At 74.4% G+C, this 57,178-nt stretch carries 51 protein-coding genes, 1 tRNA gene and 2 pseudogenes (1 of these 54 cut by a window edge); 18 read left to right on the top strand and 36 right to left on the bottom strand.

Annotated elements, in window-relative coordinates; translation table 11 throughout:
• Positions 1 to 135: the 3' end of an SCO7613 C-terminal domain-containing membrane protein gene (locus AC1WTP_RS25985; RefSeq protein ID WP_481651888.1), read on the top strand. It extends 4,800 nt beyond the left edge of the window; 135 of the gene's 4,935 nt are visible here — the last part of the coding sequence; the start codon falls outside the window, past its left edge; the stop codon is at positions 133 to 135.
• 558 nt (positions 136 to 693) lie between these two features.
• On the opposite strand, the gene purE is transcribed toward AC1WTP_RS25985, so the two are convergent.
• The 7 genes and pseudogenes from purE to mca form a co-directional block, all read right to left on the bottom strand.
• On the bottom strand, positions 694 to 1,185 hold the full coding sequence (gene purE, locus AC1WTP_RS25980) for a 5-(carboxyamino)imidazole ribonucleotide mutase (RefSeq protein ID WP_447135278.1): 492 nt from the start codon (positions 1,183 to 1,185) through the stop codon (positions 694 to 696).
• A 34-nt stretch (positions 1,186 to 1,219) separates the two neighbouring features.
• The gene (locus AC1WTP_RS25975; protein WP_481651887.1) at positions 1,220 to 2,413 is read right to left on the bottom strand and encodes a 5-(carboxyamino)imidazole ribonucleotide synthase; all 1,194 of its coding nucleotides are present in this window, start codon (positions 2,411 to 2,413) and stop codon (positions 1,220 to 1,222) included.
• Between the two features lie 37 nt (positions 2,414 to 2,450).
• Positions 2,451 to 3,161: pseudogene (locus tag AC1WTP_RS25970) on the bottom strand (hypothetical protein); the annotation flags it as partial.
• Between the two features lie 53 nt (positions 3,162 to 3,214).
• A pseudogene (locus tag AC1WTP_RS25965) lies at positions 3,215 to 4,445 on the bottom strand (thioredoxin domain-containing protein); the annotation flags it as partial.
• Positions 4,446 to 4,485: 40 nt separating this feature from the next.
• Entirely contained in the window at positions 4,486 to 6,975 is a 2,490-nt protein-coding gene (locus tag AC1WTP_RS25960) for a putative bifunctional diguanylate cyclase/phosphodiesterase (protein WP_481651909.1), read from the bottom strand.
• Between the two features lie 218 nt (positions 6,976 to 7,193).
• Positions 7,194 to 7,487 carry a hypothetical protein gene (locus AC1WTP_RS25955; RefSeq protein WP_447135276.1) on the bottom strand — a complete coding sequence of 98 codons (294 nt, stop codon included), beginning with the start codon at positions 7,485 to 7,487 and terminating at the stop codon, positions 7,194 to 7,196.
• 48 nt (positions 7,488 to 7,535) lie between these two features.
• On the bottom strand, positions 7,536 to 8,417 hold the full coding sequence (gene mca / locus AC1WTP_RS25950; protein WP_481651886.1) for a mycothiol conjugate amidase Mca: 882 nt from the start codon (positions 8,415 to 8,417) through the stop codon (positions 7,536 to 7,538).
• Between the two features lie 185 nt (positions 8,418 to 8,602).
• Between mca and AC1WTP_RS25945 the strand changes: the two genes are divergently transcribed.
• Positions 8,603 to 9,037, top strand: a complete 435-nt coding sequence (locus AC1WTP_RS25945; protein ID WP_481651885.1) for a DUF4307 domain-containing protein — start codon at positions 8,603 to 8,605, stop codon at positions 9,035 to 9,037.
• 126 nt (positions 9,038 to 9,163) lie between these two features.
• Complete coding sequence (greA, locus tag AC1WTP_RS25940; protein WP_447135273.1) at positions 9,164 to 9,661, top strand: transcription elongation factor GreA; 498 nt, start codon at positions 9,164 to 9,166, stop codon at positions 9,659 to 9,661.
• Positions 9,662 to 9,725: 64 nt separating this feature from the next.
• On the opposite strand, the gene ilvA is transcribed toward greA, so the two are convergent.
• From ilvA to AC1WTP_RS25925, 3 genes are all read right to left on the bottom strand, one after another.
• Entirely contained in the window at positions 9,726 to 10,946 is a 1,221-nt protein-coding gene (gene ilvA / locus AC1WTP_RS25935; RefSeq protein ID WP_481651884.1) for a threonine ammonia-lyase, read from the bottom strand.
• 140 nt (positions 10,947 to 11,086) lie between these two features.
• A complete protein-coding gene (locus AC1WTP_RS25930; protein ID WP_481651883.1) occupies positions 11,087 to 12,487 on the bottom strand; it encodes an amidase in 1,401 nt (466 codons plus the stop codon).
• 16 nt (positions 12,488 to 12,503) lie between these two features.
• Complete coding sequence (locus AC1WTP_RS25925) at positions 12,504 to 13,646, bottom strand: cystathionine gamma-synthase (RefSeq protein ID WP_447135270.1); 1,143 nt, start codon at positions 13,644 to 13,646, stop codon at positions 12,504 to 12,506.
• Positions 13,647 to 13,731: 85 nt separating this feature from the next.
• Here AC1WTP_RS25925 and AC1WTP_RS25920 point away from each other — a divergent pair, with 85 nt between their 5' ends.
• The 8 genes from AC1WTP_RS25920 (at position 13,732) to AC1WTP_RS25885 (ending at position 22,775) form a co-directional block, all read left to right on the top strand.
• The gene (locus AC1WTP_RS25920) at positions 13,732 to 14,151 is read left to right on the top strand and encodes an HIT family protein (RefSeq protein WP_481651882.1); all 420 of its coding nucleotides are present in this window, start codon (positions 13,732 to 13,734) and stop codon (positions 14,149 to 14,151) included.
• Between the two features lie 166 nt (positions 14,152 to 14,317).
• Entirely contained in the window at positions 14,318 to 14,980 is a 663-nt protein-coding gene (gene msrA, locus AC1WTP_RS25915; protein ID WP_481651881.1) for a peptide-methionine (S)-S-oxide reductase MsrA, read from the top strand.
• A gap of 203 nt (positions 14,981 to 15,183) precedes the next feature.
• Complete coding sequence (locus AC1WTP_RS25910) at positions 15,184 to 16,968, top strand: N-acetylglutaminylglutamine amidotransferase (RefSeq protein ID WP_481651880.1); 1,785 nt, start codon at positions 15,184 to 15,186, stop codon at positions 16,966 to 16,968.
• Between the two features lie 2 nt (positions 16,969 to 16,970).
• Positions 16,971 to 18,791, top strand: coding sequence for an N-acetylglutaminylglutamine synthetase (gene ngg / locus AC1WTP_RS25905; protein WP_481651879.1), 1,821 nt, complete (start codon positions 16,971 to 16,973; stop codon positions 18,789 to 18,791).
• Entirely contained in the window at positions 18,788 to 19,972 is a 1,185-nt protein-coding gene (locus AC1WTP_RS25900; RefSeq protein ID WP_481651878.1) for an osmoprotectant NAGGN system M42 family peptidase, read from the top strand. Before ngg ends, AC1WTP_RS25900 begins: the two co-directional genes overlap by 4 nt.
• 349 nt (positions 19,973 to 20,321) lie before the next feature.
• Entirely contained in the window at positions 20,322 to 21,251 is a 930-nt protein-coding gene (locus tag AC1WTP_RS25895; protein ID WP_481651877.1) for a ribonuclease Z, read from the top strand.
• A complete protein-coding gene (locus AC1WTP_RS25890) occupies positions 21,248 to 21,757 on the top strand; it encodes an N-acetyltransferase family protein (protein ID WP_481651876.1) in 510 nt (169 codons plus the stop codon). The genes AC1WTP_RS25895 and AC1WTP_RS25890 overlap by 4 nt, the downstream gene beginning before the upstream one ends.
• 61 nt (positions 21,758 to 21,818) lie before the next feature.
• Positions 21,819 to 22,775, top strand: a complete 957-nt coding sequence (locus AC1WTP_RS25885; RefSeq protein WP_481651875.1) for a S1C family serine protease — start codon at positions 21,819 to 21,821, stop codon at positions 22,773 to 22,775.
• A 118-nt stretch (positions 22,776 to 22,893) separates the two neighbouring features.
• Here AC1WTP_RS25885 and AC1WTP_RS25880 read toward each other — a convergent pair whose 3' ends face one another.
• Both AC1WTP_RS25880 and AC1WTP_RS25875 read right to left on the bottom strand, forming a co-directional pair.
• Positions 22,894 to 24,264, bottom strand: coding sequence for a cystathionine beta-synthase (locus tag AC1WTP_RS25880; RefSeq protein WP_481651874.1), 1,371 nt, complete (start codon positions 24,262 to 24,264; stop codon positions 22,894 to 22,896).
• A gap of 83 nt (positions 24,265 to 24,347) precedes the next feature.
• Positions 24,348 to 24,704, bottom strand: a complete 357-nt coding sequence (locus tag AC1WTP_RS25875) for a YkvA family protein (protein ID WP_481651873.1) — start codon at positions 24,702 to 24,704, stop codon at positions 24,348 to 24,350.
• Between the two features lie 168 nt (positions 24,705 to 24,872).
• Here AC1WTP_RS25875 and AC1WTP_RS25870 point away from each other — a divergent pair, with 168 nt between their 5' ends.
• The 3 genes from AC1WTP_RS25870 to AC1WTP_RS25860 all read left to right on the top strand — a co-directional run bounded on the left by AC1WTP_RS25870 (position 24,873) and on the right by AC1WTP_RS25860 (position 28,279).
• On the top strand, positions 24,873 to 25,925 hold the full coding sequence (locus tag AC1WTP_RS25870) for an SGNH/GDSL hydrolase family protein (RefSeq protein WP_481651872.1): 1,053 nt from the start codon (positions 24,873 to 24,875) through the stop codon (positions 25,923 to 25,925).
• Positions 25,922 to 26,725: an SGNH/GDSL hydrolase family protein gene (locus tag AC1WTP_RS25865; RefSeq protein WP_481651871.1), complete on the top strand. Its 804-nt coding sequence runs from the start codon at positions 25,922 to 25,924 to the stop codon at positions 26,723 to 26,725. Before AC1WTP_RS25870 ends, AC1WTP_RS25865 begins: the two co-directional genes overlap by 4 nt.
• Before the next feature lie 291 nt (positions 26,726 to 27,016).
• The gene (locus AC1WTP_RS25860) at positions 27,017 to 28,279 is read left to right on the top strand and encodes an acetyl-CoA C-acetyltransferase (protein ID WP_481651870.1); all 1,263 of its coding nucleotides are present in this window, start codon (positions 27,017 to 27,019) and stop codon (positions 28,277 to 28,279) included.
• A 73-nt stretch (positions 28,280 to 28,352) separates the two neighbouring features.
• On the opposite strand, the gene AC1WTP_RS25855 is transcribed toward AC1WTP_RS25860, so the two are convergent.
• The 4 genes from AC1WTP_RS25855 to AC1WTP_RS25840 form a co-directional block, all read right to left on the bottom strand.
• Positions 28,353 to 28,673: a hypothetical protein gene (locus tag AC1WTP_RS25855; RefSeq protein ID WP_481651869.1), complete on the bottom strand. Its 321-nt coding sequence runs from the start codon at positions 28,671 to 28,673 to the stop codon at positions 28,353 to 28,355.
• Positions 28,674 to 28,779: 106 nt separating this feature from the next.
• Complete coding sequence (locus AC1WTP_RS25850) at positions 28,780 to 29,538, bottom strand: Bax inhibitor-1/YccA family protein (protein WP_481651868.1); 759 nt, start codon at positions 29,536 to 29,538, stop codon at positions 28,780 to 28,782.
• A 147-nt stretch (positions 29,539 to 29,685) separates the two neighbouring features.
• On the bottom strand, positions 29,686 to 30,501 hold the full coding sequence (locus tag AC1WTP_RS25845) for a Bax inhibitor-1/YccA family protein (protein ID WP_481651867.1): 816 nt from the start codon (positions 30,499 to 30,501) through the stop codon (positions 29,686 to 29,688).
• A 110-nt stretch (positions 30,502 to 30,611) separates the two neighbouring features.
• Positions 30,612 to 30,692, bottom strand: a tRNA-Leu gene (locus tag AC1WTP_RS25840).
• Between the two features lie 102 nt (positions 30,693 to 30,794).
• Here AC1WTP_RS25840 and AC1WTP_RS25835 point away from each other — a divergent pair.
• Positions 30,795 to 32,654: a DUF6311 domain-containing protein gene (locus AC1WTP_RS25835; RefSeq protein ID WP_481651866.1), complete on the top strand. Its 1,860-nt coding sequence runs from the start codon at positions 30,795 to 30,797 to the stop codon at positions 32,652 to 32,654.
• A 62-nt stretch (positions 32,655 to 32,716) separates the two neighbouring features.
• Here the strand turns inward: AC1WTP_RS25835 and AC1WTP_RS25830 are convergent, their stop codons facing one another.
• The 11 genes from AC1WTP_RS25830 to AC1WTP_RS25780 form a co-directional block, all read right to left on the bottom strand.
• A complete protein-coding gene (locus AC1WTP_RS25830) occupies positions 32,717 to 34,048 on the bottom strand; it encodes an NAD(P)/FAD-dependent oxidoreductase (RefSeq protein WP_481651865.1) in 1,332 nt (443 codons plus the stop codon).
• Between the two features lie 140 nt (positions 34,049 to 34,188).
• Entirely contained in the window at positions 34,189 to 34,752 is a 564-nt protein-coding gene (locus AC1WTP_RS25825) for a hypothetical protein (protein ID WP_481651864.1), read from the bottom strand.
• A 100-nt stretch (positions 34,753 to 34,852) separates the two neighbouring features.
• Positions 34,853 to 36,256: a DUF58 domain-containing protein gene (locus AC1WTP_RS25820; protein WP_481651863.1), complete on the bottom strand. Its 1,404-nt coding sequence runs from the start codon at positions 36,254 to 36,256 to the stop codon at positions 34,853 to 34,855.
• The gene (locus tag AC1WTP_RS25815) at positions 36,256 to 37,263 is read right to left on the bottom strand and encodes an AAA family ATPase (protein ID WP_481651862.1); all 1,008 of its coding nucleotides are present in this window, start codon (positions 37,261 to 37,263) and stop codon (positions 36,256 to 36,258) included. Before AC1WTP_RS25815 ends, AC1WTP_RS25820 begins: the two co-directional genes overlap by 1 nt.
• Positions 37,263 to 37,847, bottom strand: a complete 585-nt coding sequence (locus tag AC1WTP_RS25810; protein ID WP_481651861.1) for a hypothetical protein — start codon at positions 37,845 to 37,847, stop codon at positions 37,263 to 37,265. The genes AC1WTP_RS25815 and AC1WTP_RS25810 overlap by 1 nt, the downstream gene beginning before the upstream one ends.
• Positions 37,848 to 38,079: 232 nt before the next feature.
• Complete coding sequence (locus AC1WTP_RS25805; RefSeq protein WP_481651860.1) at positions 38,080 to 38,823, bottom strand: DUF4129 domain-containing protein; 744 nt, start codon at positions 38,821 to 38,823, stop codon at positions 38,080 to 38,082.
• Positions 38,824 to 38,900: 77 nt separating this feature from the next.
• Positions 38,901 to 39,614, bottom strand: a complete 714-nt coding sequence (locus tag AC1WTP_RS25800; protein ID WP_481651908.1) for a uracil-DNA glycosylase — start codon at positions 39,612 to 39,614, stop codon at positions 38,901 to 38,903.
• Positions 39,615 to 39,633: 19 nt separating this feature from the next.
• Entirely contained in the window at positions 39,634 to 40,320 is a 687-nt protein-coding gene (locus tag AC1WTP_RS25795; RefSeq protein WP_481651859.1) for a dienelactone hydrolase family protein, read from the bottom strand.
• 201 nt (positions 40,321 to 40,521) lie between these two features.
• Positions 40,522 to 40,980: an LppU/SCO3897 family protein gene (locus AC1WTP_RS25790; protein WP_481651858.1), complete on the bottom strand. Its 459-nt coding sequence runs from the start codon at positions 40,978 to 40,980 to the stop codon at positions 40,522 to 40,524.
• Between the two features lie 162 nt (positions 40,981 to 41,142).
• A complete protein-coding gene (locus AC1WTP_RS25785) occupies positions 41,143 to 42,159 on the bottom strand; it encodes an HAAS signaling domain-containing protein (protein ID WP_481651857.1) in 1,017 nt (338 codons plus the stop codon).
• Positions 42,156 to 42,488, bottom strand: a complete 333-nt coding sequence (locus tag AC1WTP_RS25780) for a PadR family transcriptional regulator (protein ID WP_481651856.1) — start codon at positions 42,486 to 42,488, stop codon at positions 42,156 to 42,158. Before AC1WTP_RS25780 ends, AC1WTP_RS25785 begins: the two co-directional genes overlap by 4 nt.
• A gap of 96 nt (positions 42,489 to 42,584) precedes the next feature.
• On the opposite strand from AC1WTP_RS25780, the gene AC1WTP_RS25775 reads away from it, so the two are divergent.
• A complete protein-coding gene (locus AC1WTP_RS25775) occupies positions 42,585 to 43,211 on the top strand; it encodes a LysE family translocator (protein WP_481651855.1) in 627 nt (208 codons plus the stop codon).
• Positions 43,212 to 43,235: 24 nt separating this feature from the next.
• Here the strand turns inward: AC1WTP_RS25775 and AC1WTP_RS25770 are convergent, their stop codons facing one another.
• The 5 genes from AC1WTP_RS25770 to eno form a co-directional block, all read right to left on the bottom strand.
• Complete coding sequence (locus AC1WTP_RS25770; protein WP_481651907.1) at positions 43,236 to 44,168, bottom strand: Ppx/GppA phosphatase family protein; 933 nt, start codon at positions 44,166 to 44,168, stop codon at positions 43,236 to 43,238.
• Positions 44,169 to 44,407: 239 nt separating this feature from the next.
• Positions 44,408 to 44,947 (bottom strand): amino-acid N-acetyltransferase, encoded by a 540-nt coding sequence (locus AC1WTP_RS25765; protein ID WP_447135343.1) that lies wholly within the window; start codon positions 44,945 to 44,947, stop codon positions 44,408 to 44,410.
• Positions 44,944 to 45,501: a DUF501 domain-containing protein gene (locus AC1WTP_RS25760; RefSeq protein WP_481651854.1), complete on the bottom strand. Its 558-nt coding sequence runs from the start codon at positions 45,499 to 45,501 to the stop codon at positions 44,944 to 44,946. Before AC1WTP_RS25760 ends, AC1WTP_RS25765 begins: the two co-directional genes overlap by 4 nt.
• Before the next feature lie 34 nt (positions 45,502 to 45,535).
• Positions 45,536 to 46,174: an FtsB family cell division protein gene (locus tag AC1WTP_RS25755; protein ID WP_481651853.1), complete on the bottom strand. Its 639-nt coding sequence runs from the start codon at positions 46,172 to 46,174 to the stop codon at positions 45,536 to 45,538.
• 32 nt (positions 46,175 to 46,206) lie between these two features.
• Complete coding sequence (eno, locus tag AC1WTP_RS25750) at positions 46,207 to 47,490, bottom strand: phosphopyruvate hydratase (protein WP_481651852.1); 1,284 nt, start codon at positions 47,488 to 47,490, stop codon at positions 46,207 to 46,209.
• A gap of 253 nt (positions 47,491 to 47,743) precedes the next feature.
• On the opposite strand from eno, the gene AC1WTP_RS25745 reads away from it, so the two are divergent.
• Positions 47,744 to 48,436 (top strand): hypothetical protein, encoded by a 693-nt coding sequence (locus tag AC1WTP_RS25745; protein WP_481651851.1) that lies wholly within the window; start codon positions 47,744 to 47,746, stop codon positions 48,434 to 48,436.
• Positions 48,433 to 49,278 (top strand): NAD(+) diphosphatase, encoded by an 846-nt coding sequence (gene nudC / locus AC1WTP_RS25740; RefSeq protein WP_481651850.1) that lies wholly within the window; start codon positions 48,433 to 48,435, stop codon positions 49,276 to 49,278. The genes AC1WTP_RS25745 and nudC overlap by 4 nt, the downstream gene beginning before the upstream one ends.
• 93 nt (positions 49,279 to 49,371) lie before the next feature.
• On the opposite strand, the gene AC1WTP_RS25735 is transcribed toward nudC, so the two are convergent.
• From AC1WTP_RS25735 to mfd, 4 genes are all read right to left on the bottom strand, one after another.
• A complete protein-coding gene (locus AC1WTP_RS25735) occupies positions 49,372 to 50,991 on the bottom strand; it encodes a DUF885 domain-containing protein (protein ID WP_481651849.1) in 1,620 nt (539 codons plus the stop codon).
• 89 nt (positions 50,992 to 51,080) lie between these two features.
• Positions 51,081 to 52,070, bottom strand: a complete 990-nt coding sequence (locus tag AC1WTP_RS25730) for a nucleoside triphosphate pyrophosphohydrolase (protein ID WP_481651848.1) — start codon at positions 52,068 to 52,070, stop codon at positions 51,081 to 51,083.
• 2 nt (positions 52,071 to 52,072) lie between these two features.
• The gene (locus AC1WTP_RS25725; protein ID WP_481651847.1) at positions 52,073 to 52,798 is read right to left on the bottom strand and encodes a hypothetical protein; all 726 of its coding nucleotides are present in this window, start codon (positions 52,796 to 52,798) and stop codon (positions 52,073 to 52,075) included.
• 294 nt (positions 52,799 to 53,092) lie between these two features.
• On the bottom strand, positions 53,093 to 56,740 hold the full coding sequence (gene mfd, locus AC1WTP_RS25720; protein WP_481651846.1) for a transcription-repair coupling factor: 3,648 nt from the start codon (positions 56,738 to 56,740) through the stop codon (positions 53,093 to 53,095).
• Between the last annotated feature and the right edge of the window lie 438 nt (positions 56,741 to 57,178).

Raw genomic sequence — 57,178 nt, 5'->3', positions numbered from 1 at the left:
CACGCGCTGTTCGCCTTCGGCCCGTGGCTCGCCCTGATCCCGGTCGGCATCCTGCTGCTGGTGCTCGGCGCGAGCAACGAGCGGCGCCGCCGCGCGCAGGAGCGGTTGCAGACCGCCCTGCGCGGCATGCGCTGAAAGTGGAGGGGCCCTGCGGCCGTCGAGCCCGGCGGCCAGAGCGCGCCGGCTCCGGACGGGTTCCACCGGCGCACCGGCTCCGGACGGGTTCCACCCGCCCGCCGGCTCCGCAGCCGGGGCCCGGAGCACCGGGCGCGGCGGTCAGCGCCGCGTGTCGGCCGGCCTGGACGGTGTTGCCGGCGAGCCTGATGCCTGTGAGTCATCAATGTGACTCAGAGGTATCGCGTCGAAGTGGGAACCCGCCCGTCGCCCGGCCGCGTCCCCCAGAGGTGACGGACGCCGGGCACGGCTCGGGCACGGCGTGAGGGCCGGGCAGGGCGCGCACCCAGCCTGAGGGCCGGGCACGGCGCGCACCACAGCCCGAGGGCCGGGCGCGGACGCGTGCCCCGCCGGCCGGGTCCGGGTTGGCTAGGCTCCGGCCGTGCGGATCATCGAAGGTGCCGGGGTGTGGACGCCGCCCGCCGGGGCGGCCAACGACTGCGACCGGCGCCGCTCCAGGCGGCGACCGACCCGCCGGCGGCCGGTCCCGGCCCGGCAGTGCCGCGGCGCTCCGGCGGGTCAGGCCAGGGAGGCCCGCAGGGCGGCGTCCTTCTCGGCCACCAACTGCTCCAGATCCGCCTGGTAGGCCGCCATCCGGTCGAGCAGGGTCCGGTCGGCGGCGCCGAGGATCCGCACGGCGAGCAGGCCGGCGTTGCGGGCGTTGCCGATCGATACCGTGGCGACCGGGATGCCGGCCGGCATCTGCACGATGGAGAGCAGTGAGTCCATCCCGTCCAGGTGCTTCAGCGGCACCGGGACGCCGATCACCGGCAGCGGCGTGACCGAGGCGACCATGCCGGGCAGCGCAGCCGCGCCACCGGCGCCCGCGATGATCACCTTGAGGCCGCGGTCAGCGGCGGCCCGGCCGTAGTCGATCATCTTCACCGGGGTGCGGTGCGCCGAGACCACCTCGACCTCGTAGGGCACCTCGAACTCGTCCAGCACCTCGGCGGCGGCCTTCATGGTGGGCCAGTCCGAGTCGCTGCCCATGATCAACCCGACGGTGGTCACTCGTGCCAGCCTTTCGTTCGCGGGGCCCGCCAGCTCACTCCTCGCGCTCACCGCGACCCTCCCGTAGCCAGCGGGCGGCCCGCGCGGCCCGCGTCCGTACCTCGTCCAGGTCGTCGCCGAGCAGCGTGACGTGCCCGATCTTGCGCCCGGGGCGCACCTGCTTGCCGTAGAGGTGCACCTTCGCTCCGGGCTCGGCGGCGAAGAGGTGGTGCAGCCGCTCGTCGATCGACATCCCGCCGGGCTCGCCGCCGAGCACGTTCGCCATCACCACCACCGGCGCGGTCAGCGCGGTGTCCCCCATCGGGTAGTCGAGGACCGCCCGCAGGTGCTGCTCGAACTGCGAGGTGCGGGCGCCCTCGATGGTCCAGTGCCCGGAGTTGTGCGGCCGCATCGCCAGCTCGTTCACCACGATCCGGCTGCCGCCCGGCCCGGCCGGGTCGGCGACCTCGAACAGCTCGACCGCGAGCAGGCCCACCACGCCGAGCGAGGTGGCCAGGTCGATGGCGAGCTGCTGGGCGGCGACCGCCAGCTCCTCCGGCAGGTCGGGCGCCGGGGCCAGCACCTCGACGCAGATCCCGTCCCGCTGCACCGTCTCGACCACCGGGTACGCGGCGACCTGCCCGAACGGCGAGCGGGCCACCTGCACGGCCAGCTCGCGGCGCAGCGGCACCCGCTCCTCGACGATCAGCCGGGTCCCGCCGGCCAGCAGGGTGCCCGCCAGCTCGCCGGCCTGCGCCGGGCCGTCCACCAGCCAGACGCCCCGGCCGTCGTACCCGCCGCTGGCCGCCTTGAGCACCACCGGCCAGCCGACCTCGTCGCCGAAGCCGACCAGGTGGGCGGGCTCGCCGACCGGCCGCCACGCGGGGTTGGGCGCGCCCAGCTCGGCCAGCCGTTCGCGCATCGCCCGCTTGTCCTGCGCGTAGCGCAGCGCGTCGGCGGGCGGGTAGAGCGTCACGCCCTCGGCGGCCAGCGTGCGGATGTGCTCGTTCGGCACGTGCTCGTGGTCGAAGGTGACCACGTCACAGCCCTTGGCGAAGGTACGCAGCGCGGCGAGGTCGGTGTGGTCGCCGTACTGGACGTCGGCGGCGACCAGCGCGGCACCGTCGTCGGGGGCCAGCGCCAGGACGCGCAGCGACTGGCCGAGGGCGATCGCGGACTGGTGGGTCATCCGGGCCAGCTGGCCACCACCCACCATGCCGACTACAGGCAGACCGGTACGGAAATCCATAGCGGCGCCAGCCTATCCGGCCGGCCCGCCGCCGCCCCTACCGGCCGGTGAGCTGCCCGATCAGGTCGTCCACGGCCGTGACCGGGCGCTCGCAGACGAAGCCCCGGCAGGCGTACGCGGTGGGCTGCCCGTCGAGCATCGGCCGGTCGGCGAGCAGCGGCACCCCCGGCTGGTCGGCCCGGCCCGCCACGATCACCGCCCCGGGTGGCGCGTGCCGGTGCGCCGCCGCGACCAGCGGATCGCCGGCCGGCTCCTCGGTGACCACGGCGATCTCGTACGGCCCGGAGAGCAGCGCCTCGCCGACGGTGGCCGCGTACCCGGTGAAGCGGGCGTGCCGGCCGACGATCGGCGCGACGGTGCCCAGTGCCGCCTCGGCCGCCTCCCGGTAGCGGGTCTCCCCGGTCAGCGCCGCGTACGCCACCAGCGCGGCGACGATCGCCGAGCGGCCCGAGGGAGTGGCGTTGTCGGTGGGGTCGGCCGGCCGGGTGACCAGCCGTTCGGCGTCATCGGCGGTGTCGTAGAAGCCGCCGCCGGGCGCGGCGAACCGCTCCAGCGCGACGTCCAGCAGCCGCCCGGCCAGTTCCAGCCAGCGCCCCTCGCCGGTGAGCTGGTGCACGGCGCAGAAGGCCTCGGCGACGCAGCCGTAGTCCTCCAGCACGCCGGCCGGCTCGCCGACCACCCCGCCCCGGGAGACCCGGCGCAGCCGGCCGGCCACCAGGTGCCGGTCGGCGAGCACCTCGGCGATCCGGGTCGCCGCGGCGGCGGTCACCGGGTCACCGGTGAGCGCGGTGTGCTCGACCAGCGCGGTGACCGCCAGCCCGTTCCAGGCGGCGACCACCTTGTCGTCGCGGGCCGGCTGGGGCCGGGTGTCGCGCACCTCGCGCAGCCGGGCCCGGACCCGCTCCCAGCGGCCGGCCACCGCCGGGTCCACGTCGTCCACGTCCCGGGCCAGCCGCAGCACGCTGGTGCCGTGCTCGAACGAACCCGACTCGGTGACCGCGAACAGGTCGGCGGCGAAGCGGCCGTCCTCCTCCCCCAGCGCCTCGACCAGTTGCGCCGGCGTCCAGGCGTAGGTGAGCCCCTCGACCCCCTCGGTGTCCGCGTCCAGCGCGGAGGCCAGCCCACCCTCGGGGGTGCCCAGGTCGTCGATCATGAAGGCGGCCGTCTCGGCGGCGACCCGGGCCGCGAGGGGGTCACCGGTGAGCCGCCAGAGCTGGGTGTACGCCCGCAGCAGCAGGGCGTTGTCGTAGAGCATCTTCTCGAAGTGCGGCACGGTCCAGTGCGCGTCCACCGAGTAGCGGGCGAAACCCCCGGCGAGCTGGTCGTAGATGCCGCCCCGGGCCATCGCCTCGCAGGTGTGCCGGACGATCTCCAGGCTGCGCGCCGAGCCGGTGCGCTGGTGGTGCCGGAGCAGGAAGAGCAGGTTCATGTGCGGCGGGAACTTCGGCGCCCCGCCGAAGCCGGCGTTCGTCTCGTCGTACTCCTGGCCGAGCTGCTCGGCCGCGGCGTCGAGCAGTCCGGCGTCCAGCGGCGCGGTGGGCCCGCCCACGGCCTGGGCGCCGCCGATCGCCTCGACCACCGCGGCGCCCTGCCGCACGACCGCCTCCCGCTGGTCCCGCCACGCGGTGGCGACCGACTGGAGCAGCCGGACGAAGTTGGCCCGCGGGTAGTAGGTGCCGCAGAAGAACGGGGTGCCGTCCGGGGTGGCGAAGACGGTCATCGGCCAGCCGCCCTGGCCGGTCATCGCCTGGGTGGCGGTCATGTAGACCGCGTCGACGTCCGGCCGCTCCTCCCGGTCCACCTTGACGCACACGAAGTCGTCGTTCATCAGGGCGCCGACCTGCTCGTTCTCGAACGACTCGTGGGCCATCACGTGGCACCAGTGGCAGGCGGCGTAGCCGACCGAGATGAGCACCGGGACGTCCCGCCGCTTCGCCTCGGCGAACGCCTCGTCGCACCACGGCCACCAGTCGACCGGGTTGTCGGCGTGCTGGAGCAGGTACGGGCTCGTGGCGTCGGCGAGTCGGTTCACCCGACGACCATAACCAGCCTCCGGCGGGACCGCCCGCCGGTCAGGAGGCGTCGTCGGCGCGGAGCGGGAAGACGTTCGGGCGGGCCTCGTCGAGGAGGGTGCCGAGAACGGCGCCGATCTTGTCAGCCGGCATCGGTTTGAAGAAGTGGTAGCCCTGGGCGGCGGTGCAGCCCAGCTCGGCCAGGGCGATCCGCTGCTCGGCGGTCTCCACCCCCTCGGCGACCACCCGCAGCCCCAGCTCGTGGGCGAGTCCGACGGTGGTCCGGACGATCGCCGCCGCCTCCGGCGATTCCACCATCCGGATCACGAAGGAACGGTCCACCTTCAACTCGTCCACCGCGATCCGGGTGAGGAAGGTGAGCGAGGAGAAGCCGGTGCCGAAGTCGTCCACCGCGAGCTGCACGCCCATCGACCGGAGGGTGGCGAGCACCTCGTCGATCACCTCGAGCTCGCTCATCACCACGGTCTCGGTGATCTCCAGGACCAGCCGCTGCGGCGGGACCTGGTGCCGGCGCAGCGCCTCGGCGATCTCGGTGGGCAGCCGCGGGTCGAGCAGGCTGCGCGCCGAGAGGTTCACCGAGATCGGCACGTCCAGCCCTTCGCGGGCCCACCCGGCGGCCACCGAGAGCGCCTTGTCCAGCACGTAGCGGGTGAAGGTGCCGAGCTGCTCGCTGTTCTCCACCGGGCGGATGAAGTCGACCGGACCGAGCCAGCCGCGGCGCGGGTGGCGCCAGCGGATCAACGCCTCCACCCCGGTCGGCGCGCCGGTGGTGAGGTCCACCGCCGGCTGCAACGCCAGCACCAACTGGTCGTCGGCGGCCAGCGCCTCGCGCAGCTCGGCCAGCAGGGCCAGCTGGTCGGTGCTGGCCGCGTCCCGGGCCGAGTCGTACGCGGCGACGCTGCCGCCGCCCTCCTTGGCCTGGTACATCGCGATGTCGGCCCGGCGCAGCAGCTCGGTCAGGTCGGCGGTGCCGGCGTCGGCGACCACCACGCCGACGGAGACCTCCACGGACATCCGCACCCCGGCAACCTCGGTCGGGGCGGCCAACCGCTCGGCGATCTCGCGGGCCTGGCGCAGCGCGTACGCCATCGGCGCGGTCCGGCCGCCGACCACCGGGACCGAGGTGAGCAGCAGCGCGAACTCGTCGCCGCCGAGCCGCCCGAGCAGGTCGCCGGAGCGGGCCAGGGTGCCCAGCCGGTTGGCGGTCAGCCGCAGCAGCTGGTCGCCGGCCGCGTGCCCGAGGGTGTCGTTGACCTCCTTGAACTGGTTGATGTCGAGCAGCAGCAGGGCCACCGGGTGGTCGTGCGCGAGCTGCCGCAGCGCCTGGTCGCCCTTGCTGAGCATGGCCGCCCGGTTGACCAGGCCGGTGAGCTGGTCGTGCACCGCCTCGTACGACGAGCGGGCGGTGACCAGCCGCAGCTCCCGGTGGGTCGCGGCGTCGTGCAGCGCGGCGGCCAGGGCATCGCCGAAGGCGGCCACCGCGTCGCGTTCCCGGACGCTCGGCGGCGCCGACCGGGGGAACCGGACCCGCAGTTCGCCGACCCGGGCGGTGCCCACGGTCAGGCTGCGGACCAGCTCGTGCTCGTCCGGTTCGGCACGGCCGGGCGGGCCGACCTCGCGGTCGACCACCTGACCGGCCGCGTCGCCCCGGTAGCGGCGCCACCGGCCGTCGCCCCGGGCCACGTCGACGTCGACCAGCTCGGCGTTGAACAGGGTCACCGCCCCGGTCACCGCCGCGGTGGCCACCCCCCGCTCGTCGAGCTGGTTCAGCGCGGCGGTGGCCTCGGCGAACGCCCGCCAGGCCCGCCGCTCCTGGTCGGCCCGGAGCCGGTGCCGGTAGGTCTGCTGGAGCAGCCAGAGCGGCGGCGGGAGCAACAGCAGCCAGCGCGCGTCGATTTCCAGCAGGGTCACCACGATCAGGCCGACGGCGACGTTGCCGACGAACATCAGCAGCTTGCCGCGGAGCGCGGCGAGCAGCGGCGGCCCGATCGGGACGCCGTGCCGCAGCGCCAGGGTCACCCCGCCCAGCCAGGCGGTGGCGAACAGGTAGGTGACCGAGCCGGCGACCACGGCGAGGGCCAGCGCCGGGGTCGGCGCGGTCAGCAGCGGCTGGCCGAGCGCGGTGGTGACCGACACCGCCAGCGCGGTGGCGGCGGTGAGCGACACCGCGATGCGCGCCACCTCCAGCGCGCCGCGGCGCTCGCCGAACAGCGAGATCGCCGACCAGGCCAGCCCCGCGCCGAGCAGGGTGGCGGCCGGAAGCCAGCCGGCCGGCACCAGGTAGAGGCAGATGATCAGCGCGGCCTCGCCCCAGGTGATGCTCACCATGCCGGCGCCGGTGCGGAACCGCAGCCGGGCCAGCTGGGCGAGGGCGAACACGGCGACCGCGACGCCGAACCGGGCCGGACCGCCGAGCGGATCGTCGGCCGGCAGCCGGGCCGGCAGGGTGAGCCCCACCGTGGCGGCGACCAGCGCGGTCAGCGCGACGGCGGCGGTGAGCAGGAGGACCCGCGGCGGCGTGCCGTGGATTCCGAGCCGGTCGAACTGCTCGCCGGCCCGGTCGGAGGTCACCGACCCCCTCCCGTCGACCGCCGGACGGTACGGCGGGCAGCCGCGACTGTGTCGGTCATCGGCGCCCCCTCCCGCGCACGGCTCGGGGACGCGTGGTCCCCCCGGCGGAAGGCTAAGCCAAACCCGGTGGTCGCAACAGGGGGCGACGACCCGGATCGGCGTGAATCATGCGGGGACTAGCCGTTGCGGTCCTGCTGACGCCCGTTGGGAGCGTTCGTGGATGAATCCTGCGAGCCGGTCCCGTCTGTCGGATCGACGACTGCGGCGTCCGCCCGACCCGGCTCGGCCGACTGCGCCTGCGCGGGGAACCGGTCCGGCAGCCGGCGCAGCCGAGCGTTCATGTTGCGGATCAACAGGACGGTGGCGGTGCCCAGCAGCAGGATGAGGAGGAGGCCCATCGGGCCGGCCAGGCCACCCGTGCGGGTGTCCCCGAAGTTGTTCTCCGCGAGCACCTGGGCAGCGGTCAGCATGGCGTTCCTCCGATGTGCGACTGGCTCCCAGCGTAGCGCCGCGCCGGGTCAGCGGGCATGCGCCGTCTCTCGCACCCCGGCGAAGAGGTCCGACTCGGGCAGCGGGCTGTCGACCATCGACCGGGCGAGTTGGAAATCCTCGGTGGGCCAGGCGCGCCGCTGCAGCTCCATGGGCACCTGGAACCAGAAACCGTCCGGGTCGACCTGGGTGGCGTGGGCGCGCAGGGCGTCGTCGCGGACCGGGAAGTATTCGGCGCACTCGACCCGGGTGGTGATCCGGCTGCCCTTGTCGGGCCGGTCCTCCCAGCGATCGAGCCACTCCTGGTAGGGCGACTCCAGGCCGGCGGCCAGCATCGCCTCGTGCAGCGCCATGATCTTGCCCTTGGAGAACCCGACGTCGTAGTAGAGCTTGAGCGGCTGCCACGGCGCGCCCAGTTCCGGGTAGCGCTCCGGGTCGCCGGCGGCCTCGAAGGCGGCCACGCTGACCTTGTGGCACATGATGTGGTCGGGGTGCGGGTAGCCGCCCTCCTCGTCGTACGTGGTGACGACGTGCGGACGGAACTCGCGCATCAGGCGCACCAGCGGCCCGGCGGCCACCTCGACGTCCTGCAGGGCGAAGCAGCCCCCGGGCAGCGGCGGCAGCGGGTCGCCCTCGGGCAGCCCGGAGTCGACGAAGCCCAGCCAGGCCTGCTCGACGCCGAGGATCGCCCGGGCGGCGTCCATCTCGGCGCGGCGGATGTCGCCGATGTTGGCCCAGACGTCCGGCCGGTCGAGCTTCGGGTTGAGCACGCTGCCGCGCTCACCGCCGGTGCACGTCACGACCAGGACGTCCACCCCCTCGGCGACGTACTTCGCCATGGTCGCGGCGCCCTTGCTCGACTCGTCGTCCGGGTGCGCGTGGACGGCCATGAGTCGCAGTTGCTCTGCCAACGTGCGCTCCTCGTCTGTGCCCAGCCGCGGGCCCGACCCGGGCCGCTCTGCTGACCTGCCGAAATCCTGCCCGGGCCGGAGACCGTCGGCACCGAGGTGTCATCCTTGACACCGAAGCCGGACCGGAAGGATGCACTCTCATTCTTGCGGATGCCGCCGACAACAACGCCAGGAGATACCCGCCGGTGACCGAGACGCACGCCACAATCCCGCCGGGCACGCCCGTGTTCCCGCCCGGGCGGTACGGCCGCCGCCGCGAGCCCGGCCGCCGCCGGCCGCTGCTGGCGGCGCTGCTGGCGGTGGTCCTGGTGGCGCTGCTCGGCCTGGTCGCGGTCCGGCTCTACCGGCAGTACGGCGATCCGAACTACAAGGCCCAGGTGATCACGTACACGGGCATCACGGACACCCAGGTGCTGGTCGACTTCCGGGTGACCGTGCCGGACGGCGGTTCGGCGGTCTGCGTGCTGCGGGCCCGGGACCGCGCCGGCGCCGAGGTGGCCCGCGAGGAGGTGACCGTGTCCGCGCCGCCCGGCGAGCGGCACGTCACCACCCGGCACCGCCTGGTGACCACCGCACGGCCCTTCATCGGCGAGGTGCTGCGCTGCCGGCCGGCCGCCTGAGCTGCCAGCGCACCGCCGGCGCCCGGAACGGGCACGGGTGGTGATCGGCGACACGCTGTGTCGTACCGCACTGGTAACTTGGAAGTTCACCTGTCAGCCAGCCACGCACATCTGAGGAGATCGCCTGTGTCCAACGGCAACGAGGCGCCCGCCACCTGGCTGTCCCAGGACGCTTACGACCGCCTGAAGGCCGAGCTCGACGAGCACATCGCGAACCGACCGGTCATCGCCGCCGAGATCAACGCTCGGCGGGAGGAGGGCGACCTGCGGGAGAACGGTGGCTACCACGCCGCCCGCGAGGAGCAGGGCAAGGCGGAAGGGCGCATCCGCTACCTCCAGGAGCTGCTGCGCACCGCCAAGGTCGGCGAGGCGCCGTCGGCCGACGCGGTGGCACCCGGCATGGTCGTGACCATCTACTTCGACGACGACAAGGACGACACCGAGACCTTCCTGCTCGGGTCCCGGGAGATCGCGTCGACCACCGACCTGACGGTCTACAGCCCCGAGTCCGCGCTCGGCAAGGCGATCCTGGGTGGACGGGCCGGCCAGACCTGCACCTACACGGCGCCCAGCGGCGCCGACATCAAGGTGACCGTGGTCAGCTTCGAGCCGTTCTCCGGCTGAACCCCGGCCGGGCGCGTCGGCGCCCGGCGGCATCGCGTAGGACCGAGGCGTGGCACCGGCGGTGTCACGCCTCGGCCGCGAAGACCACCTGGTAGCCGCTGGCCCGCAGCGCGCTGATCAGCGTGTCGGAGTGCTCCACCCCGCGGGTCTCCACCGACAACGCCACCTCCACCTCGCCCAGCCGCAGGTGCGGGTTGGCCCGCTGGTGCTCCACGTCCACCACGTTCGCCCGGTGCTCGGCGATCTGGCTGAGCAGCGAGGCGAGCTGGCCGGGCCGGTCCGAGCAGCGCACGGTGACCCGCAGGTAGCGGCCGGCGGCCGCCAGACCGTGCTCGATCACCCGCAGCATCAGCAGCGGGTCGATGTTGCCGCCGGAGAGCACCGCCACCACCGGCGCCTCGACCTGCACCGCGCCGGCCAGCAGGGCGGCCACCCCGACCGCGCCGGCCGGCTCCACCACCTGCTTGCCCCGTTCCAACAGCATCAGCAGCGCCCGGGAGATGTCCTCCTCGGAGACGGTCACGACCTCGTCGACCAGCTTGCGGACGTGGGTGAAGGTGATCTCCCCCGGCCGGCCCACCGCGATGCCGTCCGCGATGGTGGCGAACGCGGGCAGCCGGACCGGCTCACCGGCGGCGAGCGAGGGCGGGAAGGCCGCCGCGCCGGCCGCCTGCACCCCGATCACCCGTACGTCCGGGCGCAACGCCTTGGCCGCGACCGCCATGCCGGAGATCAGCCCGCCGCCGCCGACCCCGGTGATGATCGTCTTGACGTCCGGGCACTGTTCCAGGATCTCCAGCGCCACGGTGCCCTGGCCGGCGATCACGTCCCGGTGGTCGAACGGGTGGATCAGCACGGCGCCGGTGCGCTCGGCGAAGGTCTGCGCCGCCACCAGCGCCTCGTCGACGTTGTTGCCGACCAGTTCGACCTGGGCGCCGTACCCCTTGGTGGCCGCCACCTTCGGCAGCGGCGCGTTCACCGGCATGAAGACCGTGGCGTGCGTGCCGACCAGCCCGGCGGCGAGCGCGACGCCCTGGGCGTGGTTGCCGGCGCTCGCCGCGACCACGCCGCTGGCCCGCTCCGCCTCCGACAGCCGGCAGATCCGCACGTACGCGCCGCGCACCTTGTACGAGCCGGCCCGCTGGAGGTTCTCGCACTTGAGCCAGGCCGGGCCGCCGAGCGCCGCGCTCAGCGGGCGGGAGGGCTCCAGCGGCGTGGTGCGGGTGACGCCGGCGAGCAGGTCCCGCGCGGCCCGTACGTCGGCGAGGCCGACCAGTTCCGTCATGCCCCGATCGTGCCACCCCCCACCCGGCCCACCACCACCGACGCCCCGCGCCGCCACGTCTCCGCGATCGTGCACCTGTGGCCCACAAGACGCACCGCCTGCCCCGGTTCCCGGGAGCGGGAAGTGCGGGATCGGTGAGGTCAGACGGCGGTCGCGGGGACCCGGGGGTAGCCCGGGGCGTGCCGGGTCCAGGGGGCCTCCATCTCGAACTGGCCGGCCACGCCGAGCAGCAGCAGCTCCGAGCCGGGTGGGCCGACCAGCTGCACCGCCACCGGCAGCCCGTCCGGGCGGCGGCCGACCGGCACCACCAGCGCGGGCAGGCCGGCGATGTTCCACGGCGCCGCGTAGGGGGCGTAGCGGATGTTCGCCACCATGTTGGCCCGCCAGGAGCGGCCGGACCAGCTCGCGGCCTCCGGCGGCGGGGCGGCCAGCGCCGGGGTGAGCAGCAGGTCCACCGAGTGGTCGGTGAAGAAACCGATGGACCTCTCCCGCCATGCGGCCCGGTCGGCCTCCCGCACGTACCCGCGCCGCTGCGCCCACTCGCCGAGGGCGACGTGCCGCCGGCTACGCGGTTGCAGGCTGCGCCGGTCCAGCCCGGCGGCCCGCGCCTCGACGGCCGCGGCGGCGAACCAGGTGGCGATCCCCTGCAGCCCGAGCCGGGTGGGGTAGACCGGGTCGGCGGGGACGGTGTCGTGCCCGGCCGCGGCGAGCAGCCGGCCGGCGGCGGCGACCGCGTCCCGGTTGGGCTGGTCGGGACGGACGCCGCGCACCGGCGAGCGGAGCGAGACGCCGACCCGCAGCCGCTGCGGCGGAACCAGCTTCTCGGGCCGGCGACCGGCCAGCACCGAGAAGCCGACCGCCGCGTCGGCGACGGTGGTGGCCAGGATGCCGTGCTCGGTGAGGCCGAACCAGTCCTCCGCGCCGAGCTGGCACGGGACCACGCCCCGGCCGGGCTTGAGCCCGATCAGGCCGCAGCAGGCGGCGGGGATGCGGATCGAGCCGAGGCCGTCGTTGGCGTGCGCGATCGGCACCAGGCCGGCGGCGACCGCGGCGGCCGCGCCGCCCGAGGACCCGCCGGGGGTGCGGCCGGTGTCCCAGGGGTTGCGGGTCACCGCGGTCTCGTCGTCGGTGAGGCCCCAGAGTCCGAGCTCCGGCATCCGGGTCACCCCGAGGATCACCGCGCCGGCCCCGCGCAGCCGGCGGACCACCTCGTGGTCGGCCTCCGCCACCGGGGTACGCACCGCGGCCGACCCGTTCCAGGTCGGCAGCCCGGCGACCGGGGTGTTCTCCTTGACCGCCACCGGCACCCCGGCCATCGGCAGGTTGGCCAGGTCCTCCTGCTCGTCGACCTTCTCCGCCTCGGTGATCGCCTCCCCGCCGCGCACCGCGCGGAACGCGGCGAGGTCGGCGTCGGCCCGGGCGATGTGGTCGAGGTGGTCGGCGACCACCTGGGTGGCGGAGACGTCGCCCCGGCGTACGCCGCGGGCGATCTGCCTCGCGGTCGCCCCCACCCAGGTCGGCATGATGTCCTGCACGGCCACCCTCCCCAGCCAGCGGTCAGCCCAGCGCCTGCTCCAGATCGGCGAGCAGGTCGTCGACCGTCTCGATGCCGACAGACAGTCGCACGAGATCGCCGGGAACTTCAAGCGGCGAGCCGGCGGCACTTGCGTGTGTCATCCGGCCCGGGTGCTCGATCAGGGATTCCACCCCGCCGAGCGACTCGGCGAGCACGAAGAGCTTCGCCCGGTTGCAGATCTCCACCGCGTGGTCCTCGCCGCCGGCGGCCCGGAACGAGATCATGCCGCCGAACCGGCGCATCTGCTTCGCGGCCACCTCGTGGCCGGGGTGCGCGGGCAGGCCCGGGTAGATGACCTGGGCCACCTTGGCGTGCCCGTCCAGGTACGCGGCGATCCGCTCGGCGTTGTCGCAGTGCCGGTCCATCCGTACGCCCAGGGTCTTGATCCCGCGCAGGGTGAGCCAGGCGTCGAACGGCCCGTTGATCGCGCCCATCGCGTTCTGGTGGTAGCGCAGCTCCTCGCCGAGCCCGGCGTCGGCCGCGACCAGCGCCCCACCGACCACGTCGGAGTGGCCGCCGATGTACTTGGTGGTGGAGTGCACGACCACGTCCGCGCCGTGCGCGATGGGCTGCTGCAGGTACGGCGAGGCGAAGGTGTTGTCGACCACCAGCAGTGCGCCCGCGTCGTGCGCGACGGCGGCCAGCGCGGCGATGTCGGCGATGCCGAGCAGCGGGTTGGTCGGCGTCTCCAACCAGACGATCTTCGTCCGTCCGGGCTGGACGGCGGCCCGGATGGCGTCCGGGTCGGAGACCTTGGCCGGGGTGAAGTCCAGCCCCCACCGCTGGGCGACCCGGGCGAAGAGCCGGTACGTGCCGCCGTACGCGTCGTCCGGGATCACCACGTGGTCACCCGGCTTGCAGACCGTCCGCAGCAGGGTGTCCTCGGCGGCCAGGCCGCTGGCGAAGGCGAGCCCGACCGGGCCGCCCTCCAGCGCGGCGAGGCACTCCTGGAGCGCGTCGCGGGTCGGGTTGCCGGAGCGGCTGTACTCGTAGCCCTGCCGGGGCGCGCCGACGGCGTCCTGGGCGTAGGTGCTGGTCTGGTAGATCGGTGGGATCACCGCGCCGGTGCGGGCCTCGGGGTCCTGACCGGCGTGGATGGCGAGCGTCTCGAAGCCGTGACTCATCCCGTGAGGCTAGCCCCCGGAGCCGGGCGCGGCGCCGCAACCCGCGCTGCCCTCGGCGACCCGGGCACCCGGTTACCCTGCCGGGATGAGCGGGTGCGTGTTCTGCGGGATCGTGGCGGGCGGGGTCCCGGCGTTCCGGGTCACCGACGAGCCGGACGGGGTCGCGTTCCTGGACACCCGGCCGGTCTTCAAGGGGCACGTGCTGGTGGTGCCCCGCACCCACCTGGTCACCCTGGCCGACCTGCCGGCCGAGGCGCTGCCCGGCTACTTCGGGCTGGTGCGGCGGATCGCGGTGGCGGTCGAGTCCGGTCTGGGAGCCGGCGGGACGTTCGTGGCGATGAACAACAAGGTGTCCCAGTCCGTGCCGCACCTGCACACCCACGTGGTGCCCCGGACCAGGGGGGACGGCCTGCGGGGCTTCTTCTGGCCCCGCAGCCGCTACGCCGACGACGCGGAGGCCGGGTCGTACGCCGCCCGGATCGTCGCCGCCCTCGCCGGCGGTTGAGCCGCGGGTCGGGCTTCGGGTGCATCCATGGTCGTCGGAGCGACCACCATGCACCCACACCGTCGAGTCGACCCTGCGGGCGGCCCGCGCCTGAGTACCGGTCGGGCGGGTAAGGAAGCGGGGTCCGCCGGCGTTGCACGCTGGGAGAGGACGAAAGGAGTCCCACGTGTTCCTGCGCCGTATGAAGGCCGAACTCCCCACCTCGGACCAGGCCCTGCCGGGCCGCCTGATCGCGATGCCGGTGGCCGACCGGCACGAGGTGCTGGGCACCCCGCTGAAGGGCCCGTTCCCCGAGGGCGCCCAGGTCGCCGTCTTCGGGATGGGCTGTTTCTGGGGCGCCGAGCGGCTGTTCTGGACCCTGCCCGGGGTGTTCACCACCTCCGCCGGCTACGCGGGCGGCATCACGCCGAACCCGACGTACGAGGAGGTCTGCTCCGGGATGACCGGGCACACCGAGGCGGTCCAGGTGGTCTACGACCCGAGCAAGATCAGTTACGAGGACCTGCTCAAGGTCTTCTGGGAGAACCACGACCCGACCCAGGGCATGCGCCAGGGCAACGACGTGGGCACCCAGTACCGGTCGGCGATCTACGCGACCACCGACGAGCAGCTCGCCACCGCGGAGGCCTCGCGGGACGCGTTCGCGCCGATCGTGGCGCGGGCCGGCAAGGGGGAGATCACCACGGAGATCCGCCGGCTCGGCAACTACTACCTGGCGGAGGACTACCACCAGCAGTACCTCGCGCCGACGAAGAACCCGAACGGGTACTGCAACCACGGCCCGAACGGGCTGAGCTGCCCGGTCGGCGTGGCGCGTACCGCCGGCTGAACGTCCTGACAGTCCGATTCCGGGCCTGCGGTGTTTTTCACACCGCGGGCCCGGTGCATATCCGGCATCCGTTCCGGCCGGCACAGGAACCGCCGCCCGGGACCGCCGGTTACCGAGAGTGGCGGGCATCCTAGCGGAGCTGTCATACGACTGTCATCGTCCCAACAGGCGAACCGCAACATCCTCTGGCAGCATGGGCTCGCATGTGCGGACTTGCGGGTGAGTTCCGCCGTGACGGTTCACGCGCCGAGGTAGCGGCGGTGGAGCGCATGGCGGCCACGATGAGTGACCGAGGGCCCGACGACAGCGGGGTCTGGTCCCAGGGCCGGACGGCCCTCGGGCACCGACGCCTCAAGATCATTGACCTCTCCGCCGCGAGCGGGCAACCACTGGTCGACGCCGAGGCCGGGCTGACCGGCGTCTTCAACGGCTGCGTCTACAACTACCGCGAACTGCGGGCGGAACTGGCGGCCAGGGGCCACCGCTTCTTCTCCGCCGGCGACAGCGAGGTCGTGGTCAAGGCGTACGCCGAGTGGGGCCCCGACTTCGTCGACCACCTGGTCGGCATGTTCGCCGTGGCGATCAGCGAGCGGGACACCGGCCGGCTGGTGCTGGCCCGGGACCGGCTCGGGATCAAGCCGCTCTACCTGGCCGAGACGCCGGACGTGGTGCGCTTCGCCAGCACCCTGCCCGCGCTGCTGGCCGGCGGCGGCGTCGACACCGCCATCGACCCGGTCGCGCTCGCCCACTACCTGAGCTTCCACAGCATCGTGCCGCCACCGCGCACCATCCTGCGCGGGGTGACCAAGCTGCCGCCGGCCACGGTCCGGGTCTACGAGCCGGACGGCCGCAGCAACGACCGGGTCTACTGGGACCCGGCCTTCACCCGCTCCGCCGAGCGGGCCGGCTGGTCCGCGCAGGACTGGCAGGACGCCCTGCTGGAGTCGCTGACCACCGCCGTACGCCGGCGGATGGTCGCCGACGTGCCGGTCGGCGTGCTGCTCTCCGGCGGCCTGGACTCCAGCCTGGTGGTCGCCCTGCTCGCCGAGCAGGGGCAGCGCGGGCTCGCCACCTTCTCCATCGGCTTCGACGCGGTCGGCGGCCGGGAGGGCGACGAGTTCGTCTACTCCGACCTGGTGGCGAAGACCTTCGACACCGACCACCACCAGATCAAGGTGGCCGCCGGCGACCTGGTGCCGCCGCTGGAGGCCGCCGTCGCGGCCATGTCCGAGCCGATGGTCAGCCACGACTGCGTCGCGTTCTACCTGCTCAGCGAGGTGGTCGCGGAGCACGTGAAGGTGGTCCAGTCCGGGCAGGGCGCGGACGAGATCCTCGGCGGCTACCACTGGTACCCGCCGCTGGCGGGCATCGACCGGGAGCGGGCCGTCGAGACGTACGCCAAGGCGTTCTTCGACCGGGACGCGGCCGGTCTGGTCCGGGTGCTGAACCCGGCGTGGCTGACCGACGGCGACCCGGCGCGGGAGTTCGTGGCCGCGCACCTGGCCCGGCCCGGCGCGCAGACCGCGGTCGACGCGGGCCTGCGGATCGACACCCAGGTGATGCTGGTCGACGACCCGGTGAAGCGGGTGGACAACATGACCATGGCGCACGGGCTGGAGGCCCGGGTGCCCTTCCTCGACCACGAGTTCGTCGAACTCGCCGCCGGTTGCCCGCCGGAGCTGAAGCTGGCCCAGGGCGGCAAGGGCGTGCTCAAGGAGATCGGCCGCCGGGTGCTCCCGCACCAGGTCATCGACCGGCCCAAGGGGTACTTCCCGGTGCCCGGACTCACCCACCTGGAGGGGAAGCTCCTCGACCGGGTCCGTGACGCCCTCACCGCCCCCGAGGCCCGCCGCCGCGACCTGTTCCGCGCCGACTACGTCGCCGCGCTGCTCGCCGACCCGAACGCCGAACTGACCCCGCTGAACGGAAACAAGCTGTGGCAACTCGGACTCCTGGAAATGTGGCTCCAGAGCCACGGAATCGACTGACCGTGGCCGACACCCTCGCGACCGGGGCGGCCCGCACCGACCGGGTCCGCCACGCCGACCGGCGGTACGAGCGGGTCGGTCCCGGCGGTGACCCGGTGGCGCCGGGCGCCGACGAGCGGCCGACCGGCGACGCGGGCGTGGTGCTGGACTGCGGCTGGGGCCGGCTGGTCTTCGGGCAGACCTTCGCCGACCAGGCCGCCGTCGCCGACGTGCTGCGCTCCGAGGCGGCCGGCTCCCGGGACATCTGCATCTACCTGCGCGATCCGCACGTGCTGGTCTCCCGGCTGCCGGACGAGCTCTTCATCGACCCGTCGCTGACCTACCGGCTGCCGCTCGACGCGGACCGGCCGGCCGCCGCCGACACGCCGGTCGACCTGCCGGGGGTACGCGTCCGGCCGCTGCGCGACGCCGCCGACGCGGAGGCGGTGAACCGGATCTACGCGGCCAACGGGATGGTGACCGCGCCGGTCGACGTGCTGGTCGACAACGCCCGCTCCGACCGCTTCCTGCACCTGGTCGCCGAGGCGGCCGGGGGTGCGATCGTCGGAACGATCACCGGCGTGGACCACGTCGCGGTCTTCGACGACCCGGAGCGCGGCGCCAGCCTCTGGTGCCTCACCGTCGACTTCAACCAAGCGCCGCCCGGCACCGGGCAGGTGCTGATCACCGAGCTGGCCGCCCGGCTGGTCGCGCGCGGCCGGGCGTACGTGGACCTGTCCGTGCTGGCCGAGAACGACGGGGCGATCCGGCTCTACGAGCGGCTCGGCTTCCACCGGACCGCCACGCTCTGCGTGAAGCGGAAGAACCCGATCAACGAGCGGCTCTTCCTGCCCGCCCTGCCGGAGGGCTACGACCGGCTCAACCCGTACGCGAAGATCGTCGCCGACGAGGCGATGCGCCGGGGCATCCGGGTGGAGGTGACCGACCCGGCCTGGGGCGAGCTGCGGCTCACCAGCGGCGGCCGGACCGTGCTCACCCGGGAGTCGCTGTCGGAGCTGACCTCGGCGGTGGCGATGAGCCGCTGCGACGACAAGCGGGTCACCCGGCGGATCCTGGCCGAGGCGGGCCTGTCCGTGCCGCGTGGCCGGACCGCCACCGGCGACGACGGCGACCTCGCCTTCCTGGCCGAGGTCGGCCGGGTGGTGGTGAAGCCGGCGCGCGGCGAGCAGGGCAACGGCATCACCGTCGGGGTGGCCGGCCCCGAGGCGCTGGCCGCCGCGGTCGAGCTGGCCGCCCGGTTCTGCCCGGACGTGCTGATCGAGGAGCTGCGCACCGGCGAGGACCTGCGGGTGATCGTGATCGACCACGAGGTGGTGGCCGCGGCGGTGCGCCGGCCCGCGGCGATCATCGGGGACGGTGTGCACGACATCGCTGAGCTGATCGAGCGGCAGAGTCGCCGGCGGGCGGCCGCCACCGGCGGCGAGTCCCGGATCCCGGTGGACGAGCTGACCCGGGACGTGCTGGCCGAGGCCGGGTACGCCCTGCCCGACGTGCTGCCCGAGGGGCAGGTGCTGGTCGTCCGCCGTACCGCCAACCTGCACACCGGCGGCACCATCCACGACGTCACCGGGGAGCTGCACCCGGTGATCGCCGAGGCGTGCGTGGCCGCGAGCCGGGCGCTGGACATCCCGGTCACCGGGCTGGACCTGCTGGTGCCCGCCCCGGACCGGCCCGAGCACGTCTTCATCGAGGCGAACGAGCGGCCCGGCCTGGCCAACCACGAGCCGCAGCCGACCGCCGAGCGCTTCGTGGACCTGCTCTTCCCCGGCACCCGGGCCCCGCAGCGGCTCTGGTCGCCGTCCCGCCCGGGAGGCGCCGCGTGAGCCCGCGACCGCTCGAGATCGACCTGGACTACCTGCGCCGGGTGCTGGTGGAGCTGCTGGAGATCCCGAGCCCGTCGGGGCGTACCGACCACGTGCAGCAGTACGTCGGCGAGCGGCTCTCCGCGCTCGGCATCGGCTCCACGCTGACCCGGCGCGGGGCGCTGAGCGCCTACCTGCCCGGCCCCCGCGCCACCGGCGCCGACCGGGCGGTCGTGGTGCACACCGACACCATCGGCGGGATGGTCAAGCGGCTCAAGGAGAACGGCCGGCTGGAGCTGAAGCCGATCGGCACGCACAGCGCCCGGTTCGCCGAGGGCGCGCACGTGCGGATCTTCACCGACGACCTCGACCGGGTCGTCACCGGCCAGGTGCTGCCGCTCAAGGCCAGCGGGCACCGGTACAACGAGGGCGTCGACTCCCAGGGCATCGGCTGGGAGCAGGTCGAGGTGCGGGTCGACGAGCCGGTCTCCGACGTCGCCGGCCTGCGGGCGCTCGGCATCGACGCCGGGGACTTCGTGGCGTTCCTGCCCAACCCGGCGGTCACCCCGGGCGGGTACGTCAAGTCCCGGCACCTCGACGACAAGGCCGGCGTCGCCGCCGTGCTGACCGCGTTCAAGGCGCTGGTCGACGCGGGCGTACGCCCGGCGGTCACCGCGCACCTGCTGGTCACCGTGACCGAGGAGATCGGGCACGGCGCCTCGCACGGCCTGGACCCGGACGTGGCGGAGATCGTCTCGGTGGACGCCGCGGTGGTCGCGCCCGGCCAGCAGTCCCGCGAGGACGCGGCCACCCTGGCCATGGGCGACGGGGTCGGGCCGTTCGACTACCACCTGACCCGCAAGCTGGCCGCGATCGCCGCCGAGCACGGGGTGCGCCTGGTGCGGGACGTCTTCGACTACTACCGCTCCGACGTGGCGGCGGCGGTGGAGGCCGGCGCGCACGCCCGGGTGGCGCTGCTCGGCTTCGGCGTCGACGCCACCCACGGGCACGAACGCACCCACCTCGACGGCCTGCGCCAGCTCACCCAACTGCTCTGCCTCTACCTGCAGAGCGACCTGGTCTTCCCGGAGTGGGACGCGGAACCGGAGGGCGACCTGGCCGACTTCCCGTCGCTGGCGGTGCAGCCGGCCGTCGGGGACGGCCCGCGCGAGGGCCCGATCGGCATCGCCGGAACCGGCTGAGGCCGGCCGGAATTCCCGCCGGCGTTGTGATCGAAATCCGTTGCCGGGTGCCACGGGCACTGGATAGCGTGACGGTACACGGGAAAGGAGGTGGTCCAGACTTGTATAGCAATCGGACTCGTGAGGTGGCTGTCCGCTAGCCGCTGTCCTCGACAGTAATCCCGTCCGCCGCGAGGCGGGCACAGGCACCATCGTCGAGACCGTGTGGCAGCGGTGCGGCGAATCCACGACAGCCACCCGACCCCCGGGGTGCCGGCCTCAGTCCAGCCGGCCCGCGCGCGAGCGCGGAAACCCCGGGGGTCGCTTCATGTGCCCGGCGGGCGCCGGACCGAGCAGCCGGAGGATCGGCGTGTCGATGCGCGAGCTGGTGGTGCTCGGGACGGCCAGCCAGGCGCCGACCCGGCAGCGCAACCACAACGGCTACGTACTGCGCTGGGACGACGAGGTGATCCTCTTCGACCCGGGCGAGGGCAGCCAGCGGCAGTTGCTGCACACCGGCGTGACGGCCACCGACCTGACCCGCGTCTGCGTCACCCACTTCCACGGCGACCACTGCCTCGGCCTGCCCGGCACCATCCAGCGGCTCTCGCTGGACCGGGTGCCGCACCCGGTGGCGATGCACTTCCCGGCCGGCGGCGCCGAGTACTTCGCCCGGCTGCGGCACGCCACCAGCTTCCACGAGACCGCCGAGCTGCGGGTCGAGCCGATCGAGGCCGACGGGCAACGGATCGCCCTGGGGTGCGGCACGCTGGAGGCCCGCCGGCTGCGGCACCCGATCGAGACGTACGGCTACCGCCTGGTCGAGCCGGGCGGCTGCCGGATGCTGCCGGAGAAGCTGGCCGCGTACGGCATCAGCGGGCCGGCGGTCGGCGAGCTGATCCGGGTCGGCCACCTGGACCTCGACGGCCGCCGCGTCACCCGGGACGAGGTGAGCGTTCCCCGACCCGGGCAGCGGTTCGCCTTCGTGATGGACACCGGCCTCTGCGACGGGGTGTACGCCCTGGCCGAGCACGCCGACCTGCTGGTCATCGAGTCGACCTTCCTCGACTCGGAGGCCGCGCTCGCCGCCGAGGTCGGCCACCTGACCGCGGCGCAGGCCGCGCGGGTGGCGGCCGAGTCGGGGGTACGCCGGCTCGTGCTCACCCACTTCTCCCAGCGCTACCCCGACGCGAGCCGCTTCGCCGACGAGGCGCGCGCGCACTTCGACGGCGACCTGGTGATCGCCGAGGACCTGATGACCGTGCAGGTGCCGCCCCGCCGGGTAGCCTCGGCCGGATGAGCGTCACCCTCCGCCGCGCGGTGCCGGGCGACCTGATGGCGGTCGGCGCGTTGCACCAGCGCTCCCGGGTCGCCACGTACTCGTCCTTCCTGCCGGCGGCGGCGCTGGCCGACCCGACGCCCGAGGTGCTGGGCGGCTACTGGGTCGAGCGGTGGGCCTGGGAGCGGGACACCCACCTGCTGACCGTCGCCGAGCGCGCCGGCACGCTGGTCGGCTTCAGCTACGTCGGCCCGGACGACGAGGGCGACCCGGCGACCGGGCTGCTCTACGCCATCCACCTGGAACCGGCCGAGCGGGGCCGCGGCACGGGTCGCGCGCTGATGGTCGACGCGCTCGCCACCATGCGGTCCCGCGGCTGGTCCCGGGCCGCGCTCTGGGTGCTGGCGGAGAACACCCCCGCCCGCGGCTTCTACGAGCGGGGCGGCTGGACGGCCACCGGCGCCGAACGGGAGGACCTGATCGGGTCCGCGGTCACCACCCAGCTGCGCTACGCCCGGCCGCTGTGACCGGGCGTTCGCCCTGAGCTGATCGGGGCATGCCCGTCGATCCGGCGGCGTTGCCCGGGTCATGGACACCGATCACACCGTGCCGGAGCCGGCCGAGGTCGCCGCTCTGGACGCGTACTCCCAGGTGGTCACGACCGTGGCGGCCCGGGTGCTGCCCAACGTGGCCGCGCTGTCGGTGCGCACCGCGCGCGGGGCCGGCGCCGGCTCCGCGGTCACCGTGGGCACCGACGGCCTGCTGCTGACCAGCGCCCACGTGGTGCAGGGCGCCGGAGGCGGTTCGGCGAGCTTCGCCGACGGCACCGAGACCCGGTTCCGGGTGGTCGGCGCCGACCCGCTGTCGGACCTGGCGGTGCTGCGGGTCGACGAGGCCACCGTGCCGCTGGTGGAGCTGGGCGACGCCGACGGGCTGCGGATCGGCCAGCTGGTGGTGGCCGTCGGCAACCCGATGGGGTTGGCCGGCTCGGTCACCGCCGGGGTGGTCTCCGGGCTGGGCCGCTCACTGCCCGCCCGGGACGGCCGGGTGACCCGGCTGATCGAGGACGTCATCCAGACCGACGCCGCGCTGAACCCGGGCAACTCCGGCGGGGCGCTCGCCGACTCGGCCGGGCGGGTGATCGGGGTGAACACCGCGGTCGCCGGCTACGGGCTCGGGCTGGCCGTGCCGATCAACACCACCACCCGGCAGATCATCGCCGACCTGACCACCGACGGCCGGGTCCGCCGGGCCTGGCTGGGCGTCGCCGGGGTGCCGGTGCCGCTGCCCCCGGAGGTCACCGCCCGCACCGGCCAGCGGCGCGGCCTGCGGGTGGTGGAGGTGGTGCCGGGCAGCCCGGCCGGGGTTGCCGGGATCTATCTGGGCGACGTCATCGTCTCCGCCGGCGGCCGGCCGGTCCGCGACGGCCAGGGCCTGCAACGGCTGATGCTGGGCCCGGCGATCGGCACCCGACTGCCGGTCACCGTGCTGCGCAAGGGCGCCTTCGTCGACGTGGTCGCGGTGCCGACCGAGCTGGCCCGCTGACCCCGGTGGCTCCCCGGTCGGGCGGCCCGGGGCGTCGACGGGTGCCGAGCCGCACCGCCCGGCAGGCGAACGGGCCCCTCCCCACCGGGGAGGGGCCCGTTCGCCGGTCAGCCGGGACTCAGCGGGCGCCGAGGTGCGCGAGCAGGTCCTGCCGGGTGAGCACACCCTTGGGCTTGCCGTCCACCAGCACCAGCGCGGCGTCGGACTTCTCCAGCAGGTTGACCGCCTCGCTCACCGGCTGGCCGCCACCGATCATCGGCAGCGGCTCGCCCATGTGCCGCTCGATCGTGTCGTGCAGGTGCGCCTGGCCGGTGAAGAGCGCGTCGAGCAGGTCCTTCTCGGCGATCGAGCCGGCCACCTCGCCGGTGACCACCGGCGGCTCGGCCTTGAGCACCGGCAGCTGGGAGACGCCGTACTCGCGCATGTAGTCGATCGCGTCGCGGACCGTCTCGGTGGGGTGCACGTGCACCAGCTCGGGCAGGCCGCCCGGCTTGCCGGCCAGCGCGTCGGCCACGGTCGGCTCGGCGCCGGAGTTGTCGAGGAAACCGTACCGGGCCATCCACCGGTCGTTGAAGATCTTGGACAGGTAGCCCCGGCCGCTGTCCGGCAGCAGCACCACGACCACGTCGTCCGGGCCGGCCTTGCGGGCCACCTCCAGGGCGGCGACCACGGCCATCCCGCAGGAGCCGCCGACCAGCAGCCCCTCCTCGCGGGCCAGCCGCCGGGTCATCTCGAACGACGCCTTGTCGGAGACCTCGACGATCTCGTCGGCGACCCCCCGGTCGTACGTCTCCGGCCAGAAGTCCTCACCGACGCCCTCCACCAGGTAGGGCCGGCCGGTGCCGCCGGAGTAGACCGAGCCCTCCGGGTCCGCGCCGATGACCTTGACCCGCCCCTGCGAGGCCTCCTTCAGGTAGCGGCCGATGCCGGAGATGGTGCCGCCGGTGCCCACGCCGGCCACGAAGTGGGTGAGCCCGCCGTCGGTCTGCTTCCACAGCTCCGGGCCGGTGGTCTCGTAGTGCGAGCGCGGGTTGGCCGGGTTGCTGTACTGGTTGGGCTTCCAGGCGCCGGGGATCTCCCGGGCCAGCCGGTCGGAGACGTTGTAGTAGGAGCGCGGGTCCTCCGGGGCGACCGCGGTCGGGCAGACCACCACCTCGGCGCCGTACGCCCGCAGCACGTCCTGCTTGTCCTGGCTGACCTTGTCCGGGCAGACGAAGACGCACTTGTAGCCCTTGAGCTGCGCCACCAGGGCCAGCCCGACGCCGGTGTTGCCGCTGGTCGGCTCGACGATGGTGCCACCCGGCTTGAGGATCCCCGCGGCCTCGGCGTCCTCCACCATGCGCAGCGCGATCCGGTCCTTCACCGAACCGCCGGGGTTGAGGTACTCCACCTTCGCCAGCACGGTCGCCCGGATGCCCTCGGTGACGTTGCGCAGCCGCACCAGCGGGGTGTTGCCGATCATCTCGACGACGTTGTCGTAGTACTGCACCTCGTTGTGCCCTTCTCCTCCGGCGCCGGCGCCGGCGGCCGGGCTGGTGATTCGCGGTTTTCCCGCGCCCAGGGTACGTCGGGTCAGGGCACCACGTGGCCGGGGATCACCGACCGGCGGCGCTCCTCCCACTCCAGGAAGCGCTCGGTCTCGGCGAGCACGCTGCCGGCCAGCCAGGTGACCATGACCGCGTCGTCGGCCAGGCCGAAGATCGCCAGCGGGATCTCCGGGAGCAGGTCGACCGGCGAGACGATGTACGCCGCCGCCGCCGTCATCAGGGCCAGCCGGAGGCCGCCGTCGTACTCGCCGCGGGCGGTGGCCCGGATCATCCGGGGCAGCGCCGCCAGCCGCGCCCCGAGCGACGGGCCGCCCCGCGCACCGGTCATCAGCGCCCGCGCCAGCGCGGTGAACGCCGCGCTCCGCTTCAACGTCTTCGCCATCTCCTCGCCCCTCTCCGCGTGCCAGGGTGCCGCGCCCGCGCAACCCCGCGCCGCCGCGCCCGCCGGTCCGGCCGGCACCGGAACAGGTACCCAGTCGTCGTCTTCCCGGCACCCACCCCGCCGGCACGACGACAGCGGCCTGTCGGGCCGGCGCGATAATGTCGGCTCATGGGGGTCGCTGGTTCCGTCGTACCGGTTGGTCCGCGCTGGCAGCGCGCTCGGCGGGTCGCCCGCCTGGCGGCGATCGGCACGGGCGCCACCGTGGCGGCCGCTGCGGCGACCACCGGCGTGCTGCTCGGCCAGGCGCGGCAGGCCCGGCGCACCATCCCGATGGCCGAGGCGCCGCCGCCGCGCTGCGACGGGGTCTACGGCGCGAAGCTTCCCGGCCCACCGGTCACCATGGTCATCCTCGGAGACTCCTCGGCCGCCGGCTACGGGGTGCACCGCCGCCGGGAGACGCCCGGCGCGCTGCTCGCCACCGGCCTGTCCCGCCGGTTGCAGCGGCCGGTCCGGCTGCACCGGTTCGCCGTGGTCGGGGCCATCTCCGCCGGGCTCCGGCACCAGGTCGAGGCCGCCCTGGAGTGCCGTCCCGACGTCGCGGTGATCCTGATCGGCGGCAACGACGTCACCAACCGCACCCCGCTCGGGCTGGCGGTGCGCTACCTGGTCGAGGCGGTCCGCGCGCTGCGCGGCGCCGGCTGCGAGGTGGTCGTCGGCACCTGCCCCGACCTGGGGGCGATCCGGCCGATCCAGCCGCCGCTGCGCTGGCTGGCCCGGCGCTGGAGCCGCCAGCTGGCCGCCGCGCAGACGGTGGCCGTGGTCGAGGCGGGCGGCTGGACGGTCTCCCTCGGCGACCTGCTCGGCCCCCGGTTCGCGGCCGAACCCACCCGGATGTTCGCCTGGGACCGCTTCCACCCGTCCGCCGAGGGCTACGCGGTGGCCGCCGCCGCGCTGCTGCCCACCGTCCTGTCGGCGCTCGGCGCCGGGCAGGAACGCCGCCCTGCGCCGGTGCGCGGGGAAGGCGTACGGTCGCTGCCGGAGGCGGCGCAGGAGGCGGCCCGGCACGCCGGCACCGAGGTCAGCGGCGCCCAGGTCCGGGGCCGCGACCGCGGTCCGGCCGGCCGGTGGGCGCAACTGCGCCGACGGGCGTTCTTCGGGGTCGGTGCGGTGCCGCAACCCGGTCGCGCCACCGACTCACCCACAGTGGAGGGACTGGCATGAGCGAGCAGTTGACCACCTCGGGGCTCGCCCGCCGGCTGGGCCGGGCGGCGGCGCTCTCCCTGCTCGCCGGCACGGTGGGCAGCGCGGCCGTCCTCGCCGGCCAGGCCTTCCTCGCCCGGCACCGGCAGTACGCCCAGCCCGAGCTGGGGCTCGCGCTGCGCGCCACCGTCGGGCGCACCGGCGCCCCGCCGCTGCGGCTGGTGCTGCTCGGCGACTCGTCCGCCCTCGGGGTCGGCGTCGACCGCCTCGACGACACCATCGGCGGCCAGCTGGCCAACCTGCTCGCCGAGGGCCCGTCCGGGCGGCGGGTCCACCTGTCCAGCGTGGGTGTCTCCGGTTCCCGCTCCACCGACCTGGCCACCCAGGTGGCCCGGGCGCTGCTCGGCGAGCGGCCCGACGTGGCGGTGATCCTGATCGGCGCCAACGACGCCACCAGCCTGCGCCGGCCGGCCGACGCCGCCGCGTACCTCGGCGCGGCCGTGCACCGGCTGCGCGAGGCCCGGGTCGAGGTGGTCGTCGGCACCTGCCCCGACCTCGGCGCGGTACGCGCGATCGCGCCGCCGCTGCGCTACCTCGTCGGCTGGTCCGGGCGGCGGACCGCCCGCGCCCAGCTGGCCGCGGTCCTCGACGCCGGCGGCACGGTGGTCGACCTGGCCACCGAGACCGGGCCGGTGTTCCGGGCCGACGCGGGCACGCTCTGCCACGACGGCTACCACCCCTCCGCGGACGGCTACCGGGTCTGGGCGCACGCCCTGCTGCCGGCCGTCTCCGCCGCCGCGGCGGTCGCCTCCCGGCACTGACCGGCCCACCCCGTCCGAGCGGGTCGGCCACCCCGCGCGACCCGTCCGCCCGCACGGCCCACCGCCGCACGCGCCGGACCGCCCGTCCACCCGCGGGCTCCCGCCCAACCCCGCTGGTCGCCGTCGAGATCGTGCTCGATCCCGGATGCAGTGGCCGCACCGCGCGGTCGGGGCCACCACATCCGGGATCGAGTGTGATCATGCAGCGAGTAGCGCCCGCCCGCGCGGGGTGACATTTCCCGCCGGGTGCGCGGCTTCCGCGTCAAGTTACCCGCGGGTTAACGTTGGTTCATGCCGACTGAGTCGTCCCGCGACGCTGTCATCGTCGCCACCGCCCGCTCCCCCATCGGCCGGGCGCACAAGGGGTCCCTGCGCGACGTCCGACCGGACGACCTCGCCGCGACCATCGTCCAGGCCGCCCTCGACAAGATCCCGGCGCTCGACCCGACCGAGATCGACGACCTCTACCTCGGATGCGGCCTGCCCGGCGGCGAGCAGGGCTTCAACATGGCCCGCGTGGTGGCCACCCTGATGGGCCTGGACGGCCTGCCGGGTGCCACCGTCACCCGCTACTGCGCCTCCTCGTTGCAGACCACCCGGATGGCGATGCACGCGATCCGGGCCGGCGAGGGTGACGTCTTCATCTCCGCCGGCGTCGAGTGCGTCTCCCGGTACGCCGGCGGCAACTCCGACGCCCTCCCGCCGGAGGCGCAGGCGCTGGTCGGTGGCGGCTGGGAGAACCCGCGCTTCGCCGAGGCGCGCCGGCGCTCCAAGGCCCGCGCCGAGGCCGGCGCCCCGGTCTGGACCGACCCGCGCGAGGCCGGTGAGCTGCCGGACATCTACCTCGCCATGGGGCAGACCGCCGAGAACCTGGCCCAGGTGCACGACGTGACCCGCGCCGACATGGACGAGTTCGGCGTACGCAGCCAGAACCTGGCCGAGAAGGCGATCGCCGACGGCTTCTGGGCCCGGGAGATCACCCCGGTCACCACGCCGGACGGCACCGTGGTCAGCACCGACGACGGCCCGCGTCCCGGGGTCACCCTGGAGGGGGTCGCCGGGCTGAAGCCGGTGTTCCGGCCGGACGGCCGGATCACCGCCGGCAACTGCTGCCCGCTCAACGACGGCGCCGCCGCCGTGGTGGTGATGAGCGCCCAGCGGGCCCGGGACCTGGGGCTCACCCCGCTGGCCCGGATCGTCTCCACCGGCGTCACCGCGCTCTCCCCGGAGATCATGGGTCTCGGCCCGGTCGAGGCGTCCAGGCAGGCGCTCAAGCGGGCCGGCATGACCATCGACGACGTCGACCTGGTGGAGATCAACGAGGCGTTCGCCGCCCAGGTGATCCCCTCCTACCGACAGCTCGACATCCCGCTGGAGAAGCTGAACGTGGCCGGTGGGGCCATCGCCGTCGGGCACCCCTTCGGCATGACCGGCGCCCGGATCACCGGCACGCTGCTGAACGCGCTGGAGTGGCACGACAAGACCATCGGCCTGGAGACGATGTGCGTCGGCGGCGGCCAGGGCATGGCCATGGTCCTGGAACGCCTCAGCTGAGCCGGGCGCCCGTCCGCGCCGGCCACGCCCCGCCGACCTCGCCTTCCCGGCACCGGGACGTCGTGCGCCGGGTCTAGAGTGCGCTGCGGGTCGCCGTCACCTCGGCGGCGGCCCGCGCCAGCACCTCGGGCGGTGGCCCGGCGGCGACCAGGTCGGCCGCGACCACCCGGAGCTGGTCGGGCAGGGCGAGGTCGTTGTCGAGCCGGGGCACCGTCCGGCGGGGCTGGCCCTCGGTGTCGGCGGCCAGGTTGGCGATCTCCTGCACCAGCCGGTGCACCAGGTCCCCGCGCGCGGCGTTGCCACCCGCCGCGACGGCCGCCCACCGCGGCTGCTCCCAGTGCCCCACCTGCCGCACCAGCAGCTCCACCGCCCGCCGCAACTCCCCCACACTCACCCGCCCACCCTACGACGCCCGACCCCACCTGCCGTTGATCATGAGGTTGGCGGCGGGAATCGCGATCCACTTCGCCGTCAACCTCATGATCAACGCGTTCGGGGGGTTAGCGGCGGAGGTAGGAGAGGAGGCGGAGGATCTGCCAGTAGAGGAAGATCAGGCCGACCAGCAGGCCGAACGCGCAGAGCCAGGCGTACCGGCGGGGTAGGCCGCCGCGCACGGACCGCTCGACCAGGTCGAAGTCGAGGATGAAGCTGAACGCGCCGGCGATGATCGCGACCACCGAGAAGGCGTACGCCGGCCAGCCGACCTCGCCGGTGAGGCTGTAGATCTCCAGCCCCTGCCGACCGGTGACCAGGTAGACGACCAGGTTGACCAGACTGATCGCGACGATGCCGAGCAGCGTGCCGACGACCAGCCGGGCCAGCAGCGGCGTGGCCCGGACCAGCCGGGCCCGGTAGAGCAGCGCCATGCCGAGGAAGACGCCGAAGGTGCCCGCCACCGCCTGCACCACGATGCCCGGGTAGACCAGTTCGAACGCCCGGCTGGCCACGCCCAGCAGCAGCCCCTGGAGCAGGGCGTACCCCACGATCGGCGCCGGACTGGTGATCCCCCGCCAGGAGATCACCACGGCGAGCGCCAACCCGGCCAGCGCGGTGCCCGCCAGCGCGCCGGGCACCCAGACCGCCTGCGGCACGGCCACCCAGGCGGCCGCGGCGGTGACCCCGGTGAGCAGCAGCAGCCCGACGGTGCGGACCACCACGTCGTCGACGGTCATCGCCTCCGCGGCGCCGACGCCGAGCACCCGGCGCTGTACCCGGCTGGTCTCGTCCAGCCGGTTCAGCACCGGGTTGCTGCTGCGCACATCGCCTCCTCGGCCGGATACCCCCGCTGTCACTCTGCCCCGGACGGCCCGGCCGTGGCGGGGAAACGCGGCGGCCCGCGGTGGGCCGGAAACGACCGCGCCCGCCCCCGCGGTGCGGGGACGGGCGCCGGTCAGGGGCGGGCGAGGTCAGTCGTCGCCCTGGAAGTAGCTCAGCAGGCGCAGGATCTCGATGTAGAGCCAGATCAGGCTGACCAGGATGCCGAACGCGGCGACCCAGGAGTAGCGCTGGGGCAGCCCCATCCGGACGCCGTCCTCGACCTCCTTGAAGCTGAGCACGAAGCTCAGCGAGGCCACCACGATGCAGACCAGGCTGAAGCCGATGGCCAACGGGCTGCCGTCACGCAGCCCGGTGTTGACGCCGAAGAGCGCCAGCACGAGGTTGATCAGCATGACCGCGAAGAGGCCGGCCATCACCGCGATCATGCCCTTGACGAACACCGGGGTGGCCCGGATGACCTTCGCCTTGTAGAGCACGCCCATCAGGAGGAAGACGCCGAAGGTGGCGGTCACCGCCTGGAGCACGATGCCGTCGTAGAGCGACTCGAAGTACTTGCTGATCATGCCGACGAAGACGCCCTCGACGACGGCGTACGCGACGACCAGCGCCGGGTTCGCCATCCGGGAGAACGAGATGATCAGGCCGAGCGCCAGACCGACCACGGCGGCGCCCATCCACGCCACGCCGAGCAGCGCGTCGGGCACCAGCACCCAGGCGGCCGCGGCGGAGACGCCGAGGATGCCCAGGAGCGTGACGGTCTTGACCACCACGTCGTCGATCGACATGGGCGTGACGGCCGGCGGAGCGGCCGGGTAGCCCGCCTCCGTCGGGTACTGCTGGGGGTAGCCGGGCTGTCCGTACGGCCCGGTCGGGGCGTACCCGGCGGAGCGCTCCCGCTCGGCCGCCTGGCCGAGCCGGGCGAGCACCGGGTTCGAAGTCTTCACTGTCAGGCCTCCCTCAGGGGGTCGATGCACGTGAACGTGCAGTGTCAAGAGTAAACGGCCCGGCCAGTCCCGTGGAGATCGCCGACCGAGAAGGGAGGCGAAAGTGTCGGTGCCCGGGGCGGGGGTCGAACCCGCACGCCTTGCGGCAGCCGCTTTTAAGGCGGCCGTGTCTGCCGTTCCACCACCCGGGCGGGGCGGCACCGGCGCGTCGACACGCGCGGTGCAGTGTCACGGTAGCGGGTCGTCGGCGACCCGGCGTACCCCGACGCCTGGCTGACACTAGGGTCGAGACCGTGAGCAGCGCAGCCCCCACGGCCCCCGACGCCGTCCCCGGCCAGGCTGTCCACCCCACCGAAGCGGCACCCCGGCCGCGGCTCGCCCGCCTGCTGGCGACCGCCACCCGGCACCGTACGGACCTGCTCGTCGGGCTGCTCTTCCTGGCACTCGCCGGCTGGCTCACCCACGGTCTCTGGCCCGACCCGTCCGGCCGGACGCTGGCGCTCAACCCGGAGGACCAGACCCTCTACGAGTGGTTCCTGGCGGTGGACTCGCGGGCCCTGCTCGGCGACTTCGGCCTGCTCACCGACCGGCTCAACGCGCCGGACGGGGTGAACCTGATGACCAACACCTCGGTCATCGCGCTCGGTGTGCTGCTCGCCCCGGTCACCCTGCTGCTCGGCGCGCCGGTGACCTTCGCGCTGCTGGCGGCGGTGAACCTGGCCGGCACCTCGGTCGCCTGGTACCTGCTGTTCACCCGGACCCTGCGGGCCCGCCGGCTCGCCGCCGGACTGGGCGCCGCGCTCTGCGGCTTCGGCCCGGGCATGGTCTCGCAGACCAACAGCCACCTGCACATGACCGCCCAGTGGCTGGTGCCGGTGATCGTCTGGCTGGTGATCCGGCTGCTGCGCGCCGCCGACCCCGGCCCTACCGTGCCGGGCGCCGGCCGGGCCGGCGCGGGCGGCGACGGCTTCGACCGGCGCCGGCTGACCACCTCGGCGATCGGCCTCGCCGCCGCGGTCACCGCGCAGGTCTTCATCGGCGAGGAGGTGCTCTTCCTCTGCGCCGTCACGCTGCTGGTCATGGCGATCACCTACGCGGTGGTGGACCGGGACCTGGCCCGCCGCGCGCTGCCCGGCTTCGCCAGCGGGATGACGCTCGCCGCCGGGCTGGCCCTGCTCGCGCTCGCCGGGCCGCTGTGGTTCCAGTTCGCCGGGCCGCAGGGCGTCGCCGACGGGATGTTCAGCCCGAACTACTTCTCGGCCGACCTGCGCAGCTGGTGGACGATCTCGCCGCTCTCCGTCGCCGGCGGCGCGGAGGGGGCCCGGCTCACCACCGGCCCGGCCGAGTACAACACCTTCCTCGGCTGGCCGCTGCTGGCGGTCACCGCCGGCTGCGCGCTCTGGTTGGGCCGCCGCCCGCTGGCTGTCGCCTGCGTGGTCGGCGTGCTCGCCATGGGCGCGCTCTCGCTCGGCCCCCGGCTGGTGCTCGACGGCGACCGCACCGCCCTGCCCGGCCCGTACGCGCTGATCGCCGGACTGCCGGTGGTGGACGGCGCGCTGCCGATGCGGTTCGCCCTCGCGGTGCTGCCGCTGACCGCCACGCTGCTGGTGCTGGCGGTGGACCGGGCGCTGCGCGACACCGGGCGGGTCCGCCGGGTGGTCCCGATGCTGGTCGGCGCGGCGCTGCTGCCCGTGGTGCCGACGCCGCTGCCGACCGCCGAACGCCCGCCGGTGCCGGAGTTCATCACCGCCGGCCACTGGCGGCAGTGCGTACGCCCCGGCGGGGTGCTGGTGCCGGTGCCGCTGCCCACCCCCAAGGATCCCTGGCCGATGCGCTGGGCGGCCGCCGCCGACGCCGGGTTCGCGATCCCGGAGGGCTTCTTCATCGGCCCGTACGGCCGCGGCGGCACCGCCGCCATGGGCACCTACAAGCGGCCCACCTCCGCCCTGCTGGCCGAGGTCGCCAAGCATGGCCTGCAGCCGGCCGTCGGGGACGAGCAGCGCCGGCAGGCGGCGAAGGACGCCGACTTCTGGGGCGCCTCCTGCGTGGCGCTGGCCGTCGACACCCCGCACGCGGAGAGCCTGCGCGGCACGCTGGAGCAGCTCTACGGCCCGGCCACCCGGATCGCCGACGCCTGGACCTGGCGGGTCTGACCGACCCGGAACGAAGCGAGCCCCTCCGCGTGGGCGGAGGGGCTCGGTCCGTCGTACGCGGGTCAGCCGCGTGGTGTGCCGACCGGCTGGGACGCCTCGGCGAACTCCTCGCGCGGGTCGTGCAGCTGGCCGAGGGCGACCACCTCGCGCTTCAGGAAGAACGCCAGCGACCAGTCGACCACGACCCGGACCTTACGGTTGAACGAGGGGATCCGGCTCATGTGGTACGTCCGGTGCATGAACCAGGCCGGCCAGCCCTTCATCTTGATGCCGTACACCTGGGCGACGCCCTTGTGCAGGCCCAGGCTGGCCACGCTGCCGGCGTGCTTGTGCTTGTACTCCACCGGCTCCCGGCCGCGGATGACGTTGACGATGTTGTCGGCCATCCGGGCGGCCTGGCGCACCGCGTGCTGCGCGCTCGGCGAGCAGTACGCCCCGGGCGGGCCGGTCAGGTCCGGCACGGCCGCGCAGTCGCCCGCGCTCCAGGCGCCCTCGACCACCCGGTCGCCGTCGACCACCTGCAGGGTCGGCAGGCAGGTGACCCGGCGCCGCTCGTCGCGCGGGAAGTCGGTCGCGTCCAGCAGCGGGGACGGCTTGACGCCGGCCGTCCAGACGATGGTGTCGGCCTTGAAGCTGTCGCCGTCGGAGAGCGCCACCACCCCGTCGACGCAGGACTCCAGCCGGGTGTCCAGCCGGATGTCCATGTCCCGCTTGAGCAGCTGCTGGACGGTGTAGGCGCCCATGTCCCGGTCGACCTCGGGCAGCACCCGCTGGGTCGCCTCGACCAGCACCCAGCGCATGTCCGCCGGCTTCAGCTCCGGGTAGTACCGCAGCGCGTCGCGGGCCATGTCCTCCATCTCGGCGAGCGCCTCGATGCCGGCGTACCCGCCGCCGACGAAGACGAAGGTCAGCGCGCTGCGGCGGACCTCCGGGTCGGGCGTGGCGGCGGCCACGTCGAGCCGGTCCAGCACGTGGTTGCGCAGGTAGATGGCCTCACCGATGGTCTTGAACCCGATGCCGTGCTCGTGCAGGCCGGGGATCGGCAGGGTCCGGGAGACCGAACCGGGCGCCACCACCACGTGGTCGTACCGGATCTCCCGGGTCGGACCGCTGATCGGCTGCACCACGGCGGTCCTGCGGTCGTGGTCGATCCGCGTCACCGCGCCCGCCACCACCTTGCACCGGCGCAACTCCCGCCGCAGCGGCACCACGGAGTGCCGGGGGGAGATGTTGCCGGCCGCCGCCTCGGGCAGGAACGGCTGGTAGGTCATGTGGGGCTGCGGGTCCACCACGATGACCTCAGCCTCACGGGAGCTGAGCTTCTTCGACAGGCGCAGGGCCGCGTAGAGACCGACGTGCCCGGCACCCACCACAAGGATCCGCTTCGGATTCACGTCATCTATCTTTCCCCGCGCAGCTCGGCTAATCCCGCTCGCGCCCCCCTTCTGTGACCGAGCACAACCCCTGTGACCTGCGCAACGTGTTGGGCGAGGGGGGTCAGCTGCGCCGGTGGCGCCGCGACCGGCCACACCCGTCACCCGCGTCGCAGCAGCCAGCCCAGCAACCCGGCCACCCCGGCCGCGACCAGCAGACCGGCCACCGTCACGGCCTGGAAACCGCGGTCGCCGCCGGCACCGGCGACCTCCACCAGCAGCACGCCGAGCACCGCGGCGGCGAGCACCACCGCGCCGGCCCGGAGCAGCCACCGCACGATCAGGTCGGGGTCGACCACCGCGTCGTAGGGCAGCACCGCGGCCAGCGCGCAGAGGGTGTGCATGAGATACAGCACCGCTGCCACCGCGAGCAGCCGCCAGAGCGCGATCGGCCGGCCGTACCCGTCGGTGGCCAGCAGCCACCCGCCGACGGTGACCAGCGCCGCGAAGGTCGGCCAGACCCGGCGCGGCGCGACCGCGGGCAGCAGGGCCACCACGACCAGCGCGCCGAGCGGCCGCCCGAACAGCACCTCCGCGGGGTACGCCAGCACGAAGCCGACCAGCACGGTGAGGAAGATGCCGGTGCGGACCAGCAGCGGCGTGAGGCTGACCCGGCCGGCCGCCCGCCGGACCGCCCGGACCCGTCCGGTGACCGCGTCGATCATCCGCGCCCACCCCCGCCGGGGACCGCCGGCCGCCGCCCGCTCACCGAACCACCTTTCGATCGCGACTGCGGGGCTCGCAGAACCGGCTCACTCCTCGCGCTCACCGGGCACCCACCCGGGGGGCGGTGGCCAGCCGGGCCACGTCGCGCAGCACCTGGTCCAGGCTGCCCGCGCCGGCCCAGCCCACCACCGGCACGCCGTGCTCGCGCAGCTGCCCGATCATCGTGTCCCGGTCGAGTCGCCACAGCCGGTACGCCACCTCCGCCCAACCGCGGTCCTTCGGCGCCGGCAGGTCGGCCGGCAGGGTGTCCACCGCGACCACGAACCGCCCGGAGCGGGCCAGCCGGGCCAGCATCTGCGCCGAACGCTCGTCCAGCAGCGGGGTGAGGACCACCACCAGCGCGTCCGCGGCCAGCAGCTGCGGCCCGAACACCTGGTCGTACGGCTCGTGCGGGGAGTGCTCGGCGTGCACGTCGAGCAGCCACTCCAGCACGGTCAGGTACTGCCGGCGACCGGTGGCCGGGCGCAGCCGGCGCGCGCTCGGGCCGTACTCCAGCAGGGCCACCCGGTCTCCCCGGTGCAGGTAGTGCTCGGCGATCGCGGCGGCGGCCCGGACCGTGGTGTCCAGCACCGAGGCGGCGCCGCCGACCCCACCGGAGCGGCCCGCCTCGGCGAGCACGTCGAGCAGCACCACCACCTCGGCGTCCCGGTCGGACAGGGTGGCCGCCACGTGCAGTTGCCGGGCCCGCAGCGAGACCCGCCAGTCGATCCGGCGCAGCCGGTCGCCGGGCGCGAAGACGCGTACCCCGGCCAGCTCCCCGCCCTCGCCGGGCCGGCGCGAGCGGTGCGCGCCGACCAGGCCGGCGGCCCGGGGCATCGCCTCGACCGCCTCGAACGGCTCGGTCTTCGGGTAGACCCGGGTGCGGACCGGCTCGGTGATCACCGCGCGGGAGACGAGCAGGCCCTGCGCGGCGACGACGCGTGCCCCGGCCGGGCCGACCGGGTGCCGGCCCCAGCGCAGCGCCCGGCCGGCCAGCTCCAGGTCGACGGCGGTGGCGGTGGCGACGGAGGTGACGAACGGCCGGTCGGCGACGGCCGCGGCGCCCGGCCCGGCACCGGACGCCATCGCGGTGCCGGCGATGCTCGCCCGCTCGATCCGCAGCCAGGGCGAGACCCGGGTCCGGACCACCGCCACGTCGTAGTCGACCGTGTCCGGGTTGCCGAGCGTGACCGTGCCGGCGACCTCGCCCCCCTCGACCACGTGCGCGTCCTCGGTGGCGATCCAGACCTGGGGCAGCGCGGTCGGCCGGCGGCGCAACGCGTACGCCGTGCCGAGCGCGATCGGGGCGGCCAGCACGACCAGGTCGACCCGACCGAGCAGCACCGCCGCGATCAGCAGCAGGCCGGTCAGCAGCACCGCCCGGCCGAGCGCCCAGCTGGGCACCCAGCCGGGCGACGGTTCCGGCTCGCCGGCCTCGACCCGCGACACCGTGGACCCGGCCATCAGAGCCCGGGCCGGCCGGCGGCGTAGCTGGGCAGCGCGCCGCTGGCCGGGGCCGGCGTGCCGGAGAGCACCTCGCCGACCACGAAGGACGGATCGACCCGGCGCAGCCACATCTCCGGCCGCAGCGTGATCCGGTGCGCCAGCGCCGGGACCGCGACCTCCTTGACGTCCTCCGGCACCACGTAGTCCCGGCCGGCGAGGACCGCCCGCACCCGGGCCAGCAGCAGCAGCGCCAGCGACCCCCGGGGCGAGGCGCCGACCAGCACCGAGGGGTGTTCCCGGGTGGCCGCGGTCAGCGCGACGATGTAGCGGCCCACCGAGTCCTCCACCACCACGTCCTCCAGCGCGGCCTGCATGGCCCGCAACGTGGCGGCGTCGACCACCGGCTTGATGTCGGCCTCCTCGCGGCGGCGGCCCATCCGGCGGCGCAGCACCTCCCACTCCTCGTCGTGATCCGGGTAGCCGAAGGACACCCGCAGGAGGAACCGGTCGAGCTGCGCCTCGGGCAGCGGGTAGGTGCCCTCGTACTCGATCGGGTTGGCGGTGGCCAGCACGTGGAACGGCTCGTCCAGCCGGTACGTCACGCCCTCCACCGAGACCTGCTTCTCCTGCATCGCCTCGAGCAGGGCCGACTGGGTCTTCGGCGGGGTCCGGTTGATCTCATCGGCGAGCAGCAGGTTGGTGAAGACCGGGCCGGCCCGGAAGGCGAAGTCGCCGCTGCGCTGGTCGTAGAGGAACGAGCCGGTGACGTCGGCCGGCAGTAGGTCGGGGGTGAACTGGAGCCGGCGGAAGTCCAGCCCGAGCGCCTGGGCGAAGGAGCGGGCGGTCAGCGTCTTGCCCAGCCCGGGCAGGTCCTCCAGCAGCACGTGGCCGCCGGCCAGGATCCCGGCGAGGACCAGCTCCAGCGCGTCCCGCTTGCCGACCACGACCTGGCCGACCGCGTCCAGCACCGCCCGGGCGAGGTGGCCGACCTCGGTGGCGGGGATCGTCCGGTCGACGTCGTTCATCACAGTTTCTCCAGTTCGGCGACGATCGCCGCGAGGTCGCGCGGCGACGGGGTGCGGCGGGGCGGGGTCTCCAGGAAGGTCCACAGCCGCTCACCCAGCAGGGCGCGGGCGCGGGCCGGGTCGGATTCGCGGGTCACGCCGTGCCGCTGGCGCAGCCGCTCGTCGGCCAGCTCGCCGAGCCGGGGCAGGATCACCCCGGTGAACCGTTCCGGCCGGGTGGTCGACCAGTCCAACGGCCACTCCCAGCCGTTGATCGCGGTGCGCAGCGCGTCCCGGGCGTTCCAGTTCCAGGTGCCGTCGTCGTCGACGTAGGCGGCCCGGGACCCGGCCGGGGGCGGCGGCGGAGGCGCCAGCGCGGCGACGACCCGGCGCACCGCGAACAGCGCGACCACCCCGGCGACCAGGATCAGCAGGGACACCCGCAGGCCGACCAGGCGCAGCCCGGCGACCAGCACGACCACCACCGCCGCCATCCCGGCGAGGGTGCGCAGCACCTGCCCGATCCGGCTGCCGCGGTCCCGCTCGTCGGGCCGGGACCGCTCCTCCTCGAAGCTGAGCAGGTCGTCGATGCTGGTGCTGCTCACGGCGTCACCTCAGCTCGCGACTGCGGGGCTCGCAAACCCGGCTCACTCCTCGCGCTCACGACGTCACCTCAGCTCGCGACTGCGGGGCTCGCAAACCCGGCTCACTCCTCGCGCTCACGACGTCACCTCAGCTCGCGACTGCGGGGCTCGCAAACCCGGCTCACTCCTCGCGCTCACGACGTCACCTCAGCTCGCGACTGCGGGGCTCGCAAACCCGGCTCACTCCTCGCGCTCACGACGCCACCTCCGCACCGCCGGCCACCACCGCGGTGAGCTCACCGCGCAACCGGCGCAGCGCGGCCCGGGCCTGGTCCCGGGTCTGCTCGTCGACCGGGTGGGTGGCGTACCGCGCCTCCCGGTAGACGTGGGCGAACTCGGCCAGCACGTCGGCGCTGACGATCGCCGGCACGCCGGCGGCCGGATCCCCGCGCAGCAGGCGGGTGACCAGGTCGGTGGGGGTGTCCCCGGGCAGCCGGGGCACGCCGGCCGCCGCGGCGGCCTCCTCCAGCCGGACCCAGCAGGCGATCACCGCGGTCCGCGGGTCGGTGGCCTGGTCGTCCAGCTCGACCAGGCCCGCGTCGAGGGCGGCGACCACCTCGCGGGCGGTGCCCTCGGCGGTGCGCCGGGCCGACTGCGCCGGCAGCGCCCGGGTGGTCCGGCGGATCGCGCCGCGGATCAGCGTGCAGGTCAGGTAGCCGAACGCGACCAGCAGGGCCAGCCCGAGCAGCACCATCGCCGCGGTGGCGATCCACTGCGGGATCTGCGCCTGGGTGGCCTCCCCCGCGTCGCGTGGCTCGATCGGGATCGACGGGCTCGGTGCCACCGTCGGGTATTCCGGAACGTAGGGGATGTTGTCGGCGGCGGGCGGGATCCGGCTCGCGCCGATCGACGAGTGCGCGGCCGCCGTCGCGGCGACGGCGAGCAGGACCGCCACCGCGGCCACCGGCCACCACCTGCGCAGCACGCTCAGATCCATCCGGGACTACCTCCGGACCACCGGGGCGTACGGCAACGGCCGGCACGTTCCGTCCGTCATCGCCACCGCCCCGCGTTTCAGTCCACCCCGGCCGACCGCTTCGCCCGGGCGAACACATCGTCCAGCATCCCTGGTGTCAGCCGCCCCGTGAAGGTGTTCTGCTGGCTGACGTGGTAGCAGCCGAGCAGCTCCGGTGCGGCCGTGCCGGACCAGTGTGCCCCATGCGCGAACGCCGGTCGCGGGCTGGGCGGGCGCTGGCCGTACACCGCACGCAGCACCGGCCACCACGCGGCCCAGGCGAACGCGCCCAGCGCGACCACCACCCGCAGCGCCGGCCGGATCAGCGCGACCTCGCGGTGCAGCCACGGCGCGCAGGTGTCCCGCTCCGGTGGCGTGGGCTTGTTGTCCGGCGGCGCGCAGCGCACCGCGGCGAAGATCCGGGTGTCCCGCAGGGTGAGGCCGTCGTCGGCGGAGACGCTGGTCGGCTGGTTGGCCAGGCCGGCGCGGTGCAGCGCGGCGAAGAGCACGTCGCCGGAGCGGTCGCCGGTGAAGATGCGGCCGGTGCGGTTGCCGCCGTGCGCGGCGGGCGCGAGGCCGAGGATGGCGATCCGCGCGTCGGGCGCGCCGAAGCCGGGCACCGGCCGTCCCCAGTACTCCTGGTTGCGGAAGGCCGCGCGGCGGGTCCGGGCGACCTCCTCCCGCCAGTCGACCAGCCGCGGGCAGGCGAAGCAGTCGCTGACGGCGGCGTCCAGGTCGGCCAGGTCGGTCGCCCGCCCGGCGCGGGCGACCACCTCCTCGGGCGTACGCGGCTCAGCCAAGCTTGGCCCGGAAGAGCTCGAGGGTGCGGGCCCAGGCGCTGGACGCGGCGCGCTGGTCGAACGCCTCGGGCCGGTCGTCGTTGAAGAAGGCGTGCGCGGTGCCCGGGTAGTCGTAGAGGTGGCAGGTGCCGCCGGCCTCCTCGATCGCCCGGCGGGCGGTCTGCACGCCCTCCGCCGTGGAGGTGCCGTCCTCTTCGGAGCAGTGGACGACCGCAGCCTTGCCGGCGTAGTCGGCCCAGTCGGGGCGCATCTTCTCCCAGGGCAGCCGCGGATAGAAGCCGACCGTGGCGACGATCCGCTCGGAGATGGTGGCCGACCAGAGCGCCAGGCTGCCACCGGCGCAGAACCCGACGCAGCCCACCTTGCCGGTCACCTCCGGCCGCTGCGCGAGGTAGTTCGCCGCGGCGGCGATGTCCCGCGCCGCCTCGTCCATCCGCAGGTCCATCAGCAGCCGCCGGGCCTCGTCCGGCTCGCTGGCCGTCTCGCCGTGGTAGAGATCGGGCGCGAGGGCGACGAAACCGGCCTCGGCGAAGCGGTCCGCCACCGAGGTGATGTGCGGCACCAGACCCCACCACTCCTGGATGACGATGACCGCGGGGCTGGCCGCACCGCCGGAGGGTATCGCGAGATACCCCTCGCTCGTCCCCCCGTTGCTGGTGAAGCTCACCATTTCGCCCATCGGCCCGTCCTCCTAGCGGTCAGTCATCGTTGGCTGGTCGCCCAGTGGTCCTACGTGCCGGTAGCCTGCCACGCCGCGACCGCGCCGGGAAGACGCTGGAACAGTGGCATTCACCTCCCGTTCGCCCGCCGGTGACTCCGGGTACGCCGACGGCGGCGCGAGGTTCTCCGCGCCGCCGTGGGTGCTGCCGATCCGGGGAGGTCAGGCCTTCTTGGTGAGGCAGAGCAGGTAGCCCTTCTTGCCGGGCTCGATGCTGTAGAAGACGTAGCCGTCCTCACCCTCCTTGATGTACTGCTCGCAGGCCTCACCCGTCTTGGCCTGCGCCTCGGTCTGCCCGTCCACCCGGCCGACCACGTTGTACACGGCCTCGGTCGAGGTGCAGTCGACGACCTTGGCGTTGTCGACCTCCTCCTCCTCGGTGCCGGTGATCTCGGGCAGCTCGGCGATGCAGTCGCCGGTCTTCGCCTCGGCCGTCTCGTCGGAGTTCAGGACGTTGCCGAGACCGAACTTCAGCCCGGCGATGACCAGGAACACGACGATCGCGCCGACGATGCCGAGCACCTTCCTGCCGCCGGACTTCTTCGCCGGGGGCGGCGCCTGGACGCCGGGCTGGGGCTGCTGGGCGTCCGGGGCGGGGGGCGGTGCGACCTGCTCTGACACGGGCTTTCCTTCCAAGGGGTTGATGAGCAGACGACACCGTAACGATCAACAACGCGGCGCGCTGTCCCGTCGGCCTCATCCGTTCAGCTATTTCCCAGCTTCGAAACCACGCGGCGAGACCCCGGTCACCACGGGACGGGTGACCGGGGTCTCCGGGGGCGTTCAGCGGGTGACGCTCGGTGTCGGGGTCGCGCTCGGGCTCTGCGTGGGGCCCGGGCTCGGCGTGCCGGTGCCGCCCGGCGTGGGACCCGGCTCGCCGGTGGGTTCCGGCGTCGGGGTGGCCAGCGGGGGCAGGGTCGACCCCGGCGCCGGCCCGACCGGGGCGCGCGGCGCGAAGGGCGCCTGGTCCGGGCAGTACGGGTAGGTGCGCAGCAGCGGGTTGCCGGTGCCGCTCGGGTCGCGCGCGTCCGGGCAGTCCGGGTAGCCGAGCCGGATCGGGTCGCCGTTCTGGTCGAAGAGGCGGGCGTTCTCCACCAGCCGCCCCTCGCTGTCGTAGACGAAGACGTCCCGCACCCGGTCGTACGGGTTCTGCACCGCGATCGGGTCGTAGCCGTAGTCGTGGTAGCCCGCCCGGTCCTCGGCGTTCACCAGCCCGGCCAGGGCGAAGACGACGAGCACCGCACTGCCCGCGTGCACCGCCCAGCGGGGCCAGCGCCGCAGCCGCCCGGAGCGGTGGCCGAGCCAGATCGAGGCGAGCACGAAGCCGGCCAGCATGACCAGGCCGGCGAGCAGTTCGCCGCCGAACCGCGGCAGCAGGCCGAAGCTGCCGCCGGTGGAGATCACGGTGACCAGCATGGCGGCGAGGTAGCCGCGCAGCACCCACCAGGCCGGGCGGAGCAGCCGCAGGAACTCGCTCGCCGTCGCGTACCCCAGCGGCGGGCCGAGCTGGGTGTCCAGCGCGCGCAGCTGGCGGCGGGCCCGGCCCACGGCGGCGGCCACCCGCTGGTCGAGGTTGCGCCCGGCGGTCGCCGGCGCGCCGGCCGCGGCCCGCAGCTCCGCCGCGTACGCCTCGGGTTGCCCCAACCGCTCGACCAGGGAGCCGTCGGCCTCGGCGGCCACCTCGGCGAGGTGCTCCGGCAGGTCCTCGGTCAACTCGTCGCGGACCGCCGCCGGCAGGTCGGCCAGCGCGGCCCGGACCCGCGCGACGTAGTCCGCGATCTCCTGCTCCGTGACGGTCATGCCGCCATCCCCCGATCGTCGAGCAGTGTGTCCATGGTGGTGGCGAACGAGCGCCAGAGCTTGCCGGAGCGGGTGAGCTGGTCCCGGCCGGCGGCGTTGAGCGAGTAGTACTTGCGGTGCGGGCCGGATTCGCTGGGCACGACGTACGTCGTCAGCAGGCCCGCGGTGAAGAGCCGGCGCAACGTGCCGTAGACGGAGGCGTCGCCGACCTCCTCCAGGCCGGCCTCGCGCAGCCGGCGGAGGATGTCGTAGCCGTAGCCGTCCTCCTCGCGCAGCACGGCGAGGACCGCGAGATCCAGCACGCCCTTCAGCAGCTGTGTGGTGTCCACACCACGGACACTACTGTGTGATGCGTAGTACCGTCAACGGAACAGTAGCGGGTCGCGTCGGTGGCTGGCGCCGGACGGCCTGCGTAGGGTCGAACCATGTCCTGGAGCAGCTACGGATCGTTCCTGGTCTTCGCCCTGGTGCTGATCCTGATCCCCGGCCCGGACTTCGCCGTGATCACCCGCAACACGCTGGCCTCCGGCCGGCGTCGCGGCGTGTGGAGCGCCGTCGGGGTGACCGGTTCCAACGCGGTGCAGGGCATCGCGGCGGCCGCCGGCCTGGGCGCGCTCGTCGTGCGCTCCCAGCCGCTGTTCGAGGCCATCCGCTGGGCCGGCGTGGCCTACCTGGCGTACCTCGGCGTGCAGGCCTGGCGCTCGGCGTGGGTCGGCCGCTATGCGCCGCTGGCCGGCGACGCGGCCCCGCCCGGGCAGGCGCTGACCGGTTTCCGGCAGGGCTTCCTGTCCAACATCACCAACCCGAAGGTGCTCGCCTTCTACCTGGCCGTGCTGCCGCAGTTCGTCGGCGGGCCGGCGCCGTTGACGGTGCTGGTCGCCTTCGCGCTCAGCCACGCGGTGCTCTCGCTGCTGTATCTGCTGGTGCTGGTCGGCGCGCTGCACCGGGCCCGGCAGGTGCTCTCCCGGCGGCGGGTGCGCCGCTGGCTGGACGGGCTGACCGGGCTGGCCCTGCTCGGCTTCGGCGTCCGCCTCGCCACCGAACGCGCCTGACCACCGTAGGCCGCGCCACGGGCGCTACCGCTGCAGGCTCCAGGCGATGCCGTCGAGGATGTCGTGCTCGGAGGCGACCACCGAGGGCATCCCGGCCCGCTCCATGACCACCCGCAGCACCAGGGCGCCCGCGCCGATCACATCGGCCCGGCCCGGGTGCATCACCGGGATCGCCAGCCGCTGGTCGCGGCTCTTGCCGAGCAGGTCGGCGGTCACCTCGGCGACCGCGTCGTAGGACACCCGGGCGTGGTGGATGCGCGCCGGGTCGTACGCCTGGAGGCCCTGCGCGATCGCGACCACGGTGGTGACCGACCCGGCGAGCCCGATCAGGGTGGCCGCCCGGCGGCCGGGCACCACCTCCAACGCCCGGTCGACCGCGACCGCGATGTCGGCCTGCGCGGCGGCCACCTCGTCCAGGCTCGGCGGGTCGCCGTGCAGGTGCCGCTCGGTCATCCGGACGCAGCCGATGTCCATCGAGATGGCGGCCTCGACCCCGCCGGCGCGGGTGCCGACCACGAACTCGGTCGAGCCGCCGCCGATGTCGATGACCAGGTACGGCTCCTTGGCGTCGGTGGGCAGCCCGCGCACCGCGCCGGTGAAGGAGAGCCGGGCCTCCTCGTCGCCGGTCACCACCTCGGGGGCGACCCCGAGGGTCCGCTCCACCATGGTGCGGAAGTCCCCGGCGTTGGTGGCGTCCCGGGTGGCCGAGGTGGCGCACATCCGGACCCGCCCGGCGCCGAGCCGTTCGATCTCGGCGGCGTAGGAGGCGAGCGCGACCCGGGTGCGCTCGATCGCCTCCGGCGCCAGCCGGCCGGTCTTGTCGACGCCCTGGCCGAGCCGGACGATCTCCATCCGCCGGCTGAGGTCGACCAGCGGCGCCTCCGGCCCGGCGTCCGGATCGGGCAGGTCGGCGACCAGCAGGCGGATCGAGTTGGTCCCGCAGTCGATGGCGGCCACGCGCGTCGTCACGGCAGCAACCCTACGGCAGTCCGCCGGCACCGGGCCGACGGTCCGCGCCGGCGCGAGCGGCGGCGACGCCTCTCGGCGGGCGGCGGTGTTCCCGCAACGGTGCGATGCCGCTGAGGCATCAATATGACTTTCCGGTAGCACGGTCGTCAGCGGCATGCCTCCGGCCGCCGACGCGCCGGGAGCCCGCCGGCCGGGCCCTCCACGGGAACCGGCGACCGACCACACGCTCAGAGGCGCAGCAGCATGCGGGTGTTGCCGAGGGTGTTCGGCTTGACCCGCTCCAGGTCCAGAAACTCGGCGACGCCCTCGTCGTAGGAGCGCAGCAGCTGCTCGTAGACCGGCTGCGGCACCGGAGCGCCGTCGATCGCGGTGAAGCCGAACGAGCCGAAGAACCGGGTCTCGAAGGTGAGCACGAAGATCCGGGCCACCCCGAGTTCCCGGGCGGCGTCGATCAGCTCCCCGACGATCCGGTGGCCGATCTTGCGACCCCGGCACGCCGGGTCGACGGCGACCGTCCGGATCTCGGCCAGGTCCTCCCACATCACGTGCAGCGCGCCGCAGCCGACCACCGCGTCGTCGGCGGCCCGGACCGCGACCCGGAACTCCTGCACGTCCTCGTAGAGCGTGACAGTGGCCTTGCTGAGCAGCCGCCGGTCGTCGGTGTAGGTGTCGACCAGCCGCCGGATGCCGCGTACGTCGCGGGTGCGGGCCCGGCGGACGACGATCTCGTCCGCGGCCGCCCGGCCCGGTCCGGCCTCCCCGGTCATTCGCCCGCCGGCACGTCCACGCACGGCCCCGCCGTCCACCAGGGCTCCACCAGCTCCAGCGTCTCGTCGCCGAACGGGTTCACCCCGGGCCCCGCGCCGAGCGCGTGGCCGAGGTGCACGTGCAGGCACTTCACCCGTCCCGGCATGCCGCCGGCGGAGATGCCCGCGATCTCCGGCACCTGGCCGATCGCCTCGCGGCGGGTGAGGTAGTCCTCGTGCGCGGCCCGGTAGCGGGCGGCCAGCTCCGGGTCGGTGTCGAGCCGGTCGGCCATGTCCTTCATCAACCCGGCGGACTCCAGCCGGCTGCACGCCGCGGTCGCCCGGGGACAGGTCAGGTAGTACAGCGTCGGGAAGGGCGTGCCGTCGGCCAGCCGCGGGGTCGTCTCCACCACGTCGGGCAGGCCGCAGGGGCAACGGTGGGCCACCGCCCGGGTGCCCCGGGGCGGGCGGCCGAGCTGCGCGGCCACCGCGGCCAGGTCGGCCTCGGTGGCCGGTTCCCGCTGCGGCAGGGGTACGGACCTCGCCGCCGGCTCCTGCGGTGGTACGACAGTCACGGTGCCCATCTCTCGTTCGGTGCTGGGTCGGTGCTCACTTGTCGGGCTGCTCGCCGTTGGCGGCCTCCACGCTCGACCAGAGGGTGTCGTACCAGGGGTCGGGGGTGGCCGGGCTGGCCGGGTTGCCGCGACCCGCGTCCCGGGCGGCGCCCGCCGGGTCGTTGAGCAGGATCACGATCTTCTCGCCCGGTCGGGTCATGAAGAACCGCTCCCGGGCCTTGGTCTCGATGAACGCGTCGTCCTGCCACTTGGCCGCCTCGGCGGACAGGTCGGCGATCAGCTTCTCCTGCTTCGCCTGGGACGCCTCCATCCGCTCGATGTCGGCCTGCTGATCCAGATAGACCCGCACCGGGTAGGTGTAGGCCAGGGCGAGGGCGATCAGCACCGCGAAGAGCACGGTGGCCCGCCCGGTGAAGCGTCGGGGGTGGGGTGCGGTGAGCCGCTTGACGGTGCCACCGGCCGCCGTACGACGGGCGGCGGCGGGCCGGCTCGCGGAGCGTACGCCCTCGGCGCCGCGGGCCGTGCCGGGCGCGCGGCCGGCAGCGGCGCGCGGGTCGGCGCGGACCCCGCCGTCGCGGACCGATCCCCGGGCGGCCCGGCCCCCGCCCGGCCGGCCGGGCTGACCCGGCCGGCGGACGGGACGCTGACCACCCGGTGTGCGGCGCTGCTGCATCGTCACACCCCTCCCCCGAGGCTTCGCGCGACTCAGGCGGAACGGTAGCGCGGGAAGGCGCCCGCGCCGGCGTACCGCGCCGCGTCGGCCAGTTCCTCCTCGATCCGCAGGAGCTGGTTGTACTTGGCCACCCGGTCCGAACGCGCCGGGGCGCCGGTCTTGATCTGGCCGCAGCCGGTGGCCACGGCCAGGTCGGCGATGGTGGTGTCCTCGGTCTCGCCGGAGCGGTGGCTCATCATGCAGGTGAAGCCGGCCCGGTGCGCCAGGTCGACCGCGTCGAGGGTCTCGGTCAGCGAACCGATCTGGTTCACCTTGACCAGCACGGCGTTGGCGGCCTTCTCGGCGATGCCCCGGGCGATCCGCTGCGGGTTGGTGACGAACAGGTCGTCGCCGACGATCTGGATCCGGTCGCCGATCGACGCGGTCAGCGTCTGCCAGCCGCTCCAGTCGTCCTCGGACAGCGGGTCCTCGATCGACACGATCGGGTAGTCGCCGATGAGCTTGGTGTAGTAGTTGCTCATCTCCTCGGCGGTCTTCGTGGCGCCCTCGAAGGTGTAGGTGCCGTTGTCGAAGAACTCCGTCGCCGCCACGTCGAGCGCGAAGACGATGTCGGTGCCGAGCCGGTAGCCGGCCTTCTCCACCGCCTCGGCGATCAGGTCCAGCGCGGCCGAGTTGGTGGGCAGGTTCGGCGCGAAGCCGCCCTCGTCGCCGAGGCCGGTGGAGAGGTCCTTCTTCTTCAGCACGGACTTGAGCGCGTGGTAGACCTCCGCGCCGGAACGCAGCGCCTCCCGGAAGCTGGGAGCGCCGATCGGGGCGATCATGAACTCCTGGATGTCGACGTTGGAGTCGGCGTGCGCCCCACCGTTGAGGATGTTCATCATCGGCACCGGCAGCAGGTGCGCGTTCGGGCCGCCCAGGTAGCGGAAGAGGCTCAGCTCGGCGCTGCCGGCGGCGGCCTTCGCCACCGCCAGGGACACCCCGAGGATGGCGTTCGCGCCCAGCTCGGACTTGGTGTCGGTGCCGTCGATGTCGAGCATCTTCTGGTCGATCAGCCGCTGCTCGCTGGCCTCGTAGCCGATCAGCTCGTCGACGATCTTGTCCTCGACGTTGGAGACCGCCTTCTCCACGCCCTTGCCCTGGTAGCGGTCGGCGTCACCGTCGCGCAGCTCGATCGCCTCGAAGGCGCCGGTGGAGGCGCCGGAGGGCACCGCGGCGCGGGCCACCGTGCCGTCGTCCAGGCCGACCTCGACCTCGACCGTCGGGTTGCCCCGCGAGTCGAGAATCTCCCGGGCGACGATTCCCTCGATGGTTGCCACTGAGTCGCTCCTCGTTTGTGTGGTTCCGGTGCGGTATGAGCCGCGACGGTGCGGCTGAGGCAGGTGTTGAACGCAGCGTATCGGGCGGGACTCGGGCACGGGCCGTGCGGTCACACGAGGAGCCCTTCCGATCGGGCGCGGCCCGGCCCGAAACCTGCCCTCGACGCCGGGTTACCCGGACATTCCCGGATTCTCGGGCCTCAACCGGCAACGGGTTTGCGTACCGTGGACCCGATCGAGGAGGCTGGGCGCCATGCCCGCCGCCTCGACCACCCTCCGAATGCTCGCCGTGTCGGTCATCGCGTCGCTCACCGTCACCGGCTGCCAGGCCCTCGACGACGCCGGCCGGGCGATCGGACGGGCCGATCTGGTCAACGACCTCGCCGCCCAGCTGGACCGGGCACTGGAGCTGACCTACTCCGCCGACTACCAGCTGCCCGGCGGGCAGACCGCCAACATCGCCCAGGCGCAGGAGCCGGCCCGCTCCGCGTACACCTACCCGGGCGGCAAGCTGACCGTCACCGATGAGGCGACCACCCGCTGCGAGACCACCGGCGGCCGTACGGTCTGCACCCTGGAGGCGCCACCCGCGCCGAACAGCAAGCCGTCGGTGGCCGTCTTCACCGAGGCCAAGCAGCGAGGGCTGGTCACCCCGCCGGTCGTGGTGGGGCTGCTCACCGCCGCCGCGCTCGACCCCGAGGCGGTGATCACGCAGAGTGACACCACCCTGGCCGGTCGGCACGCCACCTGCGTGGACGTGCGGCAGTCCGCCGACAACTTCACCGCCTGCGTCACCACCGAGGGCGCGCTGGGCAGCTTCACCGGGCAGGTCGACGGCAAGCCGGTGGAGCTGGCGCTGAGCCGCTACCGGGAGACCGTCGACGGGACGGCGTTCGACCTGCCGCCCGGCGCCGGCGTGGTCGACCGCCGCTCGACCAGGTCATGACCACGGCGGCCGGGGCCGGCGCGCGCTTCGTGCCCGGGGCGGGACAGGCCGGCCCGCCCGCGCCCGACGACCCCGCGCTCGTGGTGGCCGGCCGGAAGCTGCTGGTCGGCGCGGACGGGCGGTTCCCGCGGATCGCCGACCTGCCCGCCGACACCGGCTGGGTGCCGCTCGGCACGCTCGACGGCGCCCCGGTCTGGGCCACCGCCCGCTCCGAGGGCAGCTATCCGGGTCGCTGGCTGAGCTGGCGGGCGCTCGCCGCCGAGGTGCCCGGACCGCTGGCCGCGCTGGCCGGGCGGGCGCTGCAGGTGGCGACCTGGCGGCACGCCCACCGCTGGTGCGGCGCCTGCCGGGCGGAGCTCGCCGACGTGCCGGGCGAGTCGGCCCGGCGCTGCCCCGACTGCGGGCTGTACGTGCCGATGCAGCTCTCCCCGGCCGTGCTGGTGGCGATCACCCGGCCCGGCCCGGCCGGCCGCCCCCACGAGCTGCTCCTGGTCCGCCACTCGTACGGGCCGACGGAGCTGTGGGCGCTGGTCGCCGGCTTCGTCGAGGCCGGCGAGACGCTGGAGGCGGCCGTGCACCGGGAGGTCGGCGAGGAGGTCGGGCTGACCCTCGACCGGCTGACCTACTTCGGCAGCCAGCCGTGGGCGATGTCCGGCCCCGGGGTGCTGCTCGCCGGCTTCACCGCCACCGCCGCCGACCCGTCGGCCGAGCCGGTGGTCGACGGGAGGGAGCTGGTGCAGGCGCGCTGGTTTCCGCTGGACGCGCTGCCGGCGGAGCTGCCGCCCGGGTACTCCCTCGCGCGCTGGCTGATCGACGCGGCGGTGACCGCCGCGCGCGGCTGACCCAGGCGGTCCGGCGCGCGCGGCCGATCCGGGCGGCGACCGCGGAGCGGGGCTGATCCGAGCGGCGGCCGGCGCGCGGGCCGCGCCGGCCGTTCAGACGCCGAGCAGGGTGCGCAGGTGGCGCGGGGACGGGCAGTCGTGGGCCAGCATCGCGTCGTGCCAGTCGCGCACCGACACCCCGTCCGGCCGGGCCGCGGCGAGGTCGGCCACCTCGCTGTAGCCCACGAAGTAGGTCGACAGCTGGGTCGAGGTGAGCAGCGCACGCCGCCACTTGCCGGCGGCCTCGCCCTCCTCCTGGAAGCCACGCCCGGTCATCAGCGCCATCGCCTCGGCCTCGGTCATCTCCTCGCAGTGCACCAGCTGGTCGAGCAGCGCGTTGATGGTCATCCGCAGCTGCATCTTGAGCTGCTGCAACCGCACCGGCAGGCCACCGAAGCCGAGCCCGGCCATCAGCTCCTCGGCGTAGACCGCCCAGCCCTCGATGAACGGGCCGGACCGGGCCACCGCCCGCACCCGGGTGCCGCCGGCGTAGCGGCGGGCGTGGGCGAGCTGGAGGAAGTGCCCGGGCATCGCCTCGTGCACGGTCAGGTTGCGGACCATGTGGTCGTTGTACTCGCGGTAGAACGACTCGACCCGGTGCGCCGGCCAGTCCGCCGGGGTCGGCGAGATGCAGTAGAAGGTCGGCACGTCGGCCGTCTCCAGCGGGCCGGGCGAGTCGCAGTAGGCGACCGCCACGCCCCGGGCGAACTCGGGCATCTCCTGGATCACGCACGGGTCGTCGACCAGGGTGACCAGGTCGTGCACGCGGACGAAGTCGGTCGCCTCGTCCAGCGTCACGCCGGCCAGGTCCACGATGGAGTGGTTGTCCGGGTGCTCGGCGGCGAGCAGGTCCAGCGCCCGGCGTACCGTCTCGTCGTCGGCCGGGCCGCCGACCAGCTCGACCGCCGCCGCCCGGATCTCCTCGGTGACCCGGTCCAGGTTGGCCCAGGCCCGGCGCTGGATCTCGGCGGCGCCCAGCTCGGTGTCCAGGGTGTGCCAGAGCCGCGCCTCCCAGCGGCGCCGGCCCAGCCGCGGGTCCCGCCCGGGCCCGGTGTCGTCGGCCAGCCCGATGCGCAGCCAGGCGACGAACTCCTCCAGCGCCGCGATGGCCGCGGTGGCGGCGGGCTCGATCCGGTCGTACCGGGTGGGTGCCTGGGCGAGTAGCGCCGGCACCTCGTCGCGGATCAGCGCCGCGGTGCCGGTGAACTGCCCGACCGCCGTCTCGGCGTGGATCCGCGGCATGTCGCGCAGCGTCGCGCGCGCGGTCGCCAGCGCGTCCGGTACGGCGGCGAGCCGGCCGGCCAGGCTCTCCAGCCGGACCTCGACCGGGGCGTACGGGCGGGCGACCAGCGCGTGCAGCAGCGGGCCGGGGTTGTGCCGCAGCGGATCCCACTCGTGCGTACGGATCTCGGTCGCCTCGAACAGCGCCCGGTCGACCAGGGCGCTCAGCAGCGCGTGGTCGACCCGCTCCTCGGTCTCCAGCGCGTCCGGGTCGAGCTCGGAGAGGGCGTCGGCCGCCTCCCGGAGCATCGCCTGGTCGGCGGCGAGGGCGTCGGCGGAGAGGTCGGGCAGCCGATCGTCGTAGCGGTGGTCCCCCGCCGACGTGGCCAGCCCCGGCCGGCTCTCCAGCAACGCCTCGACGATCCGCTCCGCGAGCGACCCGAACTCCTGCACCCCGAAACCCTACCCACCCGTCCGGCCCGATGCGTTGATCATGAAGTTGTTGCCACCCGCCACGGCGTGTCGTGACGACAACTTCATGATCAACCGGACTGGTCGGGGGTGGGGGGCTCGGTGGCGCGGATGGCCTGGGCGTAGGCGAGAGCGGTGCGGCGGAGGGCGGCCTCGGGGTCGAGGTCGGCCTCGCGGGCGGCGGCGACGGTGGCCAGCAGGCTGGCGCCGAGCCGCGCCTCGGGGTCCACCTGGGACTCGGCGAGCGGGGGCGGCACGGCCAGGCCGACCCGGGCGGCGCGCTCCAGGATCTTCGCGGCCAGCGACAGCGCGGGCTGGCTGGGCGCCACCCCGTCCAGCACCGAGGCGCGCGGTCTCTCGGCCCGCTTGATCCGCTCCCAGTTCTCGGTGATCTCCTCCAGGGTGCCCGCCTCGGCACCGGCGAAGACGTGCGGGTTGCGCCGGATCATCTTGTCGACCAGCCCGCCGGCCACGTCGTCGATGTTCCACCGCTCGCCCTCGGGCAGTTCCTCGGCGAGCCGGGCGTGCAGCACCACCTGGAGCAGCACGTCGCCCAGTTCCTCGCGGAGCGCGTCGGTGTCCCCGGCGCCGATCGCGTCGTACGCCTCGTAGCACTCCTCGAGCAGGAACCGGGCCAGGCTCTCGTGGGTCTGGGCCCGCTTCCACGGATCGCCGCCGGGCGACGCCAGCCGGTCCATCACCGCGACCGCGTCGAGCAGCCGGGCGCCGGGCGGATCCCACGAGCCGTACATCAGCTCCAGCTCGGCCAGGCCCGGCTCGCGGGCCAGCCGCAGCCCCAGCTCCCGGGCCAGCGACTCGTCGCCGGTCGGCCCGGCCAGCCAGACCGCGGTGCCGCGCGCGGCGGCCGCGTCCAGCAGCGCCGTCGTCGCCGTGCTCTCGACCACGGTGACCTCGGCGCCCGCCGCGCGGACCGCCGTGGTCAGCTCGCTCTCCGCGCCGGCCAGCACCGGGGCCTGTCGTACGACGTCCCAGGCGGCCGCGGTCAGCAACCCGGCCGGCAACCGGGGCGAGGTGACCAGCAGGACGATCCGTGGCGCCATGCTCAGGAGAGGTCGATCACCGCGTCGGAACCGGGCTCCCCGAGCGGCACGCTCACCGCGGCGACCTCGGCCGAGAAGTTGAGCAGCGGGACCTCCAGCGGCCGGTAGCGCGGGTTCACCGTGACGTCGTGGCTCTCCACCGCCTCGGCCAGCGCCTTGCGGGTGGCCAGCGCGCCGCGCAGCTGCTCGCCGTCGAGCTGACCGGCGGCCGCCTCGTCGGTCACGTCGGCCGGGATCGCCCCGGCCTTGCGGCCCGCCGCGATCACGTCGGCCATCTCCTGCTCGGTCGGCGCGGCCGGCGCCGCGGACGGCACGCCGGACAGGCAGGTGTAGAGCGTGGCCACCTGCCGCACGTAGTCGGTGTCGGGAGAGAGGCCGGACTGCTCGGCGACCTGCTCCGGCGACACCTGCCCGCGCGGCTGGTAGTTCCGCTCGGCCGAGACCCGCTCGCACACCTCGGTGAGCACCAGCACGCTCGCCACCTGAGCGCGCCGGGGCAGACGCGACCCCTGCGGCACGGGCTCGTTCCCGTCGGTGGGCTCCGCGGCGGGGCTCGGGCTCGGTGCCGGGTTCTTCGCCCGCGCGTCGTCCAGCACGGCGCTGACCGCATCCTCGGTGATGCGGTGATCACCGACGTACGCGGCGACGCCGGGCTCGGCACGGCAACCGGAGAGGGCGACGAGGCCGACCGCCACGCTGGCGACGGCGACAAGACGGCGAGCACGCATGGGGCTCACTCTCTCACGCCATCCCACCTCGCTGTGACGCCCCCCACCTCCCCGGGCCGGCCGGAGCCGGCGACCGGGGAGGCGCCGCCGTCGGTGGCACCGACACCTCCCCGGTCGACCGGAAGCCTTCCGGGTCAGGCGGTCGCTTTCGCCGGCACGGCCGGGGTCGCCGGGTCAGGCCGTCGCTCCCGCCGGCACGGCCGGGGTCGCCGGGTCAGGCCGTCGCTCCCGCCGGCACGGCCGGGGTCGCCGGGTCAGGCCGTCGCTCCCGCCGGCACGGCCGGGGTCGCCGGGTCAGGCCGTCGCTCCCGCCGGCACGGCCGGCGTCGGGTCGCCCAGGACGTCGGAGAGGAGCTGGGCGCACCACTGGAGCAACGCCTGGTCGCGCAGCGGCTCGCCGCCGACCCGACGGGTGCTCGGCCGGGGCACGCTGACCTGGTCCAGCGCGGACTTGTAGACCGCGTCCGGGTGGTAGCGCTTGAGCCGCAGCTGCTTCGAGTCCGGCAGCGGCAGCGGGCCGAACCGGATGTGCTTGCCCTGCATCGAGACGTCGGTGAGGCCGTACCGGCGGGCCAGCAGCCGGAACCGGGCCACCGCGACCAGGTTCTGCACCGGGGCGGGCGGCTCGCCGTACCGGTCGGTCATCTCGGCGACGACCTCGCTCAGCCGCTCTTCGTCCCGGGCTTCGGCGAGCTTGCGGTACATCTCCAGGCGCAGCCGCTCCACGCCGACGTAGTCGTGCGGCAGGTGCGCGTCGATCGGCAGGTCGATCTTGACGTCGACCTCCTCCTCCGGGCGCTCGCCCTTGAACGCCTGCACCGCCTCGCCGACCATCCGCACGTACAGGTCGAAGCCGACCCCCTCGATGTGCCCGGACTGCTCGCCGCCGAGCAGGTTGCCGGCACCCCGGATCTCCAGGTCCTTCATCGCCACGTACATGCCGGCGCCCAGCTCGGTGTGCTGGGCGATGGTGGCCAGCCGCTCGTGGGCGTGCTCGGTGAGCGGCTTCTCCGGCGGGTAGAGGAAGTACGCGTACGCCCGCTCCCGGCCCCGGCCCACCCGGCCGCGGATCTGGTGCAGCTGGGCCAGGCCGAGCAGGTCGGCCCGCTCCACGATCAGGGTGTTGGCGTTGGGGATGTCGATGCCCGACTCCACGATCGTGGTGCAGACCAACACGTCGAACTCCTTCTCCCAGAAGCCGACCATGACCTTCTCGAGCGCCTCCTCGCCCATCTGGCCGTGCGCCACCGCGACCCGTGCCTCGGGCACCAGCTCACGGATCCGCCGCGCCGCCCGGTCGATCGACTCCACCCGGTTGTGCAGGTAGAAGACCTGCCCGTCGCGGAGCAGCTCGCGGTGGATGGAGGCGGCCACCTGCTTGTCGTCGTACGCCCCGACGAAGGTCAGCACCGGGTGCCGCTCCTCGGGCGGGGTGGCGATGGTGGACATCTCCCGGATGCCGGTGATCGCCATCTCCAGGGTGCGCGGGATCGGCGTGGCCGACATGCTCAGCACGTCGACCGAGGCGCGCATGGACTTCAGGTGCTCCTTGTGCTCGACGCCGAAGCGCTGCTCCTCGTCGACGATCACCAGGCCGAGCTGCTTGAACCGGGTCGCCGCCTGGAGCAGCCGGTGGGTGCCGATGACGATGTCCGCCGTGCCGTCGGCGGCCATCGCCAGGGTCTGCTCGGCCTCCTTCGGCGTCTGGAACCGGGACAGCTGCCGGATGGTCACCGGGAACTGGCTCATCCGCTCGGCGAAGGTGTTGTAGTGCTGCTGCACCAGCAGCGTGGTGGGCACCAGCACGGCCACCTGCTTGCCGTCCTGCACCGCCTTGAACGCCGCCCGGACCGCGATCTCGGTCTTGCCGTAGCCGACGTCGCCGCAGATCAGCCGGTCCATCGGGACCGACTGCTCCATGTCCCGCTTGACCTCCTCGATGGCCGCGAGCTGGTCGGGCGTCTCCTGCCACGGGAAGGCGTCCTCCAGCTCCCGCTGCCACGGGCTGTCCGGGCCGAACGAGTGCCCCTTGGACGCCTTGCGGGCGGCGTAGAGCTGGATCAGCTGGGCGGCGATCTCGCGCACCGCCTTGCGGGCCCGCGCCTTGGACTTCTGCCAGTCCGAGCCGCCCATCTTGTGCAGGGTGGGCTGCTCGCCGCCGACGTACCGGGAGAGCTGGTCGAGCTGGTCGGTGGGGACGAAGAGCCGGTCGCCCGGTTGGCCGCGCTTGCTCGGGGCGTACTCGATGACGAGGTACTCCCGGCTGGCGCCGTTGACCGTGCGCTGCACCAGTTCGAGGTAGCGGCCGATGCCGTGCTGCTCGTGCACCACGTGGTCGCCGGCCTTCAGCTCCAGCGGGTCGATGGTGTTGCGGCGGCGGCTCGGCATCCTGCGCATGTCGCGCGTCGAGGTGCCCCGCCCGCCGGTGACGTCGTTGCCGGTGAGCAGCACGAACCGGGACGCCTCGTCGACGAACCCGCTGGTCAGGCTGCCGCAGCTGACCAGCAGCTCGCCCGGGGCCGGAGCGTGCGGCACCTCCTCGACCAGGCGGGCGCCGAGGCCGGCGTCGCGGAGCACCTCGACCGCCCGCTGGGCGGGACCGTGGCCCTCGAAGACCAGCGCGATCGACCAGCCCTCGCCGGCCCAGCGCTTCAGGTCGTCGACCACCCGGACGGTCTCGCCGTGGTAGAGCGGGGCCGGCTGGGCGGCCAGGGTCACCCCGATCGCGTCGTCCGGGGTGACCGCCACCTCTTCCGGCTCGTCCTCCCAGGGCTGGCGCGCCGGGGCTCCGGCCGCCTCGGCCAGGCCGAACGGCGAGAGCGTCCACCACGGCTGGCGCAGCGCCGCCGCGGCGGCGCGTACGTCGGCCAGGGTGCGGAAGGCGGCGGCGCCGAGGTCGACCGGGGCCTGGCCACCGGTGGCGGCCGCGGCCCAGCTGGCCTGGAGGAACTCCTCGGAGGTACGCACCAGGTCGTGCGCCCGGGTGCGGATCCGCTCGGGGTCGCAGAGGATCACGTGGGTGCCGGCCGGCATCGTGTCCAGCAGCAGCTCCAGGCTCTCGTCGCCGAGCAGCGCCGGGACCAGCGACTCCATCCCCTCGACCGGGATGCCCTCGGCGAGCTTGTCGAGGATCTCGGCCAGCTCCGGGTGCCGCTGGGCCAGGGCGGCGGCCCGCTCGCGTACCGCCGGGGTGAGCAGCAGCTCGCGGCAGGGCGGCGCCCACAGCCCGGCGACCTGCTCGATGGTGCGCTGGTCGGCGACGGCGAAGGTGCGGATCTCCTCCACCTCGTCGCCCCAGAACTCGACCCGGGAGGGGTGCTCGTCGGTGGGCGGGAAGACGTCCAGGATGCCGCCGCGCACCGCGAACTCGCCGCGCTTGGTGACCAGGTCGACCCGGGCGTACGCCATGTCGGTGAGCCGGCGCGCGACGTCCTCCAGGTCGGCCTCGTCGCCGGACGCGAGCTGCACCGGAACCAGGTCGCCGAGGCCCTTGAGCTGCGGCTGGAGCAGCGACCGGACCGGGGCGACGACCACCCGCAGCGGGCCGGTGCGCCCGTGCGCGTCGGCCGCGTCGGGGTGGGCGAGCCGGCGCAGCACGGCCAGCCGCCGCCCGACGGTGTCGGATCGGGGCGAGAGCCGCTCGTGCGGCAGCGTCTCCCAGGACGGGAAGACCGCCACCTGCTCCGGCGGCAGCAGGCTGCCCAGCGCCGAGGCCAGGTCGTCGGCCTCCCGGCTGGTGGCCGTCACGGCCAGCACCGGCCGGCCGGCTCCCCCGCCGGCCCCGTCGGCGTCCGCCGCGACGGCGGCGACCGCGAACGGGCGCAGCGCCGCCGGGGCGGTGATGTCGAGCCCGTCGACCTGGGCGGCACCGGAGCGCGCCAGGTCACGCGCCCGGGCCAGCCCGGGGTCGGCCAGGGCGGCGGAGAACAGACCGGTGAGCATGTGATCACTTCCAGGGGAGTCGGCACGCGTGGACGGGCACACGACAGATGCCCCGCGTCCGGCCGGACGGGGGGTGCACGACTGCCAGCCTATCCCCGCCGACCGACACCCCACCCCCTTCCCGCCCACGCCGCCCGCGTCCCGAGCCCGGCGGACCGGGGCACCGCGAGCCGCCGCCCCACCCGCACCCCACCGCCGAACCCGGCCCCCGCCTGCGCGCCCGCGCCACCCCAACGCCCACGCCGGCGCCCAGGCCGGCGCCCGTGTCCGCACCCGCACCCGCACCCGCACCCGCACCCGCACCCGCACCCAAGATCCGGACAACTTCAGGGAAGTAGTGGCCTCCGACGCGCTAGAAGGCCACTACTTCAGGGAAGTTGTGCGGATCTTGACCGCGTCGCCACCCCGGTTGGCCTGGTGGGCGGCGGGGGGCGGGGG

The sequence above is a fragment of the Micromonospora sp. R311 genome (assembly GCF_056780015.1).
Note: the sequence above shows the minus strand (reverse complement) of the source record. Positions and strands in the feature narration are given on the sequence as shown.

Bases quoted from the DNA above. Each gene is read 5' to 3' on its own strand.
- AC1WTP_RS25730 (WP_481651848.1), bottom strand. From the start codon at position 52,070: ATGGCGCCACGGATCGTCCTGCTGGTCACCTCGCCCCGGTTGCCGGCC.
- nudC (WP_481651850.1), top strand. From the start codon at position 48,433: ATGACCACGGCGGCCGGGGCCGGCGCGCGCTTCGTGCCCGGGGCGGGA.
- AC1WTP_RS25820 (WP_481651863.1), bottom strand. From the start codon at position 36,256: ATGGCCGGGTCCACGGTGTCGCGGGTCGAGGCCGGCGAGCCGGAACCG.
- mfd (WP_481651846.1), bottom strand. From the start codon at position 56,740: ATGCTCACCGGTCTGTTCTCCGCCGCCCTGGCCGACCCCGGGCTGGCC.
- AC1WTP_RS25870 (WP_481651872.1), top strand. From the start codon at position 24,873: ATGGGGGTCGCTGGTTCCGTCGTACCGGTTGGTCCGCGCTGGCAGCGC.
- AC1WTP_RS25925 (WP_447135270.1), bottom strand. From the start codon at position 13,646: ATGAGTCACGGCTTCGAGACGCTCGCCATCCACGCCGGTCAGGACCCC.
- AC1WTP_RS25920 (WP_481651882.1), top strand. From the start codon at position 13,732: ATGAGCGGGTGCGTGTTCTGCGGGATCGTGGCGGGCGGGGTCCCGGCG.
- AC1WTP_RS25745 (WP_481651851.1), top strand. From the start codon at position 47,744: ATGCCCGCCGCCTCGACCACCCTCCGAATGCTCGCCGTGTCGGTCATC.
- AC1WTP_RS25875 (WP_481651873.1), bottom strand. From the start codon at position 24,704: ATGGCGAAGACGTTGAAGCGGAGCGCGGCGTTCACCGCGCTGGCGCGG.
- AC1WTP_RS25975 (WP_481651887.1), bottom strand. From the start codon at position 2,413: ATGGATTTCCGTACCGGTCTGCCTGTAGTCGGCATGGTGGGTGGTGGC.
- AC1WTP_RS25775 (WP_481651855.1), top strand. From the start codon at position 42,585: ATGTCCTGGAGCAGCTACGGATCGTTCCTGGTCTTCGCCCTGGTGCTG.
- AC1WTP_RS25910 (WP_481651880.1), top strand. From the start codon at position 15,184: ATGTGCGGACTTGCGGGTGAGTTCCGCCGTGACGGTTCACGCGCCGAG.
- AC1WTP_RS25725 (WP_481651847.1), bottom strand. From the start codon at position 52,798: ATGCGTGCTCGCCGTCTTGTCGCCGTCGCCAGCGTGGCGGTCGGCCTC.
- ilvA (WP_481651884.1), bottom strand. From the start codon at position 10,946: ATGACGGAACTGGTCGGCCTCGCCGACGTACGGGCCGCGCGGGACCTG.
- AC1WTP_RS25825 (WP_481651864.1), bottom strand. From the start codon at position 34,752: ATGATCGACGCGGTCACCGGACGGGTCCGGGCGGTCCGGCGGGCGGCC.
- AC1WTP_RS25815 (WP_481651862.1), bottom strand. From the start codon at position 37,263: ATGAACGACGTCGACCGGACGATCCCCGCCACCGAGGTCGGCCACCTC.
- AC1WTP_RS25955 (WP_447135276.1), bottom strand. From the start codon at position 7,487: ATGCTGACCGCTGCCCAGGTGCTCGCGGAGAACAACTTCGGGGACACC.
- AC1WTP_RS25865 (WP_481651871.1), top strand. From the start codon at position 25,922: ATGAGCGAGCAGTTGACCACCTCGGGGCTCGCCCGCCGGCTGGGCCGG.
- AC1WTP_RS25890 (WP_481651876.1), top strand. From the start codon at position 21,248: ATGAGCGTCACCCTCCGCCGCGCGGTGCCGGGCGACCTGATGGCGGTC.
- AC1WTP_RS25860 (WP_481651870.1), top strand. From the start codon at position 27,017: ATGCCGACTGAGTCGTCCCGCGACGCTGTCATCGTCGCCACCGCCCGC.
- AC1WTP_RS25885 (WP_481651875.1), top strand. From the start codon at position 21,819: ATGGACACCGATCACACCGTGCCGGAGCCGGCCGAGGTCGCCGCTCTG.
- AC1WTP_RS25795 (WP_481651859.1), bottom strand. From the start codon at position 40,320: ATGGGCGAAATGGTGAGCTTCACCAGCAACGGGGGGACGAGCGAGGGG.
- AC1WTP_RS25765 (WP_447135343.1), bottom strand. From the start codon at position 44,947: ATGACCGGGGAGGCCGGACCGGGCCGGGCGGCCGCGGACGAGATCGTC.
- AC1WTP_RS25785 (WP_481651857.1), bottom strand. From the start codon at position 42,159: ATGACCGTCACGGAGCAGGAGATCGCGGACTACGTCGCGCGGGTCCGG.
- AC1WTP_RS25755 (WP_481651853.1), bottom strand. From the start codon at position 46,174: ATGCAGCAGCGCCGCACACCGGGTGGTCAGCGTCCCGTCCGCCGGCCG.
- AC1WTP_RS25805 (WP_481651860.1), bottom strand. From the start codon at position 38,823: ATGGATCTGAGCGTGCTGCGCAGGTGGTGGCCGGTGGCCGCGGTGGCG.